This is a genomic window from Syntrophobotulus glycolicus DSM 8271 (genome assembly GCF_000190635.1).
Taxonomy (GTDB): domain Bacteria; phylum Bacillota; class Desulfitobacteriia; order Desulfitobacteriales; family Syntrophobotulaceae; genus Syntrophobotulus; species Syntrophobotulus glycolicus.
The window spans coordinates 3,333,383-3,391,053 of record NC_015172.1; the positions used below are offsets into that span (position 1 = coordinate 3,333,383).

52 protein-coding genes, 4 tRNA genes and 1 riboswitch (2 of these 57 running past the window's edge) are annotated in these 57,671 nt (G+C 43.5%); of the genes, 7 read left to right on the top strand and 49 right to left on the bottom strand.

What is annotated here, in order from left to right; all coding sequences use genetic code 11:
- The 7 genes from pyrG to SGLY_RS16530 form a co-directional block, all read right to left on the bottom strand.
- A protein-coding gene (gene pyrG, locus SGLY_RS16500; RefSeq protein ID WP_013626287.1) for a CTP synthase crosses the window boundary here: on the bottom strand, positions 1–1,198 show its 5' portion. Its footprint begins 416 nt before the window's first position; the window shows 1,198 of its 1,614 coding nt (coding positions 1–1,198); the start codon lies at positions 1,196–1,198; the stop codon falls past the left edge of the window.
- Positions 1,199–1,245: 47 nt separating this feature from the next.
- The gene (gene argS, locus SGLY_RS16505) at positions 1,246–2,931 is read right to left on the bottom strand and encodes an arginine--tRNA ligase (protein ID WP_013626288.1); all 1,686 of its coding nucleotides are present in this window, start codon (positions 2,929–2,931) and stop codon (positions 1,246–1,248) included.
- Between the two features lie 173 nt (positions 2,932–3,104).
- Entirely contained in the window at positions 3,105–4,544 is a 1,440-nt protein-coding gene (locus SGLY_RS16510; protein WP_013626289.1) for a PepSY1/2 domain-containing protein, read from the bottom strand.
- Between the two features lie 11 nt (positions 4,545–4,555).
- Complete coding sequence (gene sleB / locus SGLY_RS16515) at positions 4,556–5,260, bottom strand: spore cortex-lytic enzyme (protein WP_013626290.1); 705 nt, start codon at positions 5,258–5,260, stop codon at positions 4,556–4,558.
- 229 nt (positions 5,261–5,489) lie between these two features.
- The gene (locus tag SGLY_RS16520) at positions 5,490–6,665 is read right to left on the bottom strand and encodes a pyridoxal-phosphate-dependent aminotransferase family protein (RefSeq protein WP_013626291.1); all 1,176 of its coding nucleotides are present in this window, start codon (positions 6,663–6,665) and stop codon (positions 5,490–5,492) included.
- A 127-nt stretch (positions 6,666–6,792) separates the two neighbouring features.
- Positions 6,793–7,512, bottom strand: a complete 720-nt coding sequence (locus SGLY_RS16525; protein ID WP_041445526.1) for a DUF2225 domain-containing protein — start codon at positions 7,510–7,512, stop codon at positions 6,793–6,795.
- A 38-nt stretch (positions 7,513–7,550) separates the two neighbouring features.
- Positions 7,551–8,702: a THUMP domain-containing class I SAM-dependent RNA methyltransferase gene (locus tag SGLY_RS16530; RefSeq protein ID WP_013626293.1), complete on the bottom strand. Its 1,152-nt coding sequence runs from the start codon at positions 8,700–8,702 to the stop codon at positions 7,551–7,553.
- A 335-nt stretch (positions 8,703–9,037) separates the two neighbouring features.
- On the opposite strand from SGLY_RS16530, the gene SGLY_RS16535 reads away from it, so the two are divergent.
- Positions 9,038–9,412 carry a response regulator gene (locus SGLY_RS16535; RefSeq protein ID WP_013626294.1) on the top strand — a complete coding sequence of 125 codons (375 nt, stop codon included), beginning with the start codon at positions 9,038–9,040 and terminating at the stop codon, positions 9,410–9,412.
- 202 nt (positions 9,413–9,614) lie between these two features.
- Here SGLY_RS16535 and SGLY_RS17295 read toward each other — a convergent pair whose 3' ends face one another.
- Complete coding sequence (locus SGLY_RS17295; RefSeq protein WP_013626295.1) at positions 9,615–10,691, bottom strand: GGDEF domain-containing protein; 1,077 nt, start codon at positions 10,689–10,691, stop codon at positions 9,615–9,617.
- 242 nt (positions 10,692–10,933) lie between these two features.
- Here SGLY_RS17295 and SGLY_RS16545 point away from each other — a divergent pair, with 242 nt between their 5' ends.
- Positions 10,934–12,016, top strand: coding sequence for an SLAC1 family transporter (locus SGLY_RS16545; protein ID WP_013626296.1), 1,083 nt, complete (start codon positions 10,934–10,936; stop codon positions 12,014–12,016).
- A 107-nt stretch (positions 12,017–12,123) separates the two neighbouring features.
- Positions 12,124–12,498, top strand: a complete 375-nt coding sequence (gene crcB / locus SGLY_RS16550) for a fluoride efflux transporter CrcB (RefSeq protein WP_013626297.1) — start codon at positions 12,124–12,126, stop codon at positions 12,496–12,498.
- Between the two features lie 63 nt (positions 12,499–12,561).
- On the opposite strand, the gene larC is transcribed toward crcB, so the two are convergent.
- The 8 genes from larC to SGLY_RS16590 form a co-directional block, all read right to left on the bottom strand.
- The gene (gene larC, locus SGLY_RS16555; RefSeq protein WP_013626298.1) at positions 12,562–13,737 is read right to left on the bottom strand and encodes a nickel pincer cofactor biosynthesis protein LarC; all 1,176 of its coding nucleotides are present in this window, start codon (positions 13,735–13,737) and stop codon (positions 12,562–12,564) included.
- 30 nt (positions 13,738–13,767) lie between these two features.
- Positions 13,768–15,891, bottom strand: a complete 2,124-nt coding sequence (locus SGLY_RS17300) for a histidine kinase N-terminal 7TM domain-containing diguanylate cyclase/phosphohydrolase (RefSeq protein ID WP_013626299.1) — start codon at positions 15,889–15,891, stop codon at positions 13,768–13,770.
- Between the two features lie 79 nt (positions 15,892–15,970).
- Positions 15,971–16,059, bottom strand: a riboswitch (cyclic di-GMP riboswitch).
- Between the two features lie 142 nt (positions 16,060–16,201).
- On the bottom strand, positions 16,202–16,894 hold the full coding sequence (locus SGLY_RS16565; protein WP_013626300.1) for a TMEM165/GDT1 family protein: 693 nt from the start codon (positions 16,892–16,894) through the stop codon (positions 16,202–16,204).
- A gap of 252 nt (positions 16,895–17,146) precedes the next feature.
- Complete coding sequence (locus SGLY_RS16570) at positions 17,147–18,208, bottom strand: NAD(P)-dependent alcohol dehydrogenase (protein WP_013626301.1); 1,062 nt, start codon at positions 18,206–18,208, stop codon at positions 17,147–17,149.
- A 294-nt stretch (positions 18,209–18,502) separates the two neighbouring features.
- Entirely contained in the window at positions 18,503–19,180 is a 678-nt protein-coding gene (deoC, locus tag SGLY_RS16575) for a deoxyribose-phosphate aldolase (protein ID WP_013626302.1), read from the bottom strand.
- A 15-nt stretch (positions 19,181–19,195) separates the two neighbouring features.
- The gene (locus tag SGLY_RS16580; protein ID WP_013626303.1) at positions 19,196–19,915 is read right to left on the bottom strand and encodes a GntR family transcriptional regulator; all 720 of its coding nucleotides are present in this window, start codon (positions 19,913–19,915) and stop codon (positions 19,196–19,198) included.
- 98 nt (positions 19,916–20,013) lie between these two features.
- A complete protein-coding gene (gene rlmH, locus SGLY_RS16585) occupies positions 20,014–20,496 on the bottom strand; it encodes a 23S rRNA (pseudouridine(1915)-N(3))-methyltransferase RlmH (RefSeq protein ID WP_013626304.1) in 483 nt (160 codons plus the stop codon).
- 70 nt (positions 20,497–20,566) lie between these two features.
- Positions 20,567–21,826 carry an HD domain-containing phosphohydrolase gene (locus SGLY_RS16590; RefSeq protein WP_013626305.1) on the bottom strand — a complete coding sequence of 420 codons (1,260 nt, stop codon included), beginning with the start codon at positions 21,824–21,826 and terminating at the stop codon, positions 20,567–20,569.
- A 202-nt stretch (positions 21,827–22,028) separates the two neighbouring features.
- Here SGLY_RS16590 and SGLY_RS16595 point away from each other — a divergent pair, with 202 nt between their 5' ends.
- Positions 22,029–22,244 (top strand): alpha/beta-type small acid-soluble spore protein, encoded by a 216-nt coding sequence (locus tag SGLY_RS16595; protein WP_041444872.1) that lies wholly within the window; start codon positions 22,029–22,031, stop codon positions 22,242–22,244.
- A 91-nt stretch (positions 22,245–22,335) separates the two neighbouring features.
- Here SGLY_RS16595 and SGLY_RS16600 read toward each other — a convergent pair whose 3' ends face one another.
- The 14 genes from SGLY_RS16600 to trmB all read right to left on the bottom strand — a co-directional run bounded on the left by SGLY_RS16600 (position 22,336) and on the right by trmB (position 37,654).
- On the bottom strand, positions 22,336–26,583 hold the full coding sequence (locus SGLY_RS16600) for a 2-hydroxyacyl-CoA dehydratase (RefSeq protein WP_013626307.1): 4,248 nt from the start codon (positions 26,581–26,583) through the stop codon (positions 22,336–22,338).
- A gap of 300 nt (positions 26,584–26,883) precedes the next feature.
- Positions 26,884–28,035 (bottom strand): S1C family serine protease, encoded by a 1,152-nt coding sequence (locus SGLY_RS16605; RefSeq protein ID WP_013626308.1) that lies wholly within the window; start codon positions 28,033–28,035, stop codon positions 26,884–26,886.
- 25 nt (positions 28,036–28,060) lie between these two features.
- A complete protein-coding gene (locus tag SGLY_RS16610; RefSeq protein ID WP_013626309.1) occupies positions 28,061–28,849 on the bottom strand; it encodes an MBL fold metallo-hydrolase in 789 nt (262 codons plus the stop codon).
- Positions 28,850–29,030: 181 nt separating this feature from the next.
- Positions 29,031–31,046: a molybdopterin-containing oxidoreductase family protein gene (locus SGLY_RS16615; RefSeq protein WP_013626310.1), complete on the bottom strand. Its 2,016-nt coding sequence runs from the start codon at positions 31,044–31,046 to the stop codon at positions 29,031–29,033.
- A 12-nt stretch (positions 31,047–31,058) separates the two neighbouring features.
- On the bottom strand, positions 31,059–32,531 hold the full coding sequence (gene scfB, locus SGLY_RS16620; protein ID WP_013626311.1) for a thioether cross-link-forming SCIFF peptide maturase: 1,473 nt from the start codon (positions 32,529–32,531) through the stop codon (positions 31,059–31,061).
- A 181-nt stretch (positions 32,532–32,712) separates the two neighbouring features.
- Positions 32,713–32,853 carry a six-cysteine ranthipeptide SCIFF gene (gene scfA / locus SGLY_RS17700; RefSeq protein ID WP_013626312.1) on the bottom strand — a complete coding sequence of 47 codons (141 nt, stop codon included), beginning with the start codon at positions 32,851–32,853 and terminating at the stop codon, positions 32,713–32,715.
- Between the two features lie 15 nt (positions 32,854–32,868).
- Positions 32,869–33,444: a hypothetical protein gene (locus SGLY_RS16625; RefSeq protein ID WP_013626313.1), complete on the bottom strand. Its 576-nt coding sequence runs from the start codon at positions 33,442–33,444 to the stop codon at positions 32,869–32,871.
- Between the two features lie 95 nt (positions 33,445–33,539).
- Positions 33,540–33,614: transfer RNA gene (locus SGLY_RS16630), tRNA-Gly, on the bottom strand.
- A gap of 287 nt (positions 33,615–33,901) precedes the next feature.
- Positions 33,902–33,977 (bottom strand) — tRNA-Phe (locus SGLY_RS16640).
- 4 nt (positions 33,978–33,981) lie between these two features.
- Positions 33,982–34,057, bottom strand: a tRNA-Glu gene (locus SGLY_RS16645).
- Positions 34,058–34,157: 100 nt separating this feature from the next.
- On the bottom strand, positions 34,158–34,916 hold the full coding sequence (locus tag SGLY_RS16650) for an energy-coupling factor ABC transporter ATP-binding protein (RefSeq protein WP_013626314.1): 759 nt from the start codon (positions 34,914–34,916) through the stop codon (positions 34,158–34,160).
- Positions 34,917–35,726, bottom strand: a complete 810-nt coding sequence (gene cbiQ, locus SGLY_RS16655; protein ID WP_013626315.1) for a cobalt ECF transporter T component CbiQ — start codon at positions 35,724–35,726, stop codon at positions 34,917–34,919. It lies immediately after the preceding gene.
- Positions 35,727–35,789: 63 nt separating this feature from the next.
- Positions 35,790–36,845: an energy-coupling factor ABC transporter permease gene (locus tag SGLY_RS16660; RefSeq protein WP_013626316.1), complete on the bottom strand. Its 1,056-nt coding sequence runs from the start codon at positions 36,843–36,845 to the stop codon at positions 35,790–35,792.
- A 176-nt stretch (positions 36,846–37,021) separates the two neighbouring features.
- A complete protein-coding gene (trmB, locus tag SGLY_RS16665; protein WP_013626317.1) occupies positions 37,022–37,654 on the bottom strand; it encodes a tRNA (guanosine(46)-N7)-methyltransferase TrmB in 633 nt (210 codons plus the stop codon).
- Between the two features lie 218 nt (positions 37,655–37,872).
- Here trmB and SGLY_RS16670 point away from each other — a divergent pair, with 218 nt between their 5' ends.
- From SGLY_RS16670 to SGLY_RS16680, 3 genes are read left to right on the top strand one after another with little or no spacing between them, the layout of a single operon-like run.
- Entirely contained in the window at positions 37,873–39,474 is a 1,602-nt protein-coding gene (locus SGLY_RS16670) for a prenyltransferase/squalene oxidase repeat-containing protein (protein ID WP_041444876.1), read from the top strand.
- Positions 39,475–39,501: 27 nt separating this feature from the next.
- Positions 39,502–40,377 carry an ABC transporter ATP-binding protein gene (locus tag SGLY_RS16675; protein ID WP_013626319.1) on the top strand — a complete coding sequence of 292 codons (876 nt, stop codon included), beginning with the start codon at positions 39,502–39,504 and terminating at the stop codon, positions 40,375–40,377.
- Positions 40,378–40,413: 36 nt separating this feature from the next.
- On the top strand, positions 40,414–41,223 hold the full coding sequence (locus SGLY_RS16680; RefSeq protein ID WP_013626320.1) for an ABC transporter permease subunit: 810 nt from the start codon (positions 40,414–40,416) through the stop codon (positions 41,221–41,223).
- 24 nt (positions 41,224–41,247) lie between these two features.
- Here the strand turns inward: SGLY_RS16680 and SGLY_RS16685 are convergent, their stop codons facing one another.
- The 19 genes from SGLY_RS16685 to SGLY_RS16775 all read right to left on the bottom strand — a co-directional run.
- Positions 41,248–41,874 carry a response regulator gene (locus SGLY_RS16685; protein WP_013626321.1) on the bottom strand — a complete coding sequence of 209 codons (627 nt, stop codon included), beginning with the start codon at positions 41,872–41,874 and terminating at the stop codon, positions 41,248–41,250.
- Positions 41,875–42,957: a sensor histidine kinase gene (locus SGLY_RS16690; RefSeq protein WP_013626322.1), complete on the bottom strand. Its 1,083-nt coding sequence runs from the start codon at positions 42,955–42,957 to the stop codon at positions 41,875–41,877.
- A gap of 105 nt (positions 42,958–43,062) precedes the next feature.
- Complete coding sequence (locus SGLY_RS16695) at positions 43,063–43,797, bottom strand: glycosyltransferase family 2 protein (RefSeq protein ID WP_013626323.1); 735 nt, start codon at positions 43,795–43,797, stop codon at positions 43,063–43,065.
- Between the two features lie 240 nt (positions 43,798–44,037).
- Positions 44,038–45,135, bottom strand: coding sequence for an ABC transporter permease (locus SGLY_RS16700; RefSeq protein ID WP_013626324.1), 1,098 nt, complete (start codon positions 45,133–45,135; stop codon positions 44,038–44,040).
- Positions 45,132–46,256, bottom strand: coding sequence for an ABC transporter permease (locus tag SGLY_RS16705; RefSeq protein ID WP_013626325.1), 1,125 nt, complete (start codon positions 46,254–46,256; stop codon positions 45,132–45,134). Before SGLY_RS16705 ends, SGLY_RS16700 begins: the two co-directional genes overlap by 4 nt.
- Positions 46,257–46,269: 13 nt before the next feature.
- Positions 46,270–47,199, bottom strand: a complete 930-nt coding sequence (locus SGLY_RS16710) for an ABC transporter ATP-binding protein (RefSeq protein ID WP_041444877.1) — start codon at positions 47,197–47,199, stop codon at positions 46,270–46,272.
- A gap of 230 nt (positions 47,200–47,429) precedes the next feature.
- Positions 47,430–47,918: a pyridoxamine 5'-phosphate oxidase family protein gene (locus SGLY_RS16715; protein ID WP_013626327.1), complete on the bottom strand. Its 489-nt coding sequence runs from the start codon at positions 47,916–47,918 to the stop codon at positions 47,430–47,432.
- Entirely contained in the window at positions 47,918–48,451 is a 534-nt protein-coding gene (locus SGLY_RS16720; RefSeq protein ID WP_013626328.1) for a hypothetical protein, read from the bottom strand. The genes SGLY_RS16715 and SGLY_RS16720 overlap by 1 nt, the downstream gene beginning before the upstream one ends.
- Positions 48,445–49,797: an FtsW/RodA/SpoVE family cell cycle protein gene (locus tag SGLY_RS16725; protein WP_013626329.1), complete on the bottom strand. Its 1,353-nt coding sequence runs from the start codon at positions 49,795–49,797 to the stop codon at positions 48,445–48,447. Before SGLY_RS16725 ends, SGLY_RS16720 begins: the two co-directional genes overlap by 7 nt.
- Positions 49,784–50,128, bottom strand: a complete 345-nt coding sequence (locus SGLY_RS16730) for a PadR family transcriptional regulator (RefSeq protein ID WP_013626330.1) — start codon at positions 50,126–50,128, stop codon at positions 49,784–49,786. The genes SGLY_RS16725 and SGLY_RS16730 overlap by 14 nt, the downstream gene beginning before the upstream one ends.
- Before the next feature lie 359 nt (positions 50,129–50,487).
- Positions 50,488–50,563, bottom strand: a tRNA-Lys gene (locus SGLY_RS16735).
- Positions 50,564–50,684: 121 nt separating this feature from the next.
- On the bottom strand, positions 50,685–51,968 hold the full coding sequence (locus SGLY_RS16740) for an adenylosuccinate synthase (protein ID WP_041444879.1): 1,284 nt from the start codon (positions 51,966–51,968) through the stop codon (positions 50,685–50,687).
- Between the two features lie 160 nt (positions 51,969–52,128).
- Positions 52,129–53,454 carry a replicative DNA helicase gene (gene dnaB, locus SGLY_RS16745; RefSeq protein WP_013626332.1) on the bottom strand — a complete coding sequence of 442 codons (1,326 nt, stop codon included), beginning with the start codon at positions 53,452–53,454 and terminating at the stop codon, positions 52,129–52,131.
- An 81-nt stretch (positions 53,455–53,535) separates the two neighbouring features.
- The gene (gene lonC, locus SGLY_RS16750; RefSeq protein WP_013626333.1) at positions 53,536–55,458 is read right to left on the bottom strand and encodes a Lon family ATP-dependent protease; all 1,923 of its coding nucleotides are present in this window, start codon (positions 55,456–55,458) and stop codon (positions 53,536–53,538) included.
- 7 nt (positions 55,459–55,465) lie between these two features.
- On the bottom strand, positions 55,466–55,912 hold the full coding sequence (gene rplI, locus SGLY_RS16755) for a 50S ribosomal protein L9 (protein WP_013626334.1): 447 nt from the start codon (positions 55,910–55,912) through the stop codon (positions 55,466–55,468).
- Positions 55,909–56,874, bottom strand: coding sequence for a DUF2232 domain-containing protein (locus SGLY_RS16760; RefSeq protein ID WP_013626335.1), 966 nt, complete (start codon positions 56,872–56,874; stop codon positions 55,909–55,911). The genes rplI and SGLY_RS16760 overlap by 4 nt, the downstream gene beginning before the upstream one ends.
- A 12-nt stretch (positions 56,875–56,886) precedes the next feature.
- Complete coding sequence (locus SGLY_RS16765) at positions 56,887–57,204, bottom strand: MazG-like family protein (RefSeq protein ID WP_013626336.1); 318 nt, start codon at positions 57,202–57,204, stop codon at positions 56,887–56,889.
- Positions 57,205–57,318: 114 nt separating this feature from the next.
- Positions 57,319–57,564: a 30S ribosomal protein S18 gene (gene rpsR / locus SGLY_RS16770; RefSeq protein ID WP_013626337.1), complete on the bottom strand. Its 246-nt coding sequence runs from the start codon at positions 57,562–57,564 to the stop codon at positions 57,319–57,321.
- 48 nt (positions 57,565–57,612) lie between these two features.
- Positions 57,613–57,671 carry the end of a single-stranded DNA-binding protein gene (locus tag SGLY_RS16775; protein WP_013626338.1) on the bottom strand. 346 nt of this gene lie beyond the right edge of the window, so only the last 59 of its 405 coding nucleotides appear in the window; the start codon falls outside the window, past its right edge; its stop codon occupies positions 57,613–57,615.

The window sequence follows — 57,671 nt, forward strand, 5'->3', positions numbered from 1 at the left end:
TTCCGCAAATATTGCGGGCAAATTCGATTACCGCGCACTGCATACCGAGACAAATCCCAAGATAGGGCACTTTGCTTTCCCGGGCATATTGAATTGCTTTAATCTTCCCTTCAATACCCCTGTTGCCAAAACCACCCGGAACCAAAATTCCGTCCACATCTTTAAAATAGTTTTTTAGATCGAAATCCTGATCTTCCAGAGCCTCTGAGTTGACCCATTTTATTTTCACCGAAGCCTCATTCTGTGTGCCTGCGTGCCTTAATGCTTCGGCCACACTTAAATAAGCATCCGGCAAAGCGACATACTTCCCTACAATAGCGATTTCTACCGACTTACAAGGAGATTTGATCTTATTCACCATTTTTTTCCACGCAGCAAGCTCCGGCTGTGGGGCTTCGATCCCCAGGCAGCGAAGCACAATATCATCCATTCCTTCTTTTTTTAGCAGGAGCGGGACCTCGTATATGGTCTGGGCATTCATCACTGTAATAATCGCTTCCTGATCAATATCACAAAGAAGTGCCAATTTCTCTTTCAAATCTTTCCTTAGCTGATGCTCACAGCGGCAAACCAAAACATTGGGTTGTATTCCAATTCCGCGGAGCTCTTTTACCGAATGCTGGGCCGGCTTCGTCTTTACCTCTCCGGTTGCCTGAAGATAGGGCAATAAGGTAACGTGAACATAACAAACATTCTCCCGGCCCACATCACCGCGCACCTGGCGGATCGCTTCCAAAAAAGGCAGAGACTCCATATCTCCTACGGTACCGCCGATTTCCGTTATTACCACATCAGGCTGGCTTTCCCGGGCGACCCTATATACCCGTTCTTTAATCTCATTGGTGATATGAGGAATAACCTGAACAGTACCGCCCAAGTATTCTCCTTTACGTTCCTTGGTAATTACCGACCAATAGATTTTCCCTGTCGTCACATTGCTGTTCTTCGACAAGGGAACATCCGTAAAGCGCTCATAATGACCCAGATCCAGGTCTGTTTCCGCTCCATCATCTGTAACAAAAACCTCTCCGTGCTGATAAGGACTCATGGTGCCGGGGTCAACATTAATATAGGGATCAAACTTCTGAATAGCCACCTTTAATCCCCTATTCTTAAATAAGCAGCCTAGAGAAGCAGCGGTAATTCCTTTTCCCAGTGAGCTTACCACCCCTCCTGTTACAAATACGAATTTTGTCATATTAACTTCCCTTTCCAATCATCTCTTTTTTCCCTAAATGGTCTATCTTACATTCTCTCCGGTGCCGTCACCCCGAGAATTGTCAGGACATTGGCCAAGACCTGCCGGATCGCCCTGATCAGAGCAAGCCGGGCTGTCCGTAAATCAGCGTCGTCTACAAGCACTCTATGACTATTATAAAAAGAATGAAACAACCCTGCCAGCTCCATCACATACCTCGCCAGACGGTGCGGCTCGGTCATCCGGGCGGCCAGCGCGATCTCACCGGGCAAATCAGCTAATTTTTTCAACAGATCACATTCTTCCTGGCTTGCCAAAAGACTGATCTGCTTTATATCCGGTTCTACCTCATGAGCAAAGCCTTGCTCTTCTGCCTGCCGAAGAATACTGCAAAGCCTGGCATGGGCATATTGGACATAATAAACCGGATTATCCGCAGACTGTGACTTGGCCAGATCAAGATCAAATTCCACTGTAGAATCCGGATCACGCATAATAAAGAAAAATCTTGCCGCATCCCTGCCCACCTCATCCATCAATTCCTGGAGAGTGATGTATTGTCCTGATCTCTTGGACATTTTGACGATCTCGCCATCCTGAATGAGTCTGACCAGCTGCATGAGAATAATCTGAAGCCTCTCGGGATCATAGCCGAGAGCCTGCATAGCGCCTTTCATCCGGGCCACATGTCCGTGATGGTCAGCTCCCCAGATATTAATAACCTGTTCAAATCCACGTTCAAATTTATTTTTATGATAAGCAATATCCGCAGCAAAATAGGTCGGTACACCATTGCTTCTTACAACCACTTCATCCTTTTCATCCCCAAACAAAGTGGATTTCAGCCACAGAGCGCCTTCCTTTTCATAAATAAATCCCTTATCCATCATTTCCTGCATGGTTTCCTGTATACTGCCTGAATCATGAAGAGATTGTTCACTGAACCATACATCATAGTGAACTCCGAATTTGCCCAGAGTTTCTTTAATGTTCCTGATTTTTTCATTCAGAGCATACCTGACCAGATATTCCTGACGGAGTTCCGGCTCTGTTCTCAAGTATTTGTCCCCGTCAAGTTTAATCAATTCCCGGACTGTTTCGATCAGGTCTTCACCATGGTAGCCATTCTCAGGCAATGGAACATCCTGTCCCATTAGCTGCAGATATCTGGCTTCCAGAGACAGCGCAAAATGATGAATCTGATTACCGGCATCATTAATATAAAATTCCCTGCTCACTTCATAACCAGCCATACTTAACAGTGAAGCCAAACTATCTCCCAGGGCTGCCCCCCGGGCATTACCCATATGCAAAAGACCTGTTGGGTTGGCGCTGACAAATTCAACCTGAATCTTTTGCCCTTTCCCTATATCTACATGGCCATAACGCTCTCCCTTATTTAAAACCTCCGGCAGAACTTTTCCTAACCATCCGGAATCGAGTTTGAAATTAATAAACCCGGGTCCCGCAATTTCACAAGCTTTGATCCAGGTTCCTTCAGTATTTAGATGGCTGATAATCACCCCCGCAATATCCCGGGGCGCCTTTTTGGCGATCTTTGTCAGTAGCATCGCAAGATTCGTCGCCAAATCTCCATGCTGACGTTCCCTTGGCTCTTCTATGACAAAGGCCGGCAATTCGTCAAAATCGAGATCTCCTCTTTCCTTTGCCCTCTCTGCCGACTGTTTCAATCGTTCATATATCAATGCTTTTAATTCTTCGTATAAACCCATCAGTCTCCTCCTTAGGAAACACACTATAATAATTGATTGTAATACAATTCTTGATTAATTACCAGTAAGCCATTATTCCCAAATTGATTTTTCTGTTCCAATTTAAGAGGAGGGCCGCCTTAAAATACAGTTTAAGACGTCCCTCCTCCAAAAATTGAATATTTCTGTCTATGCTATTGAATGAGTTTCCCTCGGGGTGATTCGATCACCCTGTTGATTTTTTCTTCAGATCCATCTTTGGCATTAATATAAACTAAGTACTCTTCTCCAAACCCTTTGCATCTGAATTCATAACATACTGCCTCATCCGTGCCGAGCTTTGAAATGACAGCCATTCTGTTCTCAATGATCTGCAGGCCTTTTTTCAGCTTGCTCTTCGCCTGATCCAAAGTTAAAACAGGCTTGATCTCACGATCATGATGGAAAGCATAATACGGTGTTGTGTCAAGACCAATGATTTTGCCGTTATCCGTTGCGATCATCACTCTGACTTTATCCGGATACAGTCTGGCCCCCCCTGTTTGCGGCACCGCATCAATCTGGATATATGAACCAAGATCCTCAGTAGAAGTGACAACGAGCTTCCATCCCAGTTTCACCAGATAGGACTCAGCACTTTTCACCGCTTGACTGATATCGAGCTTTCTTTCATCAGTATCCCTTTGGTCATTGAAAATGGTGACGACTCCGCCTTTTTTAGATACCTCCAGGAAAGTCGTCTGGTAGGTCATCATAAAGCCGCCCATCGGCCCCTCAGATTGTCCGGTGACTGTTGGTGCCGCATTGGGATATCCGATAATCGTTAAAAAGTCTTTCGCTACGGCTTGGGCCTGGGATTCATTCACTTTTCCGGCCGGCAGCCCTAACGGCTTTTCCACATAATGGGTATCCATTTCTCCTTTATAGGAAATCGGCGGGTATTTTTGCAGGCTCACATCCAGCTGTTTTAATCCCGAACTCACGGAAGTAGGGGTTTGCGGACCCTCTGCCTGTTCTTTCGTTTCCTTATCCGGGCTGCTTTGATTGTCTTTTTCATTGCCTTCCGCCACAGTGGGAACTGTTTTATTTCCAGCTAAACCTATCTTCTGCAAAAAACCTGGTTCTTTATCCAGGAAGGCCAGATTCTGAGTCTCAACATCATTGCGCAGGGCCTGGATTGTCCGATTGATTTCAAGAACTCTCTCATGCATCGTATCAAAATTCTTTTCTTCGTCCGTGCTCAGTTGTTCTACTCCCGCAACTTTCCGGGAAACCGCCTTGCTGAAATCAGCCACTTGGTTGAGGAAGACACTGACATTACTGAGGCCCACTTCATCAGCAGGCAGGATAGAGAGGTTCTTGACTGCTAAGTCACTATTTTTCCAGACATGAGTCAAGTACATCGTCTTTTGGGCAGAGCTGTTCGCTACCTTGGCTTTTGCCATATCCGTTTCCAAATTATCCGCATTCACCGAAAGATCCGCCAAGGCCCTCTTGTATTGATTCTCCGATTCCAGCTTATACTCTTTGAGTGTATTATATTGATAGTATCCCCAGCCGACAGATACAGCCAAGGCCAGGAACAGAACGGTAGAAAGAACCATCAGTGTGCTATAACGGGTAACCTTCTTCATTTACGTCCCTCCTAGCGGGTAAAAATATGATCCCCAAGTTTCATAATCTGGGGCCGGGACCAAATAAACTTGTTGCTTGTTTTGTCCGGGTTAAAATAATATAAGGCTCCATGAGTAGGATCATACCCATTGATGGCCTCTTTGCAGGCTTTGGTTGCCTGTTCATCTGCCGGTAAATTGATTTGTCCGTCAGCAACCGCTGAAAAAGCCCCCGGTTGATAGATAATATCCGGGATAGACTTCGGAAAGAGCGAACTCTGCATTCTGTTCATGATCACCGCTGCTACGGCAACCTGACCGATATAAGGCTCCCCTCTGGCTTCCGAATAAACCGCCCGTGCCAAGAGGTTCAGGTCGGAACTCTTATAGCCTACAGCCTTTCCTCCGGCATTTTTAGATTCACCGCTGACTCTATTCAGCTCTTTGGCCGTTTCATCTCCGAAAATTCCATCAGTTTTAATCCCTCTGTTTTTTTGAAACCTTTTCAGAGCCTGTTCTGTCGCCGAGCCAAACTTGCCGTCGATCGCACCAACTGAATAGCCTAATTGGCTAAGCTTTTTCTGCAGGCTTTTGACCTCCTGGCCGCTTGAACCTTCTTTGAGAACCGTATCTCCCAGCGCCGCGTTAGCCGCAACCGAAAGCGAAAGGCACAAGACCAGAGCTACCGCTATAATTCTCGCCGGAAGCAATTTTTCATCATTTCCTTTAAATTTCATGTTTTCACCTCAACTTTCCAAAATCTCAGGCTTTTATCCTTCGAAAGCCTGGTACAAAAACTGCTTTTTTTAGTTTGTCTTATAATTCTTAAATTATCCAAACAGATCAAAAAAGAAGACCCGCTTTTCCGGTAAAAACCGGTTCCAGCGGGTCTTCTGTCTCACTGCTTATCGCAAAGGGCTATTCCTTCTTTATTTAAATTCCTAGTCTTACCAGAGCTAGAGCTTTTCAGCCTTTGACTGTTTCGGCAAATTCCCGTTCAAAAGTACGAACAGCGTTGTCTACATTAACGGTAAGACCTTGCTCCTGCAAAGCTTCCCCAATATAAGCCAAAGCTTTAATCAATGTTTGATTGGATGTATTGCCCATATGTCCAATCCTAAAACCTTTCCCCGCCAAAGTCCCCAGAGCTCCCGCAACAATCAGCCCTTTTTGGGCTAAGTCGGAACGGAATTTAACATCGTCCACACATTGGGGATAAATGACACAACTCATGGTGGGCGCAGCATCGGCTTCATCAGCCAGAATCTGCATGCCATAAACTCTCAGTGCCGCCCGAATTGCCTTCCCGATTGCCGTATGCCTGACGTATCTCGCAGGATAGCCTTCAGAACTAATAATGTCCATTCCTTTGGCATAGGCATAAATCATATTGATGGGGTGGGTAGCAAAATAAATGTTCGGCTCTCTCATAATATGGAGCCAATTCATGATATCAGCATAATAAGCGCCCACTTTTTCAAGCTTTTTTCTGGCTTCCAAAGCTTTTGGCCCAAATGCTACGATAGCTAACCCCGGAGGTACCCCAATAGCCTTTTGGGAAGCTGTAAAAACCACATCAATTTTGTATTCCGGGTGGCCGCCAAACTCTCTGCTCATATCTTCCTCGAGTGCGGCAGAGGCACAAACCCCATCCAAAATAAACAAGACCCCATATTTTTTTACTGCCGGAACCAGCTTATTCAAATCTGACACAACTCCGGTAGACGTATCGACATGAGTAACGGTTACTGCCTTAAAGCCGCCCTCCTGCAGTTTCGTTTCTATTTCTTCGGGTGTTACAGGTTTCCCCCATGCCGATTGCAAAACTTCAGCCTTTAAGCCCAGTGCCTGGGCTACACCGATGAACCTGTCGCCAAAATAGCCGTGACTGACAATGAGAATCTTGTCCCCTGGTGCCACTGTATTAATTAAAGCCATTTCCATAGACAATGTCCCTGACCCTGCTATGACAAAAACCTCTCCATCCGTGTTGTACATTTTCTTGGTCTCTGCCAGGGCTTTTTTGAAAATGGCGGCAAATCTCAAATCCGTATGAGACATGGTCTCTTGCGAAAGAGCTGCGTATATTTCATCCACTACAGGAGTAGGCCCTGGGATCAAAAGCATCTCCTTATTAGGCACTTTGTTCCCCTCCCTTGATTTTTACGACTAAAATTCATTTTAACATATTATTGCGCAAGATATTAACCGTCAAAAATTTTTTTTGTTTTTCTGCCGGAAATTCAACTGATTTTCTGTCCAATGCTTCTTAAATTGGTTCAGATTGCTGATTGCCGCGATATTCTTCTATTGCCATTTTCCATTGATCCCTGGCCAGATTCACCAGTTTTATGTACCTGCTGCGATCTTCGTGTTCAACCACACTCTGAAAATACTGTAAGCTTTCCTGATAATTGCCCAGCCGGCGATTAAGTTCTCCAATCAAATAAAGAATTTGAATTTCGGTCATCGCCGTACCGGCAAAATCCGTATTGATAAACGATGTTTCATATTCTTTCGCTGCCAAAGCTAAAAAACGTTTCTCAGAATCAAGATCTCCCTGCTTACGGTAAATCCAAGCCAGCCTCATACAAAGATTGGCAAAAACAATATGACGTTGCTCTGCTAACTCCGCCGAGTAAATGGCAAGCTTATAAGTCCTAATCCCTTTTTCCCTATCTCTGTCTGAACAATAAAAGCTTCTGTCCCACTTATCCGCAATCTGACTTTCGATCTTCTTCTTCGTGAGCGCACCAATGTAATCGGAAAACTCGTCTGAAAAAGCAAAACCGCAAGCTGGGCAGACATTCACATAATAATATAAGGGGTTCTCACTTTCTTCTTGATAATGCGGGCAGAAATCACTGTCTGTCTTAAACGATTTTGCAAAGGTGGAACGGACCTTTTTGGTTTTAAAATGCTTTCCGCAAAAAATGCATTTTACATTTTTGTCGTACAAAGGTTCCACCTGTCTTTTCTCATTACTCATTTTCAATTCTCATTCTCCTCATCTAAGAATAATTATTTTTATTCTTCGCTTTTCTGCCGGGAAGGAGGCTTAGGCCCGAAAAACTGAAAAAGATGACATTCAATTCTTCCATTATATAGTTTGCGACTTTTATCCCAGCGCTTTCCGATATATAATTCAGGCTGAGGCAGCGCAGTGAGCACATGAAGGGACCATGTCTCAAGCTTTTGCCATACTCCCCCCAATTCCCGATAACTGTTTTCAACCTCTTCATTCTTATTCAGCCTTAACCCATAGGGGGGATTTGTAATGATATGCCCATATTTAAATCGCGAACCAATCTCTTTCACCGGAAGCCTTTGAAAAAAGATTTTTCCCGTAAATCCTGCTTCTTGACTATGAATTCGAGCGAGGCTCAAAGCCTTAGAATCAATATCCGAACCAAAAATATTCAGAGGAAGCTCCCTTTGCCACAGATCTTCAGCTTCTTCCCGAGCTTTTATCCATAGTTGGGGGCTGATCTGCGGCCATGACTCAGCCGCAAAATCTCTTTTTAACCCCGGGGCTCTATTCTGAGCGATCATTGCGGCTTCAATAGGGATTGTCCCTGTTCCGCAAAACGGATCAATCAGGGCACGGTCATGCTTCCAGCGGCTTAAACTGATCAGGGCGGCAGCTAAGCTTTCCTTTAGAGGAGCCTCTCCTGCCAACTCACGGTATCCTCTTTTATGTAATCCTTTACCGGATGTATCAATCGTCAGGGTAGCCTTATCTTTGAGCAGAGCAACCTGAATACGATAAACAGGTCCTGTTTCCTCAAACCAGCTGATCCCATAGCATTCTTTCAATCTCTCGACGATAGCCTTTTTCACGATTGCCTGACAATCAGAAACACTAAATAACTTAGACTTGACCGATTTTCCGTCAACAGGGAAACAGGCTTCACCATTCAGCCATTCTTCCCAAGGCAAGGCTTTTGTTTTTTGAAAAAGCTCTTCAAAACTTTTTGCTTCAAATTCGCCCATATTGATCAGCACCCTGTCCGCACTGCGCAGCCACAAATTGGACCTGCAAATCGCCGACTCATCCCCGGCAAAATAGACTTTGCCATTATCCACTCTAACCCGTTCATAGCCTAGAGCGGCAATTTCCCTTGCTACAATCGCTTCAAGACCGAATGCCGAAGTTGCAATTAACTCAATCTTTGCCACAATATCTTCTCCACCTGTCCCTTATATTCTTGTACCTCAAATAATCAGGATCTCTGCTTTGGTATAAATGAGATCGCCGCCTGAAGTCTTTACAATTTAATATTTTACACCTTCTTTTTTTCTTATGACAAATATTGCTATAATTTTTTAGGTTTTACAAGCTTTTCTTTGCTGTATTTTTTTTATTCTCTTAAAATTTTATTGTTATTTCCTATTGTTATCCTTCCGGAAAAAGTTTTTTGACATATGACAAGGATCAACATTTTTTTCCAAATGATATAGTATACTTATTGAGGTTGCATTTTATGGAAATATTAACCAAGGAGGGTTGAACAGTGTCTCGAATATTAATTGTCGATGATAATGATGGCATAATAAATATACTCAAAGTTTTCCTTACAGCTAATGGCCATGAAGTAATGTCTGCTCCAAACGCTTTAGCTGCCATAAGCAGATTGCATCACAATCCTATTCCTGATTTTATTCTTACGGATTATTCCATGCCGCTCATGAATGGATGTGAATTTGTTGGAAAGGTTTTTGAGGATCAGAGGTACAGGCATATTCCTATCGTGATTATGACCGGTTCCATTGTCGACCTCATCGAATTTCCCAAATCTGAAAACTTTTGTTGTTTAATTAAAAAACCATTTATTTTGGAAAAAATCTTAAACATTATTAATCGGCATTTATATCATTCTGCTGGATAATCGCTTCTTGTTTTAATTTTAACATATCGTATTTTTATTCTTCCCGAATAATCTTTCATGAAAAGATCAAAGCTAATTTAATCCCTAACGATAAGGACTTTTCTCCAGTGCCGAGAAAAGTCCTTATCATTCCGTCACCAGGCGTTCCCAGCCCGAATTATTTATTTTGGACCGATACTGTTCAAATCACAAAACGCGGTTCTTATCCAACCCTGAGTACTTTGTTCTTACCTGCAATTTTAGCTTTATACATATTTTTGTCCGCATTGCGGAAGATCTCATCCAAGGTGCTCCCTTGAATATCAGCCACTCCAATACTGACCGTTAAAGGCATTCCATCCTTTAGGAAAGTCTCTTCAACTGTTTTTCTGATACGTTCGGCAATTGTCTCCGCAGCCTGAGCATTAATTTCGGGCAATAAGACAAAAAACTCATCCCCGCCGTAACGTCCGGCAATATCTATATTACGGACACTGGTCTTTAGGATACCCGCAATCATTTTAATCGCTTTATCCCCTGCCTGATGTCCATATCTGTCATTAATTATCTTAAAATTATCAATATCGATCATCAGTACGGAACACTGCACTCCTGTTCTAATCGATTTATTTAAATCCTTTTGGATATGATTTCTAACAAAACGCCAATTGTACAGTCCCGTCATTTCATCTGTCAGAGACAGCTTCACAGCTTTTTTGTGAATTCGATTATACTCTTCCGAGTAAACATAAAGCAAATTTGCAATAAAGAAAAACACCATTTGGAAAAAAATAGCCTTATCCCAATACCCTTGTAACCTGGAGACAGGAAAATAGACCGAATCAGGATACAAACCCTGTATCGTGATCAAGCTCAAAAGAACAAGAAAATAGCTGATGCTGTACCTGCTTTTTAATTTTCCGTTGAGAAACACAACTGTAATTGCCGCAAATACCATACTTAAATATGGTGTAAATCCTGAAATTCCGCCATTCGCAAACCAAAGAGCCGGCGTAAGAAGAAAATTGTCAAATATGACCATCAGCAATATCGCTAAATACTGCTTCCCTAAAAACCTGGAAAGCCAAAATACGCTGGTGTGAAAAAAGGCGGCGGCTATTGAAATCATTAAGTTTGGATGATTGGGATAGATCAGCAAAGAAAAAATACAAAAATTAATCCATAAAATTACCGCCATCAACAAGCAAAAATTCTGCATTACATTTTTGAAATCCACATCTTTCTCTTTGCCTGTTAAAAAATCCATCACTTGACGGTATTTATTCTTTTTCTTCGGCATCCACTAAACTCCTTAAAAAAATCCTCATTATTATGACTCGATCATATGAAAACCGTTAAAACAAAAGATAAACCACGTTTACTTTTCCATGTAATACTATATCTATGTAATACTATAGATGAAGAAATTCAAATATTCAATAATATTCGGCCTCATCTTTTCCACAAAAATACATATTGTTCATTTCTCCTTTCGTTGATCTGTGTTATACTTTAGTATATTTTTAGACTTGAGGTATGCTTATGCAAGAATTTCATCCGGTTAAGTATTTTGCACCAGGTTGGTTTGCCGTTATTATGGGCACCGGCGGCCTGGGCAATATTATATTTTTATGGCAGACTACTTTCCCTTTCTGTAGATATCTAGGCATGGCTTTTGCTTTCTTAGCTGATTCCCTTTATTTTATCGTCCTGCTGCTATGGCTTCTTCGCTGGTTTCTGTACTTCCCCTATGTTACCAGAGACCTCCGTCACCCTATTCAATCCAATTTTTTTGTCACAATGGCTGTGGCCACAACAATTTTGGGCACAAACCTTCACCTCATATGGAACCCCCATTTTAGCCGGACTTCACTTTTCACCATAACTTTCGTTCTTTGGCTGATTTCCATTTTGGGGGTAACTTTTTTTACCTTTTTCACAACCTTTAAAATTATCCGGGATGAGGCTTCTCCCTTACCGGAGACCATGAATTTTTCCTGGATAATGGCTCCAATCGCGAATATGGCTGTTCTCTTGAACGGCAATCCGGTTCTTGCTTTAACAATAGACCTTCGCCCAGCTTGGGCCATGTCTGTTTTCATGACGAATCTCATTCTTCTGGGCATCGGTTTTTTTCTCTTTCTTTTTATCAGCGCCGTGATTTTTGTCCGCCTTATTCAACATCCTTTACCCCCCTCAGAGACTACTCCTTCCTTCGGTATATTTCTAAGCGCAGTCGGCCTTGCCGTTATCGCCATTTTGGATACCGCAAATAATTCTCATCATATGGGCCTGCTCCAGTCAACTGACCTTCTCTTCATCGGTGCCGCCATAATATGGGGATTCGGAGTCTGGATTGTCGGGATCATTACGATCATCTGCATCTATCAGATTCGCAGAGGAGGGATCCCTTTCAACTTAGGTTGGTGGGCTTTCATTTTCCCCTTAGCTGCGTATACCATAAGCAGCCAGAAAATAACAGCCTATTTCTCTTCTCCGCTTACCATCGGCTATACCTTTTTCTTAACCATTCTTCTCCTGAGTCTATGGCTGCTTACCTCCTTTTACACCTTAAGAAATGTCCTTTCAGGGAAAATCTTTCTGGGAACACCGATCAACCACTAACTTCTCGTTCACATTAGTCTAAAAAATCATATTAACATCCTGCTTGCCTGATTCAATCTTACTTTATTGATTCATTTTTAAAAACCTATCTTAAGGGGGCTGTTTAAATGTATAACTTTTTCGCCATTGCCCTGGGAGGCTCCTTGGGTGCTTTGACCCGCTTTCAGCTCGGAATTTGGATCACACAGAAATGGAACCATGCTTTTCCGTTACATACCTTCATCATTAACCTTACAGGCTCTTTTTTCTTAGGCTTTCTTAACCTTTATTTTATGGAAAAAACCAATCTCGACCCTATCTGGAGATTGGCTGTCTGTACAGGTTTTTTAGGAGCTTATACAACCTTTTCAACCTTTAGCTACGAAACATTTAATCTGTTTGAAAGCGGTCAGTATTCCACAGCGCTTTTTTATATCCTCGGCAGTGTTTTTCTTTCCATAATCGGTGTAATGCTGGGTATCCATCTGGCCCGTCTTCTTTAACCGTCAAGTCTTTTGTTCTATTATAAAGTGCAACGAGTGCCGTCGTAAATCTCATCATCTTTTTTACGGACGGTTCCTGTTTTCTATGATCCTGCAAACCTCCGCTTGTATACTTCCAATAGAAACATGATTTTGCTTTGCCAGCTTTTTGCAATCTTCATATTCAGGCTTATATTTAATGACCTTTCCCTGATAGCTGGAAAATTTGACCCTGAGAAGGCCAAAAACAGTATTTATTTCTTCGACATGGCGTTCAAGCTTTACTTTCTCCACAGGAAATTTACGCAATCCTATCGCCGTCGTCTCCCGAAAAACAATTTCAGTGAGGCTTTCTAAATCTTTTTCCCTGGCAAGAACCGACAATTTGACCGCCGGTCGTCCCTTTTTCATGATGATCGGTGTCTTAAAGACATCCAATGCTCCGCAAGAAAAAAGCTCCTCTTCAACGTACGGAAAGTATTCCGGATTCATATCATCAATATTGATCTCCAAAATATAGTTTTCTTCAGCTGATTGTTTTCGGCCCCATAAGACTCTAAGTGCATTAGGAATCTCTAGAATCCTTTTGCCTAAACCATATCCTGTCTTCTCTATAACAAAATCTATTTTATCTGCAAAGGCATTGACATTTTCCGCTAAGATAACAGCACCCGTTGGCGTGGTTGTTTCCTTCATCACTTTCCCCGAAGTTACCGGAACCCCTGAAAGCAGCTCCAATACAGCAGGCACCGGCACAGGAAGTATTCCATGGGCACACTCAACAAAGCCGCCGCCAAGCTCTATTTTGGAGGACAATATTTTATCCGGTTTTAGATAATCCAGACAAACGGCCGCCCCGACAATGTCAATGATAGAGTCTATTGCGCCTACCTCGTGAAAATGCACCTCTTCAATGGTGGTTCCGTGAATTTTGGCCTCGCTTTCAGCCAGCCGGGTGAACATAGCCAGACTTAAATCCCGAACATACTCGGTTAACTTGCTTTTTTTGATGATTTCCCTGATTTCTCCGTAATGGCGCTGCTTGCCCTCGTCTATCTCGCATATGCTCAGGATTTCAACCCTGTTTCCGCATATCCCTCCGCGTTCATCTCTCCTGACCAGAAACTGATACTCATTTGCCAGCCCCAGCTTAGCCAATTCCTTCAGCAAATACTCCTCAGGCACCCCAAGGTCAAGAAGTGCCGCAAGATGCATGTCCCCGCTAATTCCCGCAAAACAATCATAATAAAGTATCCGCATCTAAAGAAGCACTCCTTCTTGATTTCTTCTTCACATTATAACACAGGTGGAACTTTCTGTGATTTTTAGCTTTGTCTCCACTATCCTGTTATCCATCATTTCCAAAAATTTTGATACCAGAAAGGGATCGAATTGGGTCCCGGAATTTTTTGTGATTTCGGTTATCGCCTCATCCTTAGACATTGCTTTGCGGTAAGGCCTGTCATTTGTCATCGCGTCATATGTATCAATGATGGATAGAATTCTGCATTCCAGAGGAATCGCCTCCCCTTTGATCCCTAAAGGATATCCTGCTCCATCCCATCTTTCGTGATGCATAAGGATGTACTTTGAGATACTGTTCAGCTCCGGCAGGGATTGTGCGATTCTATATCCTATTTCACTGTGCCTTTTCATTTCCGTCATTTCTTCTTCTGTCAATGCAGCAGGCTTAAAGAGAATATTATCCGATATTCCAACCTTGCCCAGATCATGAAACTGGGCCAATAGGTCCAGATCATTTATTCTATTTTCCGGTACGCCAAGATACCTCCCTAATTCCATGACCATATTTCTCATCCTGTCGGCATGTCCTTCTGTAATAAAATCCCTGGCCTCCAGGGTCTTCATTAATGCCTTGACCGCATTATTTCTGACACTATTAATATGGTTCAGCTTCTCTCGATACATATGATCATCTGCTTCTTTATACAGTTCGTTCGCTTTTTTGTTTCTGTTATTACAGACAGCATAGCCCATAGAAATATTTAAGAGCAGCTGAGGATTTTCCCTGTTGTACTCATTTGCCCAATTCATAATTTTTCTGCAGATACTGTTGACATATTCTTCCGACTCATTATAAACAAGTACAGCAAACTCATCTCCTCCAATCCGGAATAAATGTTCTCCGGCAGTGGTGGACTGCTTGATGGATTGAGCCGCGGCAATCAGGATCTTGTCTCCTACTTCATGTCCTAATGTATCGTTAATCAATTTCAGGCCATCAACATCACAGATGATGATTCCATAATGACTAAAAATACCGCTCTCCAGCTTAACCAAATTTTGTTCAAAAGAATTCCTGTTCAGGATACCTGTCAGGGGATCATGCAGGCTGATATAAGCTAATTCACGTTCTTTTTCTTTGCGTTCTTTGATTTCAGATTGGAGCTCCTTGATCAAAGATTTATCCTGACAAATCATTACCGTGCCGACAGCGTCCCCTGCCTGATCATGAACGATGGAAACATGAAGACTGATCGGAATCTTTGTGCCAAAATAAGTCCTTCCGTTGATTTCTTCAATCAAGACCTGTTTGTCCTTTGCCGCCTTCTGCCATAAATCATTAAATTTAACCTCAATGATTTGTTCTAATCTACTTCCGGCAAGCTTATTTTTTTCATACCCTAATAATTGACTGCCTCTTTCATTAATTCTTAAAATATTGCCCAGAGGATCAGTAATGATTGCTACGTCCGTGATCTTATCAACGATATCCTCCGGGGAAATTAATGCGGAAATATTAAGCATTTTATACTTGATACTGGTATACAAAATTGCAAAGATGAGAATCAGGAACATAACATAATCCCAGTAGGATGAATATCGCAAGGTATAATGAAGAACCAGATCATTAAATAAGGTCAGAAGTAAAGTGATTATGCCGAAAGAAAACAAAATCCTGATTTGTTTTCTTTCTCTGGCCACTTTAGATTTTTGTCGCCATTTCCATATTACGACCAAACTGATGAGATCAAACATATAGATATAGATGATTTCCAGCCACCAAAAAATTTCCGGAATGACTGTTGCCCTGTTCTCAAAGGTATTAATGAAAATGTTGTATAAACTTAATAATACTCCCGGCAAAAAAATCATTGATCTTTTGCCGACAGTATTGCCCCACTCTTCTTTATGCCCGATAATCAGTGCCATGCTCAAAAGCAGTCCGGGATAATTCAGCCAGGTTAACTCTCCAACCCGAACCAGAAAATAATATATTTGGGGCTCACTCACATTCAGCAAAAACAGCTCCACTAATGTGCCGCCCGTAAACAATAGGCTCATTCTTACAAATAGAAGGTTGAGCTTGGATTTACTGCCGATAATATACGCGTAAACTCCCATTCCCAGATAGATTAATAAAGCCGTATAAATCAATAAAAGTTTAAACATCCTTTATACCCCCCATATTGAACCAAGGGAATACTCTCAAAATAAATAACAGCTCTGCAAGCTGTTATTTGCCGGCCTTAATAGCGGCCTGGCAGTCATTGATACTCTCATATCTTTAGACCCATAGCTTTGCGTCCCTGCATTTCCACAGGTTTGCCCTTAATATTCCAACCCTTTTTATTAAAAATTGGCATTCATTATTTTTCAATTTTTATATTTCGACTTATTTTTAATTTTTCCTTCCTTTTTTGTTTTATTTTTCTATTTTTACTTTATGCCGCTTGCGGGACAATATCCTGTCCCGGAAAAATTACCTTTTCCCGCTAGCGTCCCCTTTTGTCATCAGATAATAAGCGGCAAAACCGGTCAGCAAGATGAGTCCCAAAAGAGAGGCTATGGTTTGAGCGGGAGCCAGATGCAGCTTATGATAAGCCACCTGGTAGCTTCCGATCAGCCCGAAAAAGATAAAAGCGGCGGCAGAAACCAGCTTGATTGTTCTTTCAGGAATTTTTTTGGACATGACCACTCCCACAACTATTCCTATCGCATCCGCAATAAGCATCCCTGTGGTTGTGCCGATCAGGACTCCAAACGGATTGGCCGGAAATTTAGTTGCCAAAGCAATTGTAGCCAATTGAGTCTTATCTCCCAGCTCCGCAATAAAGAAAGCTATGGCCACTGTGGCCACGGCTCCAAAACGTGTCTCTCTTTTGTCTTCTCCCTCTAACTTATCCCCGCGAATAGTCCATAAGCCAAAAAGAATAAAAGACAAGGAAGCAATGGCCTGAACCCAGATATTAATTGCCTCATACCTTGTAATGAAAGTGCCTAAGGCCACTGCCCCGGCATGATTTAAGATCGTTGCAATAAAGACTCCGATCAATACTTTTGACGCTTTGTATTTGGTGGCAAAGGCCATCGCCAGAAGCTGCGTTTTATCCCCCATTTCGGCCAGAGTTACCGCTCCTGCCGATATCAGAGCAGCCAAGATCGTTCCGTTCATTTTTGTCCATCCTTTCAGTTGTCTTATTGTGTCCCGTTCTTCTTTATTTAAAGGCTGAAAAATAAAAAAACTTTTAACATAACCCGATTTAACCCGGATTATGTCAAAAGTCTCGTTAACCTTAAAGGTTGCATGGCCAGATGTTTAATCCATCAGTATGTTGACCCTGCAGTTCATAACTACTCCCTCTTAACTGCTTTATTTTACTATGTTCATGAAAAACATGTCAATAGCATATTCATTGATGCTTTGTTACCACTCGATGGTAATAACCGGTTTAATTAAATCTCTAGGCTTATCTTTCATCAGCATCAAAGCCTGTTCAATTTTTTCAAAACCTACAAAATGATGCGTAACAAGCTTGCCTGGATCTATTCTTCCTGTTTCCATAAGAGAAGCCAGTTTTTCCATCCGCAATCTTCCTCCGGGCATTAAGCCGCCTGCAATCGCCTTATGACTCATCCCGCAGCCCCACTCCGTACGAGGAATCTTAATATAGTCACCTTCTCCCAAGTAGTTCACATTCCCTATTCTGCCGCCTGGCTTCAGCATCCTGATTGCCTGATCAAAGGTATCAACATCTCCGCCCGCAATAATAACTCGATCAACACCCTTCCCCTCTGTCTTTGCCAAAATTTGCTCGACAATATCACCTTCGCGATAATTAATCACATCGGTAGCACCGTATTCTTTAGCAAGTTGAATACAATTGGGCCGAGATCCGACGGCATAAATATGGGACGCACCCCGTATGGCCGTTCCTGCTACCGCCATCAGTCCCACCGGACCGATTCCAACAACCACGACACTGTCACCATATTGGACATCGGCAAGTTCGACGCCATGAAGTCCCGTCGGCACCATATCAGAAAGCATGCAGGCCGCAGCAGGATCCATGCCTTTCGGCAGCAAAGCCAGGTTTCCGTCTGCGTCGTTTACATGAAACAGCTCTCCAAATACGCCATCTTTGAAATTGGAAAATTTCCATCCCGCAAGCAGTCCGCCGGAGTGCATCTGATAGCCGCCCTGAGCCTCCAATGAATTCCAGTCTGGAGTAATCGCCGGAACAATGACTTTATCCCCCGCTTTAAAAGCTCTGACCAGCGATCCAACCTCGACAACTTCTCCGACAGCCTCATGACCAAGAATCATATCATGACGATCTCCAATTGCACCGGCCCAAACTGTGTGTACATCAGAGGTGCACGGCGCAAGAGCAATTGGACGGCAAATGGCGTCTAACGGTCCACAGACGGGATTCTCCTTTTCAATCCAACCCGTACGTCCTATCCCTAACATTGCAAAACCCTTCATAATAAACCACTCCTTTAACTTATTTTGTGTTATATTTCACAAGTTCATTTATTCCTATTATAATCTATAATGTTTAAGTAGTCAATTTATAATTTATTATTATAATACATAATGTTTAGATTTTATTTCGCTGTCATCTCGTTATTTTCAGCTTATATTTATTGATACATAATAATGTTTCGGGCAATAAAGCGGATGTCCAAAAAGCTTTTTTTGTTCTTTGGACATCCGCTTATACAAAGAGAACCGAACCCAAAATCAAAATTTTTTGAGCCAGTCCTCTGATTTTCTTTATTATCCGCGGGCCTTTTCCATAATTTTAATTGCAGACGACAGTCCAATTCCAAAACGGCTGCATCCCGCCTCCATCATTTCGAGCAGTATACTCAAATCTCTGATTCCACCTGCCGCTTTAATTTTAGTTTTATTTTGAATTGCTGCCTTTATCAGTTTAATATGACGAACTGTAGTCGGTTCCGGGAGCCATCCTGTACTTGTTTTGATAAAAGAAACTCCCGCCTCCATAGCGATTTTACTGGCCCTTACGATTTCTTCATCAGTGAGCAATGTCACTTCAAGAATTGCTTTGACAGGTTTTCCTTCCGCAACATCCGTCACTGCTTTGATATCCCGAAAAACAAACTCATCATTTTGGGATTTAAGCTGAGAAATATTAATCACCATATCCAACTCATCACAGCCCATATTTAGCAATTCCTTCGCCTGAAAAACCTTGGCGGCGGTTGTATCACATCCGGACGGAAATCCTACGGTCCCGCCAACCATGATCTCCGGTTCATCCTTTAATTGTTCAATCAAATATGCTGTGAAACTGGGCAAAGCAAAAATACAAATAAATTGATGCGTTTTGGCAGCAGCAATCATTTTATCGATTTCTTCCAGCCTATGATGAGATTTTACACAGCTGATATCTATTATTCTGGGAAGATCAGATACAGATAAATTTTTCATCCTGCCATCTCCCTCTTATTTGTAGCGCCCGCTCATAGAAACCTCAAGCTCATATTGATCTCCAAGGATACTGACTTGATCGACACAAACAGGTTTTTGATCTTTATAACAAATTCGGCGGATACAAAGAAGGGCAGTACCCGGAGCCACGCAAAGCATTTCTGAATCTGTAAAATCAGCAGGCTTTGCATATATTTTGTCTTTTGCCGCGTCAATCTCGATCTGATATTTTTGTTCTAAAAATTGATAAAGCGCTGAAAACTGATTCGTATATTGTTCAATATTGGGAACTGTATGGTAGGGAATGTAATTTTTCATGATCACTACAGGTTTTTCATCAGCCAGTTGGATTCTTTGCACACGTGCCAATAAGTCCCCCTGCATCACTTGGAGTTCTTGCGCCAATTTTTCCGTTGCCCCAACCGTGTCAATATACATACTTTTGGTCCGGACAATATACCCCTTTCTCCTTAACGATTCAGTGACAGAGGTTACTTTGTTCAGATCCTGCTTTGTTTTGAAGTCCATCACTGTGGTGCCCCGGCCTTGCTTAATTGAAACCAAACCATCTTGTGCAAGCAATTCCATAGCACGCCGCACCGTTGAACGGCTGACATGAAAAATCTTTTCAAGCTCAGATTCAGTAGGAAGCAATTCTCCGATCAAATATTTACCCTGTTTAATGTCGTTTTTCACCAGATCATACATTGCCCTATATGAAGGTATTTTGCTCATAGCATAGCCCCTTTTCTTCAATTACCATAATCTTAACATTAAAATCATTCCAGGTGAATAAGCCGTCCAAAGCAGAAAAGATGTCTTATGCTGAATTTTTATTTATGATACGGCTCACCTCTGCTGATCCGGCACGCCCGGTAAAGCTGTTCCAGCAACAGCATTCTCATCAGCTGGTGGGGAAACGTCAGCTTGGAAAATGACCAGCGAAAATCCGCTCTTGCCCGCACCTCATCAGATACGCCCAGTGATCCTCCGATCACAAAGCAAATCCTGCTTTGTCCCTGTAATGCTTTATCTTCAAGAAATTCGGCCAGCCCTGCGGAATCCAGCTGGCTGCCGTCAAGATCAAGCAGGACCACATAATCCTGTGCTGTTAAAGTTTTGAGGATCTTATCCCCTTCTTTGCGTTTAATTTTTTCCTCTTCGGCTTGTAAGCTTTTCTCCGGACATGGCTCATCACCCAGTTCCTCAATTTGGATCTTTAAATAACCGCCAAGACGCTTAAGATATTCCTTGATCCCGTCCTGCAAATATTTCTCCCGTATTTTTCCGACAGCCGTTATTTTGACCTGAAGCATCGTTCTCTCCCCCCTCGCTTTAAACTTTTCCGGACTCTTTTTGTAAAAGCAGGAGCGTAAGGCTTAATCTCTAAAATACAGATAAGATACTTTGAGCAGCATGCAAAAGAAGGGGATCAAAAATTACCCCTGCTCCATTTTCCATAATTTTCACTGCTTCTTTGTGTGTCAGCGCTTTACGGTATGGTCTGTCCTCAGTTAAAGCAACAAAAACATCAGCAATTGTCATCAGGCGGGCTCCTATATCGAGAGCGGAAGAATCCAGACAAAAAGGATATCCCTGTCCATCAAGCCTTTCATGATGGTAGGAAGCCCAACCAACAACATTAGGCGGAAACCCCGCTGCTGTAAGCAGTTTATAAGTATAATAGGCGTGACCCTTAATTATTCTGATTTCTTCAGGCTCAAGTGACTCCGGTTTATCTAAAATAGCGGTGGGAATAGCCAATTTGCCTAAATCGTGCAACAAACCGGCAATTTTGATTTCTTCTTGTTTCTCCTGTTCAAATTCCATCTTCTGTGCCAAAGCCAATACGATATCCGCTACCCGCCGGGAATGCAAAGATGTAAAAGCACTTTTACGGTCAATTAAAAAAGCAAAAGTGCGGGCTAATTCCCAAACAAATTCTTCACCAAACAGATCATCATTAATATCCGAAAGCCGGACCTCAAATTCTCCATGGCCGGCCAACAAACGCCTCAACGATATGTCCAGCAAGTTACCGTCTAAAAGATCAAGCCAAAACGCTTCTTCTTTTGCCAAACGGATAAACATTTGAGCCGGTCGAGAGTAGAACTCCCGATCTATCCTCTCCTGAACATTCCCGATCAGCTTCTGTCTGTCAGCAATGGTATGATTTTTCCTGCCCATAAGGAGATCTACCTTATCAGCCAAAGAAATAATCTGAGATATCACCGGAGGATCACTCAGCGGATCAATCTTAGACCATTCACTTAAAGCGGGAATATCATGATGAAACTTTATCGCCGTTTCCAAAATATCTCCGCCGGGAAAATTCCTGACAATTTCGGCTCCGAGCTCACAGTGTTCTTTCATCATCGCATGATTGTCCCTGTGACAATCCATAAAACAGCCGACCGCTCCAATATCATGAACCAAACCCGCGATAAGCAACAAAAGGAGATCCTTGCCCTTATATCCCATCATCATTCCAATTCTCAGACTGATATAGCCAACCCTTTCTCCATGCCTCTCGCCGATATTTAATTTTAAACCGCGTTTAATTTCATCATCAACAAGCGCTAAGTCCAGAGCGCGGGAGAAGCTCCAAATTCTGCGGATCATTTTTTCCGCCGTATTTAATGACAAAGAATTCTACTCCATTCTTCATTAAAAATGATCTTGATCTATCTATTTTATTGCATTACAGTTGATCAGATAAAAACGATTTTAGTTTATTTTTGCCTGCCTCATTATCGATAACCAAGATATCCTTTATTTAAAATCAGTACAAATATTTACTAGGTAAGTATCCGTTATTTTTGAAAATAATAAAGATGAGGTGAACATGATGAGTAATACAAGTGAAGCAAAAAAACGCTTTTTACAAGAATTGAAAATGGAAGCGGCCAGAGAACTGGGCAGGCTAGAATTTGTCAGAGAAAACAATGACCACTATAAGGGGGATGTTTCTTCCAGACAAAACGGTTCCGAAGGGGGACCGATCGGGGGAGAAATGGTACGGCGGATGGTCCAATATGCCAAAAACAATATCAGCCAGATATAACAAAGGATCAGGATTGATTAATGCGTAAAATCGATGATCCCCTGATCGCTAGAGGTCCGGTCTGCCGGGCCTCTAGCCACATTTAAAAACTTTAATGACCAGCAGGCATATTCTGCCCTGCCTTCAGATTGTTGAATGCTACAGAGATCATCAATTTGATTCTATTCAGCTGATTAACATAGCTTGCTCCCGGGTCATAGTCCACAGGAACGATATTGGCCTGAGGATAACGGCGTTTCAGTTCTCTGACCATACCCTTGCCTGTAATATGATTGGGCAGGCAGGCAAATGGCTGCAAACAGGCAATATTTCCCGCTCCACTATGAATAAGCTCCAGCATTTCCGCTGTCAGGAACCAGCCTTCCCCGCTTTGATGTCCAAGATGCATCACTTCTTTTGCCATCCCGGCCAGCTCATAAATCGTTTTAGGCGCAGAAAAGCGTTTACTGGCCCTCAGGGCCTGTCTCATTATCCGGCGATAATTCTCTATACGCCAAATCAAATAGCGGCTGATCAGCTCCCCTTTCATGTTACCGGAGAGCTTTTCCCGCCGGTAAATCCCGTCATGGGCGCAATAGAGGAAAAAATCGATCAAATCAGGGACAACGGCTTCTCCACCCTCATTTTCGATAATATCCACTATATAGTTATTGGCATAAGGATGAAATTTAACCAGGATCTCACCGACCACACCTATTTTGGGTTTTCTTACATTGCTGATTTCCAAGTGATCAAAATCCTTAATGATCTCACGAATATTGCGGTGAAACTGGCGCTTGCTTATCTTGTTCATTGATGGCTTCAACTCGCGCAGCCACTTTTGCAGCAGCTGATTGGTCTCTCCCTTATTGACCTCATAAGGCCGAACCGCATAAGTCACCCTCATCAGAAGATCTCCATAGACGAGGGCCATCAGACAACGTTTAAGAAGGTCCTTGGTCACTTTGAAGCCCGGATTACTCTCCAAGCCTCCGGCATTCAAAGAAATGACTGGTATCTGCTCCATTCCCTCTGCTTTTAGTGCTTTGCGGATAAAAGCAATGTAATTACTGGCCCTGCACCCCCCGCCTGTTTGTGACATGATCACCGCTGTCCTGGTCAGGTCATACCGCCCTGACTTCAGAGCTGACATAATCTGCCCCACAACGATAATTGTCGGATAACAGGCATCATTATGCACATAACGCAATCCTTCTTCCACAACATTTTGCTCGACATCAGGGAGGACGACCAGTTTATACCCCTCCTGTCTCGTGGCTTCTTCCAATAGTTCAAAGTGAATCGGCGCCATTTGGGGACAGAGAATGGTATACTCTGCTCTCATCTCTTCCGTGAAAATTGCCCTTTGAGAATGCTCATATAATTTAACAGGGGAAATATTTTTTTTCTCCCTTTCCCGCATCGCAGCCAAAAGTGATCTGATCCTGATTCGCACCGCCCCTAAATTATTAATCTCATCTATCTTAACCAGAGTATAAGTCTTTCTGTACTGTTCCAATATTTCCTGGACCTGGTCGGTGGTCACGGCATCCAATCCACAACCGAATGAATTCAACTGTACAAGCTCCAAGTCGTTTCTTGTCGCTGCAAAACTGGCTGCCGCGTACAGCCGGGAATGATACACCCATTGGTCTAACACTCTGAGCGGTCTTTCAACCTCCCCAAGCTGACAAACAGAATCTTCGGTTAAAACAGCCAGACCCAAACCTGTAATCATTTCCGGAATACCGTGATTGATTTCCGGGTCAAGATGGTATGGACGCCCGGCTAAAACAATCCCTTTCAGCTTATTTTCTTCAAGATGCCTCAAGGTCTCTTTGCCCTTCTCCGATATTTCCCTGCGTACATTTTCTCTTTCCGCATAGGCTTTATCAACAGCCTGCTCAACCTCTTTCCGGGATACTCCAAACTGCCTGAATTCCTCATAAACTCTGATTTTCATATGCGGTATACTTTCTATGGGCAGGAAGGGGTACAGATAGGTGATTCCGGCTCCGGACAAATCATCAACATTGGCTTTGATCGCTTCCGGATAGGAAGTCACCACAGGACAATTAAAATTGTTGTTCGCTCCGGAAAATTCCTTCTCATCTCTGGGCAGGCATGGGTAGAAAATAATCTTAATTCCCTTTTTCATCAAGTCTAAAATATGGCCATTCGTTATTTTTGCGGGATAACACAAGGTATCCGAAGATACTGTTTCCATACCCATTTCATATATTTTTTTGGAAGACCGGGATGAAAGCACCACCCTGAATCCCAGCTCTGTCAGTAAGGTAAACCAAAAAGGATAATTCTCATACATATTCAGCACCCGCGGAATGCCGATCTCCCCTCGCCTGGCTTCTTCTTTAGCAAGAGGCTTGTAGTCAAAAATGCGTTTATATTTGTATTGAAACAGATTGGGAATACCGACCGCTTCCATCATGATCCCGCTTCCCCGTTCACAGCGGTTACCGGTAATAAAATCACGACCGTCGGAAAAATGGTTAACCGTAAGCAAACAGCTGTTTCCACAAATTGTGCAGTGCTTTGTTTTTATCTCACTGGTGAACTCTCTAAGCTCTTCCGCTCCCAGTATAGTGGAAACCTTTCCTTCCTCATACCCGTCCCTGGCCAAAAGTGCTGCTCCGAAAGCGCCCATAATTCCGGCAATATCCGGACGCACGACCTGGTGCCCGGTTTCCAGTTCGAAGCTGCGCAGAATAGCATTATTATGAAAAGTTCCCCCCTGCACAACAATTTTTTCACCGATATCCGCAGCTTTGTTCACCCGGATCACCTTAAAAAGCGCATTGCGGACAATGGAATAAGACATACCGGCCGCTATACTGCCGAGATCAGCGCCTTCCTTTTGCACCTGTTTGATTTTTGAATTCATAAACACAGTACACCGGGTTCCAAGATCAACAGGATGAGCAGCATAAAGCCCCTTTTGCACAAACTCTTCAATAGGAAGACTCAATGTTTTGGAAAGAGTCTCTACAAAGGACCCGCAGCCTGAGGAACAAGCTTCATTGAGCATGATGCTGTGAATGACTCCATCCCTGATTTTCATGCATTTCATGTCCTGTCCGCCGATATCAAGAATGAATTGTACTCCCGGCAGAAAAAATTCTGCTCCCTTGTAATGGGCAACGGTTTCAATTTCTCCCATATCTATCTTTAAGGCAGCCTTCAGCAAGGCTTCGCCATATCCGGTCACTGCGGCACAGCCGATTGCAGCCTCCGGAGGCATCTCCTGATACAGGGCCTGTAATGCTTCCCTCGTAGAATTGAGCGGGCTGCCGCCATTACTGCCGTAATGAGAATAAAGCAATTTGCCTTCTTGGTCGATTAGGGCCAGTTTGGTTGTTGTTGATCCGGCATCAATCCCTAAAAAACAATTCCCTCGTGTCTCCTGAAGAGACCCTCTCCGGACTTTGTTCAGACTATGCCGTTCTTCAAATTCAAGGTATTCAAGCTGGTCTTTAAACAACGGCCTCAAAAAAGAATTGGCCGGAGATCCGACACTGAGATTAGTCAGACTGTCATAAATCTTCTGCAGGCAGACCGCCTTTTCACCTTTGGAAGAAAGGGCCGCTCCCTTGGCCACAAATAATTGGGCGTTTTCCGGTACGATGACATTTTCCGGCTCCAATCTCAATGTTACGATAAAACGGTTTCGCAATTCCGGCAGGAAAGACAACGGTCCGCCCAAAAAAGCAACCTTTCCTCTAATGGGCTTTCCACAGGCAAGCCCCGCTATCGTTTGGTTTACAACGGCCTGAAATATTGAAACGGCAATGTCCTCTTTGGCCGCCCCTTCATTGAGGAGCGGCTGAATATCGGTTTTGGCAAAGACCCCGCAGCGGGAAGCGATAGGATAGATTTCCCGGTGTCCTTGAGCGAGCTCGTTCAATCCGGAAGCATCAGTCTTGACGAGAATAGCCATTTGGTCAATAAAAGCACCCGTACCCCCGGCACAAGTCCCGTTCATTCTTAATTCCAAAGAGTCCCCGAAATAGGTGATTTTAGCGTCCTCACCTCCGAGCTCAATGGCTACATCAGTCTGCGGAATGTATTTTTCAACAGCTTTTGCGCAGGCAATCACTTCTTGCACAAAAGACACTCCCAGCTGCTCGGAAATCAGCATACCGCTTGATCCAGTAACATTTACGGTAATATCCGCCGATTGATATTTGTGATATACCTCTTGAACAAGACTGCTGACCGTTTTTAATATATCGGAATAATGACGTTGGTAATGGCTAAAAATCAGGTTGTCCTTCTCATCGAGAATCGCGATTTTAACTGTCGTCGAACCAACATCCAGTCCCATATGAAGCAATTGTGTCATATTTCTTCCCTCATATCCTCTTGCCGAAAATAAAGCCTTCTAATTAAAAAATAATTACTTTTTTATACTCTTTTTAATTATCCGTAATTATTGTAGCATGATTTAATTGGGCGCTAAAGTGGCAATTTTATCATAGCTCCCCTATATCATAGTCTATTCTCATCATTTTAGTAAATGATTTTGCTAAAAAACCTTTAATGGTCAAAAAAATACCGCCAGCCTCAGCGCTGACGGTATTCCTTCAATATATTGATTTTTTTACCCGATCTAAGAGGCCTGAAGCAAGCTGCCTATTGGTCATTAGGTCGACTTCAGCTCCCCTAAAGTAAGATCTGTATTATGATTATTTCCGCCGCGGTAATAACTTACCGAGATCTTATCCCCAACATTGTATTTGAAGAGCTGATGGGTTAATTGCAATGAATTGCTGATTTCCGCTCCATTAATCGCGGTGATGATATCACCGGCTTTAATCCCAGCCTTTTCTGCCGCTCCGCCGGGTTCGACTCCGGAAACATAGCAGCCGACCGGTGTTCCTTTATAAGCGGCATATTCTTCTGTGTACTTTGCTTCAATACTCACCATTAAGGCCGGATGACTGGCATATCCCTTTTCGATCAGCTGTTTGATTGTCGGCAAAGCATCTGAGATGGGAATAGCAAAACCCATTCCTTCAAAACCGGTTTGATTATATTTGGCCGAATTGATGCCCACAACCTGCCCGGAGTAATTCACCAGCGGCCCGCCGCTGTTCCCCGGATTGATCGCCGCATCTGTCTGAATCAAGTTGAAACTGGCCTCTCCCTGCAATTCCAAAAAACGGTCCGTAGCTGAAATGACTCCGTCCGTGACTGTTCTGGCAAATTCCTTTCCACCCGGGTTCCCGATCGCGACAACCGGCTGCCCCGTCTGCAGCACACTGGAATCTCCCAATTGAGCTGCCTGCAAATTACTGGTATCACTTATTTTGACTATTGCCAAATCAGTCTTCGGATCTGCTCCAACCAAGGTTCCGGCAACATTTCTCCCATCGTGGAGAGAGACCATCAGCTTTTCGGATCCATCAATCACATGGTTATTGGTTACGATATATCCGTTTTTCTCATCAATAATAAATCCTGAGCCGCTTCCCGCTTCAGTCAGCCCCGCATTAGCGCCGCCAAAAATATTTCCTGCATATTGAAAATTAGATATGCCAACGACAGCCGGTCCTGCAGTTTTCGCAACATTTACCACCGGAAGGTCTGTTGAACCGGTTCCTGTTGCCGTAATCGGGGGGGTCTCGCCTTGATGCAGCACAACCTTATCACCTGTCCCAATGCTGTCCTGCCCTATGGCTGGGGCAACCTTCACCGCAACAACGCCACCAAAAAATGCACATAAAAGATAAATCAGGATATGCATAAGCAGGGGGGGCTTTTTTCGGTAATAACTCTCCTTATAATTATCCATCCTGGCGGCCTCCTTAAAAAAATGTTTACTCCATGACGATCAATTCATGGGGGATATGCCGGGGTGCTACCCTGATCTTTAATCCGGGACACCTCTTGCTGACCTCAGATTTCTTTAAATAACCATAAACAGTTTTCATTGCGAGCTCCGGTGTATTATTTTCTTCACTCAGGTGCGCAAGCACTACTTTCTTAGTATTGCCCTCTATCCATTTTGCTAAAGCTTCAGAAAGCTGATTATTGCTTAAATGTCCATAATTACTGTTGACCCTCTTTTTAAGAGACCAGGGATACCTGCCATTCCATAGGGCTTCCACGTCATGATTCGCTTCAACAATAAAGGCATCACACCCCTGAAGGTGGGCGTCCATATCCTCAGTTACTGTCCCGCTGTCTGTGGCTATCCCCAAAGCCAGGCGGCCCTCTCTGATTTTAATGCCATAGCTTTCTCTGCTGTCGTGAGATGTCTCAAACAGGTTCACCTGCATACCGGCCAGCATCATCTCCCGCTCGACCACGACCCTCTGTTCTGAGCCGATTTTACCGATAGAACCATTCATCTCCGCCCAGAGGCCGGCCGTTGCATAGATGGGAATACCCAACTTTCTTGCCAAAGGACCTATTCCTTTGACATGGTCGGTATGTTCGTGTGTGACAATAATTCCTTTAAGCCCGGCTGGTTCAATATCCAGTGTGCTTAAATTTTTCAAAATGTTTTTCATGGCAATTCCACAGTCGATCAGAAAACTGCCTTCTTGACCTCCAACAAGGATAGCATTGCCGGAGCTGCCGCTGGCCAATGTGGCAAAGTACAAGGTATTCCCACCCTCTCCCATCAAAATACCATAGTTGTCTTTGTTTTTTCTTAGATTATCAATGTAAAAACGATTACTGAAAGATCGGAATAAACGATGTCCCGATCATCGTAACGCTGATGGCGATAATGATTATTGTGATCATCATCTTATGAACCTTCCTGTTCACCGGACATCCTCCTCAAACATTATTCCCCAATTTTCTAATCTGACAGAACACTTCATCATAAGATGTATTGTCTCCTTGAGATAATTTCCCGGAAATAAGACTGTTTACACCCAATCCATCCTCCCCTGTCGATCCTTCCGGAATAAGCACTACCCTGGGATGAATATCATCCGTAACCAAAACTTCCGCAGTCAGCTGTCCTTTATCAGTCCGCACAATTCCCTTTTCTCCGCTGCTCAGGTTCTGCCCCGCCGCTAACTCGGGATGAATAAAGGCTTTAAATCCTTCCTCGGTCTGAAATTGTGTATGCAGAGCAGTCTCCGGATGAGAAGTCATCAGAATATATGGGTATTCTTGTTCCCTGACCTCTAATCCTGCTTCTTGATCTAAGATCATCCCTGAATTTCTCAGGCTAAAATATTGCTCAATCTTACAGTGTTCGATGTTCTCAATAAACTCTCTAAAGGAAATCAATTCGATTTTACCGCTGGGAGTCAGAAAATCTTTATCTTCCCAGGCGACATTAGGAATATACGAAGGTTTTATTGCCCCATCCTTTAATTTTTCAAGCGTAATTCCCTGCTCTTTTAATGGCTCCAGGATATACTCCAGCCATTCCCGCGGTGATTTTTCAAAATATGAGCCTATCCCCAGCTGCTGAGCCAGCTCCGTAAAAATAACCGGTTCCGGCTTTGTCATATATTGTGGCTCGATGGCTTGCTGACAATACCGGATTTTATTGCTCCATGATCCTGCCAGCAAATCTTCTTCTTCAAAAATTGTTGTAACAGGCAGGACTAAATCCGACTGCCGGGCGGTCTCGCTCATCCGGATATCCAAGGTTACCTTAAAAGGGATATTCTGCCAAAGCTCGCGCCAACGAAGAGAATCCGGCTCTGTAACCAGTGGATTTGTTCTGGTTACAACCGCCATCTGAATTGGCCTTTCCTGCTCCTCTTTCAGCAATTCTTCCGCTATTAGAGCATGGGGGATAGTCCTCCCCCTATAACTGTCCTCTGGCAGGAGAACGGAGTTCAGTTTCCCTTGATGATACTGATGCCCATAGTAGACTCCCGCTCCCGGTTTGCCTATATTGCCTGATATGGCCGCTAAGGCATCAATGGCCCGGACCGTCTGACACCCATTCACATACCGTTGTAATCCATACCCTAAATAAAACATGACCGGACCATGATGGATGATTCTCTCCGCTAACTTTTCCATTTCCTCAACCGGGACTCCGGAAATTTCAGCCGACCTGGCCGGGGGAAATTCTTTGACCAAAGCCGCATACGGCCCGAAATTTTTCACATATTGGCTGGCAAACTCCAGATCCATCCAGCGCTTTTCCAAAATAATATGCGCTATTCCCAAAGCCAATATGCCATCGGTTCCGGGATTTACTCTTATGTACTCATCGGCAAAAGCGGCGCTTTTTACCTTGTTCGGGTTAATAAGGATTATTTTAATCTTTTTCTCCGCTGCTTCCCGCAGAAGAGGAACCAGATGCTTATTCGTTACTGCCGGATCCCTCCCCCAAAGAATAATTGTCCTGGAATTCAGGATGTCTTCCGGATCACTGGAAAGGACAGCCCCAAAATCCTTTTCCTGCGCCCGCAAACCCGCTCCCCAGCACATACTGCCCGAGGGTTCCGTAACACCTCCCAAAGCCTGAAAAAACCTGCGGTCCAGATTGCGTAAAAGCCCGTTATGTCCGTGATCATAAAGATGGAGTATCCCCTGAGAACCCGCAAGATCAAGTGTTTCCTGAATTCTTTTTACGAAGAAATCATAAGCGTCATCCCAGGATATCCGCTGCCAGCCTTTTTTCCTTCGCAAGACAGGAGTTCTCAGTCTTTGAGGGGCAAAAACCATTTCACCCAAAGATCTCCCTTTGGGACAAATAAAGCTATTCCGCCCCATGCTTTCCACATCAGCACGAACCTTTATTCCGTTTTCGCCTGCATCAACCATAAAGCCACACCCATCGGGACAATTGAGAGGACAGGCAGATCTTACTGTTTTCATCAGATATCCCCCTTATTGATCAAGATTATTCCTCATCTCATTCGGAAATTTGTGATCGATCTTCTCTCTGACTTTCAGATAATAAGCAACCTCCAGACGTTTCCTCTGCAGGCGGCAGCCCAGCGGGTAGACCTCATTCAGGCTGCCGCTGTAGGCAGTATTGGAAGCATGGCAGCCGCCGCTGCAGGAATAACGCGCCCAACAGTTCATACATTCCGGCTTGGCATAAATATTAGCCTTACGGAAGGAATCTACGATATCCCGGTTCAAGGAACCCCGTTCCTGCAGAGACCCCATCTTATACGCGGGCTGTCCTACAAATTGATGACAGGGATAAATATCCCCTTCCGGCGAAATTGCCGCATACTCATATCCCGCTCCGCATCCGGAGAGTCGTTTGGGCAGACATGGCCCGGCATCCAATCCGGCATTAAAATGAAAAAAATTAAAGTTCTTGCCTTGTTGCTTATAGGCCAGCACTGTCTCACCTAAAACATCATAAGCTTCATTTATTCTGTCCATATCTTCTTCCTGAAAAGCATACTCCTTATCCGGCTCGGCCACCACGGGCTCCAGCGAAATTCTGTCTATTCCCAAATCAGCGAGATGAATGACATCCTTGTGAAAATCCGTGTTGAAGTGAGTGAATGTTCCGCGGACATAATAATAAGTTCCGATGGCATAAGGTGATGCTTCCGGCCTTCTTTCAATAAACTCCCGGATTCGCGGTACTATTCTGTCATAGCTTCCCCTTCCTCCCGGAAATGGTCTTGCCCGGTCATTGACCTCTTTACGTCCATCCAGACTAAGTACGGCACTGATCTCTTCCCGTTCAAGGAAAGTCCGGATTTCCTGGTCCAAAAGAACAGCATTGGTTGTTAAGGTAAATTTAATCTTTTTACCTTTTTCCTTTGCCGCCTTTTTTCCATAAGTCACAAGTTCTTTAACTACCTCAAAATTCATCAGCGGCTCCCCGCCAAAGAAATCCACTTCACAGTGAGGTCGACTGCCGCTGTGTTCTAAAATAAAATCTATGGCCTTTTTACCTGTTTCCAAATCCATCATCCGGCGTCCTCCGCCAAAAGCTCCCGTTCCGGCAAAACAATAGGTGCAACGAAGGTTGCAATCATGGGCAACATGCAGGCATATCGCTTTGATGAGCGGTTCCTCAGGGTATCGGATTTCATATTTTTCCGCTTCAGGCGAAAACAGGGTTCCTTCATCCTGCAGTTGTCCCAGTTCGTCCAATATTTCTTCTTTTTCCGTTTTTTCCAGCCAGCTGCCTGTCTTTGCCAGCAGCAACTCACCCTTGGCCAGCAATTCTGGATTTTCTGTTTGTAAAGTCTCGATTTCCCGGATTAGCCGGTATGTTTTTTGATCAAGCAGATGCAATGATCCCGTATTGACATCATAGGCAATATATAACTCTTTTTGTTGGTATACATGAATATTTGAGGATATTTTGTAGTTTTTCAGCTTCAGCATTTTTACCTCTTCCCAGTAATTGTTCTTCACTTACTGATTTTATCAAACCGTAGCTTCCTTCAGTTTTCAATTATACCAGATTCCATACCGGCTTCCTACTGAACAACAGAAAACCCGCTTTTTCAAGCGGGTTTTCTGTCTGGATCATTATGGGCTCTCTGCTCAAAGCTTACTCAATAAATTATTTCTCGCAAACCTGATTTCCGACAGTACAGGATGTTTTGCAGGCAGACTGACATGATGTCTGGCACTTGCCGCAGCCCCCGTCCTTGACCGTTGAGCTTAAATTTCCTTTGATGACGGTTTCAATATGTTTAGCCATGATATTTCCTCCTGGTTAATTAGATTGACTGAATCTATACAACACCCGGCCGTCTGCGGCAGACCCTGTGATCACAGCGCTTACCGAAGGGACCTGAGGTTCATCAACAAAAGCATACCACATTTTTAATTGTTCCGTATTTACGACCTTGCCGTAAGAAATATTACCATTAATCGTTTTTACTGTGATTGCTGAAATGTCCGGATTGTTTACCTTGCCATAATACAGAGAATACTGTCCATGTTGTTTATTTCCTAAATCCGCATAACGCCACTGAAGGCCTTCCGGATAGGTAATCAGCTTCCCAACACCGCTGCCAATCCAGTCCCAGCCAAATGTATTTTTAATAAACATTCCTGCGCTTAACTCATCTTGATAACTATAAAACACGATTGCCGAATTTTCACTGACCTGTTCTATGTGAAGCATTGTATACCCCTCAGGGATATACGGCTTGGCTTTCTCCACAGCATCCTCCAAGGAGTTACACCCGGACAAAGTAAACAATGACAACAAGGACATTACCATGAGAATAAGTCTGACACGCTGCCCAAGTCCCTGCTTCTTGCAGCTTTTGTACCACTGTGACATAGAATCCATTCTCCTTAACTAGATCATCCAATTTCCAGGGTGATGGCCCTAGGGATAAAAAAACCAGCGCCAGCGCTGGCTCCCTATTTTTAAGTTGGAGCGGAAGACGGGATTCGAACCCGCGGCCCTCGGCTTGGGAAGCCAATGCTCTACCACTGAGCCACTTCCGCACGTTCATTTTCAGTAAGACTATTATATTGACATTTTTTTATTTCGTCAAGTTAAACCATTTCCTGTCAGCCTTGCATCTTTCCGTTCATTTTCTGTCAAACGATTTAAAGAAGTTAGATAAACAAAAAAACTACAGAAACCCCAGCATCTGCCCCTCATATGTTTGAGGGACAGCAGAAAACGTTTTGTAATTTTTCCCAATAAAATAAGATCCTGAAATTTAATAAAAAAAAGACGAGTTTTACCTTTAAGGGTAAAATTCGCTTTTAAATCAGCAAATAAAATATGGTGCCTCAGGACGGAATCGAACCGCCGACACGAGGATTTTCAGTCCTCTGCTCTACCGACTGAGCTACCGAGGCAAAATGGTGACCCATACGGGATTCGAACCCGTGTTACCGCCGTGAAAGGGCGGTGTCTTAGGCCGCTTGACCAATGGGCCATCTACTGAATATTGCTCACGTTTTTGAATTATATCATTTGAACGGAAGATAATCAACTGGAAATACCAAAATAATCTTTATCTTTTTCATTATTTATTTTTATCCCTTGGCAGATCCGCATAGAGGACAATTTTGCAAGGAAAAGGGCATTTCCAGACCACATTTTTCCAGTAATTCCGCATCCGCCAAAATTTCCCCGGCCTTTCCATCCGCCGCGATTTGGCCGTCTTTCATCACAATTACCCTTTGACAGATTTCCATGACCATGTCCAGATCATGACTGGTCATTATTTTCGTATGGCTAAAGCCTTTCAGCAGTTCCAGAACCTTTCTTCTCGCTTTAGGATCAAGAGCAGAGGACGGTTCATCCATAATCAGAACATCAGGGTGCATGGAAAGTACTGCGGCAATCGCTGCCGCGCGTTTTTCCCCTCCGGAGAGTTTATATGGCGCCCGATCCTTGAGGTGGAGAATTCCGACCTGTTCCAAAGCATCAAAAACCCGCTTTTTTACTTCCTGTTCCTCAAGCTTGTAATTGCGGGGACCAAATGCCACATCATCATAAACCGTTGTCATAAACAACTGGTCATCGGGGTCCTGAAAAACCATTCCCAGTCTTTGACGGATCATGGGTAAAGTATCCTTTGTCACATGAGTATCTCCAACGGTCACCTCCCCTTTTTGCGGAAAAATTACCCCCATCAGAAGCATCAGCAATGTTGATTTTCCTGCGCCGTTGGCTCCGATGATTCCGACGGCCTCTCCATGACTGACCAGAAAAGATATCCCATTGATGGCTTTATGCCCATCCGGATAAGCAAAATGCAACTCATTTACCTCAAGCTTATGATGGCTCATTTATTTCATCACTCCTGTCATCAATGATCCCAATATCAAGGGTATATTATAGATTCTGGCCAAAGCGAACAAAGACAGCCATCCCAGAAAATAAACAAGATCCCGGACTTTGACCTTTCTGGAATATCCCATATTATACTCGCCATTGAACGCCCGCAGACACATCGCCTGATACACCCGCTCCGCCCGGTCAAAGGTCCTGAACAGCAACTGTCCCGCCAGTGTTCCCCACGCGCTCAGCTGAATTCCCTTCTGCCCGGGAGCCCTCAGGGAATACGCTCTCATCGTCCTTGCCGCTTCTTCCAGCAAGACATTAATATATCTATAGGTTAACACCAGCTGCAGGACGAAGACTCGGGGAATTTTAAGCATCCTCATTGCCGCCGCCAAGCCATCCATTCCGGTGGTCGCCACCAGCAGGAGAGCGGCTGTAACGGTTAAAGCGCTTTTAAGCATAATCGAAAAAAAGGTTATCCAGCCCATAGAAATGCTGAATCCGGCAAATAAAAATACCTGGTCGTCAAAAAAGGGATTGAAAATACCTATCCCTATGATCAGAGGCTCCACCAGCAGGATTCTTTTTAAAATGGGAACAACAGGAATCTCTCCTAAGGCAAAAAGCAGGACAGGATAGAAAAAAAACGGCAGTAAACCGGCAATTTCATATCTGCCAAAGGATACAACCACAGTTAAATAGACAACTGTAGTCAGTAGCTTGATTAAAGGATGAAGCCCGTGAAGAAAGGTTTTCTTCCGGGCCAGATCATCCAAGAGCCTCATATTATATAAGGAATTAACCATATCGGACATCGTTTCAATCCGTTTCTGTTATATTACTTCTATATTACTTCATGATTTCTTTTTACTTGATTTTTATGCCGCTTTTTCCTGCCTCTTTTTTACCTTACTGACGACCAGTCCGGCCAGAGCGGCCAAAGCAAGGGTCAGGCCCCCGCCAACCAGACCTGATACACTGGTTCCTGCGCTGACCGCAGGCCAGGATTCTTCTGCATCTTCTCCCGTCCCTTGGGCTGCCGACTCATCTTCAGTTGCTTTGAAACCGTAATCCGGTAAAAATGCCGTATTTTCCTGGACCCCGGCAAGGGTCTGATGAATACCATCTTTTGCCTCAAGCTCTTCCACCCCGGCTGTCTTAAACATCGACCATTCCAGACCATCAGGATTTGCCGAAGCAAACCAGGATAACACTCCCCCTGTAATTACCGCCATAATGACAAGCGCTGTCATCACTTTTTTGACAGGGATACCGCCAAGAGATCTTCCGGATAAAGCCCTTTCAATAATTTCAGGACGTTCTCTCCAGACATAGGATACGACCGCTGCCACAACAAGCCCTTCCACAATGCCAATCGCAAGATGAATCGGCTGCATCAGCAGGAGAAAGGTACTGAAGGGAAGCTCTGTAATCCCGGAAAATAAAGTCTCCAAAACCACACCAAGGGCTCCCATCTGCAAACCGAGGATCACTGCCGTCATGCAGGCAAAAAGAATGCGTTTTTGGGAATATCCTTTTTGAATGATCTTTTTATAGATCAAAGGATAGACAACAAAGCAGGTAAAAAAGCCCATATTAAAGATATTGCATCCGAGGGCCAGCAGCCCTCCATCTGCGAAAAACAAGGCCTGAATAGTCAAAATGGCGGCCATTGTCAAGAATCCGGCGTAAGGTCCAAGGATGATGGCCAGCAAGAGACCTCCGCCAATATGTCCGCTCGATCCGGTTCCCGGAATCGTGAAATTAATCATTTGAGCGGCAAAAACAAAGGCTCCCATCACACCCATTAAAGGAGCTTTCTTTTCATCTATATCAGCCTGAACCTTTTTAATTGAATAAGCGGCCAACCCGGCGCTCGCTGCCCACATTGCTCCTCCCACAGCCGGTGAAATCAGGGCATCTGCCATATGCATAATACGTCATCTCCTTCAAGAAAACTTGGATATTTGCAGTTTGATCAAATTTAAAAATTAATATGTATGAAAACATTTTCATATAATCAAGCCTGCAAGACCTTATTATAATCGCAGTTTATTTTTTTACAATCCCCTATCAGGGGATAAAAAAAGGCCGATATGGCCCAAAAAATTTATTCTTTAAAAATCCCAAATTTTATTGTTATACCCATTCGGGCAAATTTTTCTTCATATTCCGTCATAATATTTTCCCGGAAATCACTTCCATGCAGATCAAACGTTTTATACTCTTCCTTAAAGCCCTGCTCGCGCAAATAATCCAGGCTATCCAGAAAAAACGGTTCATTGTCCGTTTTAAGCCATATTTCTTTGGGTTCTTTCAAAAAAGCTTGATACTGCTTCAAGAAATTGGGGTGAGTCAGCCGCCTTTTATGATGTCTTTTCTTCGGCCAGGGCGTACTGAAATTCAGATAGATCCGGCCGATTTCCCCTGGGGCAAAGACTTCTCCGATTTTCTCAATATTCAAGGGAACGATTCTGACATTCTCCAGCCCCGTTTCATTCAGCTTTCTTAAAGCGTAAACTAAAACCTCATCCTGCATATCGACAGCAATATAATTGATTCTATGTTGAGCCTGGGCCAGCCGGGTAATAAAGCTTCCTCTACCGCAGCCCAACTCCAGGTGGATGGGATAATGGTTCCCGAAAACCTCCCGCCACTTCCCAGCCAGTTCTGCCGGAGCAAAGATTACTTTATAATCTTTTTCCATTTCCGGCCGGGCCCACCATTTTTTTCTCAAACGCATTTTGCTTCTCCTTATGCTGAGTACCCGATCGTATCTTAATCTCAATAAGTATAACATGGCCGGAAAAGCAAAGAAAGACTGCCTGAATGAGCTTTCTCAGAAGATCTCTAAATCCCTCATAAACTAATCTTGATGAAAAAACGGGCTTGTTCTTGGAACGATCTTCCAAAAATAATCATACATAATACTATCTATATTTTATTCATCTGTGAGGTGTTATGGTGGAGCGTCTTTCCGAAAAAATCAACGAATCCGTCAAACTTGCCCGGGATTATGTTCTCGAAGGAGGAGAACAAATACTTAACGGGCGTTTGGATGAGGCCCATAAAATATCAATCAGCACAGGAGCAACCGCCCTGGCAACTTTGGCGCAGTTCTTACTCGGCAATCAATATCAAGACAGTCATCAAGCTGGGCTGAAATGGCTTCAGCAAAATCGCCGGGGTAAGGGTTGGAGCAAAGTGCCGAACGGTGATCCGGACCTGGAAATCACACGTCTGGTCCAAAAAGTGCTCTTGGGCAGCCAGAGTAGAAAATTGGTCAAATTTCTCCTCCCCAGTCAGTCCCGGGAATTGGCAAATTTAGTTTTATCCCTCGGACAGAAAGTGGTCTCAGGCATGGAAGGGCCTCTGCCGGATGAAACCAGCCTGCCGAATATTCTTACCGAAAAAGTTTTAAACAAGCTCCCTCCCTATGGCCGTCCTGTGGTGATCGCAGCATCTCTGTTGGCGGTCAAAAATCTCGATCAATCCGGTGTAAGCGAGGCCATAGTCTATCTTTGTGATTGCCGGATGAAGGATGGCTCCTGGTGCGAAGATATTGTAGCGACAAGTTTGGCTACCATCGCTCTGATCCGGGCCGGTGTATCCGGTGAGCAAGTGGACCAGGCGGGACAATGGCTAAAATCAAAGCAATACAGCAACGGCGCCTGGCCTGCTTTTGACCAATTGTTGACTTGGTCGACCGGTCTGGCCATTCAAAGCTTTATCCAGTTTCCGCAAAGCTCTGACGAACGTGACTGGCTCAACCGGGCGGCAAAGTGGCTGGCTGCCCGGCAAAACACTGATGGAAGTTTCGGTTCAACTCCGCCATTTGCCCAGCCGGACTTAGATGATACTGCCATCGCTTTGATGGGTTTACAACATTTTAACAGCAAAGCGGCTCATCACTGTGCAGAATTGCTGCGGCGGCTGCAAAACAAAGACGGAAGCTGGAGTACGTTTCCGAGCTTTAAGGGAGTCCCCCCCGCTTTAGAATGCACATTTCCTGTCTATATTCCCAGTACCGATGTTACCATTCATGTCTTAGACGGTTTATGGGGAATGCCCGGAAGGAACAGCAATATTGAAGTTGCTCAAGGGTTGCATTGGTTATTGGAACAACAGCTTCCTTCCGGAGAAATTCCGGGTATTTGGTATGAAGGGCCCATCTATGCTACCGCTCAAGCTCTGGAGCTCCTCAATAAGTGGTCAAACAGCTGGAGACGCTGGCGATCAGCCGGCCAAATCTTTGATGTTCAGAGAAAAGCATATCAATATCTGTTATCCCTGCAAAATTCCGATGGGAGCTGGGGCTCTTCGGTGACTGAGACATCTTTAGCTTTATCTGCTCTGTCTTACGCCGGTTCCCAGCTTCCCCCGGACATTTATCCCAAAGGACTGTCCAGTATCATTTCCAGTCAGTTGACAAACGGTTCATTTCAACCATCTTATCAAGGAATCTATGCCAAGGGATGGGACTATGAAGAACCTCTCACTACTGCTTTGACAGCAATCAGAGCCTTGGAAAGATACAGATTGCTTCTCTACCGGCACAGCTAATTTTAGAAAGAGTTTAAGAATAAGATTATGATAGAAATCAACCAACTTTCAAAAATGTATCCCGGCGGGAAAGGGATCAAAGATCTCAGTTTTGAGGTCAAGCAAGGCGAGATCTTCGGCTTCCTGGGTCCAAACGGGGCGGGAAAAACAACGACTATCCGGATCTTAATGGGTTTTCTGCGTCCGGACAGCGGAGCAGCCAAAATAAGAGGGAGAGATACCTGGCAAGAAAGAACCGGCCTCAAGCGGATTATCGGTTATCTTCCGGGAGAACTCCATTTCTTTGACCGGCTTTCCGCCCAAGAAATATTGTTGCTTTTCATCCAAATGCACGGTAACCATTCCAAGCTGAAAGAGAATTACAAAAAATTAATCAAGCGTTTTGATTTGGATATCCGCCAGCCGGTCTGGAAAATGTCCAAAGGAATGAAGCAAAAGTTAGGCCTGATTTCTGCCTTCATGCTCAATGCCGAAATTCTTCTCCTGGATGAGCCCACCTCCGGGTTAGACCCGTTAATGCAAAAAGTCTTCATTGATTTGGTCCTTGAAGAGAAGGAAAAAGGGACAACAGTTCTGATGTCTTCCCATCAGTTTTCGGAAATTGAAAAAACCTGCGGTCGTGTGGGCATGATCCGGGAAGGAGAATTGCTGACTGTTGAAGATATCGCTCAATTGAAACAGATCAAACGCCAAACGTTTGACATCCGGACTAAAAATGAAGAAGCCGCTCAGTATTTACGTCAAAGCGGTCTGCACATTCTTCATGAAGAGGGCCTTTCGTTCAGGATTGAGACAAGCGGCAACCTGAATGTCCTGTGGAGAGTTCTTGCCGAAACCCAGATCGAGGAATTTCATCAACAACCCCTTGAACTGGAAGAAACGTTTATGCAATATTATCACTGATTTCCGGCTTTATGATCTATGTGAGGAGACTGCTGCATGTTGATCAATCTGCCCTTTTTCAAAGTCATGTTTAAACAACAACGAAATACGGTCTTAAAAATTTCCGGTGGAATTGTTCTCTATGAACAACTGCTCACCTGGGTTTACCCTGCTATCTCTAAAACTCCGGCCGTAACGGAAATTGTCGATTCTTTTCCTTCTGCTGTGAAAACTGTATTTGGAGTCTCCGCCAACGCCAGAACAGATACTTTTGAAGCATATCTTTGCAGCCAGTTTTTTGCCCGAATCTGGACAATGCTCATGGCCCTCTATGGAATTAACTCCGCTAATGCTTTGTTGTCCAAATTGGTTGAGGACGGCTCCCTGGCCTTTCCTTTATCTGCCCCCATCTCGAGAAGCCGGGTTTTGACCACTCAGGCAGCGGTCCTTTTTGTGAACAACGGTTTGTTAATTACCATGACTTTTCTTGGTTTATTCTTGGGCACCCGTGTTTTTGGGATAATGATTGACAAAACCCCTTACCGGCACTTTTTCTTCCTGTCATTGTCTTTCTTTTCCGTGATCAGCAGTTATAGCCTGTTGTTTTCCACCCTGGCCGAAAAGGAAAAATCTTTGGCTTATGCTTACGGCTTAACCTTTATTTTTTACGTGCTGGACGTTCTGGCCGGTCTTTCAGAACAATTATCCTGGATGGGAAATTTATCCCTTTTCCGTTTGCTTAAACCTCAGGAAGTTTTAGAGGGTACAATCAAGCCTACCGGAATTTTTATCGGCTTATCCTTAAGTGCTTGTCTTCTTCTTTATCTCGCTGTCCGGGTTTTTGAGAAAAAAGATTTGCCCCTGTAAGCAACGTTATTCGCTTTGATCAGCCTATTCGCAATTCTTGATATAAAATATGGCCAGCTGGGTCCTGTCTCTGAAGCCCAGCTTTTCCAACAAAGCCGTCACATAATTTCTGACCGTACCTTCACTGATCTTGAGCTCTCTGCCAATTTCCCTGTTTGAACAGCCTTCTCCGACCAGTTTCAGTATTGCAAATTCACGAGGAGAAATCGCAAGCTGTTCCGGGGTTGTTTTCTTGCCTTCCCTGAGCATGGAAGAAAGAGCTGTGGCTACTTCCCGTTCTAAAACGATATTTCCTTTAGCAACAGCCCTCAAGCTCTCGATAATACTGTCCGCAGGCTGATTTTTGAGGATATAGCCCTCAGCTCCGCATTTTAAAGCTTCTTTGATATATTCTTCATCCATAAACGTTGTCAGCATCACGACTTTGATTTCCTCAAACTGATTTTTCAGATGTTTGGTTCCCAATACTCCATCCATGACAGGCATGCGGATATCCATCAGAACCAGATCAGGTTTTTTCCGCCTGCAGATCTCCAAGGCCTCCTGCGCATTCCCCGCAGCCCCCAAAACCTCAAAATCCGGCTCCATCTTTAGAATCAGTTCCAGACCTTCTCTGATTAAGGCATCATCATCAACAATGAGAATCTTCAATTACACACCATTCCCTTCATGATTCCCGACCGGCAGGAAGCAGACAATCAAAAACCCCTCATCTGAACTGATGGAGATTGTTCCTCCCATATCCGCCACTCTTTCCTTCATCCCGCTGATCCCTAATCCTTCCTTAATCTTCTTACAACCGATACCATTATCCTTGATATACAGTCTGGAGAATTTTTCGTTAATCTCCAAGAAAATTTCCATTTGGGTCGCTCTGGAATATTTAGCTGCATTGGTCAGGGCCTCTTTAAAAATTGAAGATAATATCTCCATATGGGGTGGAGCCAGGGAACCGGCATCTCCCAAAACCTTAAACTGAGCGGGACAAAAGCCGAAGTTATCAATGATACTTTTTAGATAAGCTATCCCTAAAGTTTTATCCGGTTTGATGTTATATACCGTGTTTCTCAAAAGAGACAAAGCTTCAGCCAGGCTCTCAATAGATTTCTTTATGATCTCCTCAGCTTTTTTCCGGTCCTTTGCCAAGATCCTGTCTGCTGCCTGGAGCTGAAATAAAATCCCGGCTATACTATGGCCGACATGATCATGAATGTCCCTGGCAATCCGGTTTCTTTCCCTGACCTCAGTTAAATGCGCGACCTCTTTAGATACCTGAAGCAGCTTATTCTTGGCCTTCTCAAGATCATATCTCAAGCGCCTTTCTTCGTCTAATCTGCTCAAATATTCAGACTGGCTCTGCTCAGCTTCTTTCAAGACAAAAGCTAAAGCCGCACTTACGGCCATAAGCAGGCTTACTAAAGGAGTGTTAAACTCTATGGCCAGAAGCAAACCGAGAATAAATACGGGCAAAACCAATATCCATACTTTTCGATATACTAAGTCAAATATTGAAATACAGAGAAGAACCATAAAACTCCGGTCAAACCAGATTCCTATACAAACAAGGATAAATGAAATTATGATCCAATGCAGGGTGTCAGAAAATCTTTCTTTGAAAACATTTACACCTGAAAAAAGGACGATTAACAGAACTTCAGTGTAGGACACATTATCGGAGCTGATAAACAAAAAAATGATATAGATTAAGAAAAGAATCTTCATTAAATGTTTCATGTGCCCTCAACTGTGTTTGAGTTATTTTACTTTTTCAGAGTATGTTTGAAAAATTCCACGTTTTTTTATTAACTCCTGCTGTTTGAAGACTTTGACAGATTCCAACTATCTTTTGAAGGATCTTTTATGATCAACATAATCATAGAAGCTTTCATCCGCATGGTTTTCCAAGTTACCCCGGAGAACGCTGAACAACAGTTTGGGCTTTCTCAAGATGTCCCAATCCCCCTGGGCATCCGCCTTCCTCATTGATACGATAACCCGGGCTTTAGAAATTGTTCCATATTTTTTTCCGGATAATCGGCCCCATTTTTTCAGACGCAGGCCAAAATCTACATCTTCCAGCATTCTCTGTTCTTCATTAAAACCATTAATGGCCTCAAAATCTTTTTTATAGCACCAAAAAATTCCTGCGCTTACACCCCCATATTTTATCACTATAGGAATCAATAAGAGGCCGTTAAACCAGAGGCCCAAGGACAGTCTTTCACATTTCCACTTTACCCCGCCGCCGATATACTTTCCTGTAAGCAGTTTTGCTTCAATTTCCGTCAGCATATTCGCTGTCATTTGACTATCGGCGTCGATTGTTACGAGAATTTCCCCCCGGGCCGCTTTCGCCCCGGCATTGCGGATCATTGACATGTTTTTTCGGTCCTCTTTGACAATGACACAATGATACGCTCTGGCGATTTCTTCAGTGCGGTCCGTACAGCGGTTTAATACTACGATGATCTCCACTTGATCCTTATAGGGAACTGCTGCGGCAAGAATAGAATCTAAGCATCTTCCAATATAGTTTTCTTCGTTATAAGCCGGAATAATCACGGAAAATTTCATTTTTTATCCCCCTCTATCCTATCGTCCCGCAGATTCTCGCAACCTGCATACGACTTTATTTTTTCAGATTGCGAAGTGCTTTTACTCAGTTGCTTATAATAAAATCAAGGATATTGCGATTAATATCATTCGCATTTTCTACATTCATTACATGCCCAATCCCAGGCATAACCTTTAACTGAAGATTAGGAATCATTTTCTCTGGCATGGATGCGTGGTTATTTCGCAGCATGACAGATATCAAGCAATATTTTCTTTTTTCCAGCTCCCTAAGAATAGAAAGACTATAGTAAACAACAGAACTACGGCCATATTACTGCTGATCGCGGCCAATCCCTGATTATCCAGGAGCTTGCTGACTCCATCCATAATCCAGTAGGTCGGGGTAAATTTGCCGCTATTATTTAAGACTGTTGTTGCTGTTTCATGCTCCCACAAGCACCCGCCAAGAAGACCCATAAAGAAAGCAATGAATATTCCCGCAAACAAAGCCTGCAAGGTGCTTCTAGCCAGGGAGTTGACCGCTGTGCCCAGCGCCACCGATATGAGGGAAGCAGTGAGGAAAAGAAGGTACATTGCCGCCGGGGATATCCCCATATAAACACCCAGCCATTTAAGAACCAAAAACACAACGCTCACTTGGATTACAGAAATGATTAAATAGCTTAGGACATTTTGAACCGTATAACTTCTTAAGGTGACAGGAGTCATTAATGTCCGGTAAAAAGTTTTGTTTTCGCGATCAAATTGTATTATTGAAGCAATTAATACACCGGCCATTAGGATGCTTTGCAGAAAGCTTCCAAGCACAATATAGGCTTTCTCTTTTTGCCTGTCCATTAGTGGCCGATTATCCATTTGCAAATAAGCGTTATTGATTAAATCCATTTTATTATAGAAATCATTTTGATCACCATTGGCTATTTTGGCTATTTCTCTGGCAGCTTGGAGATAGTTCTCCGCATATTGTTGGACGAGCTGAGCCTGATCATTCTCTTTAAGAAAATAACTTTTTACGCTCACCTCTTCTCCCGCAAGCATTTTTTCCGTATAGCCTTTGTTCAGAACAAGGGCATAGATGATCTTAGAACTAAAAAGTTCATTGTTAATCTGTTCCTTATTTACGCTTTTCATCTCCGTCACTTGAGCAAGCTGATTTTTCAGCAGTTTGGTGTATTCTGTCTGATCCTGATCACAAATACCAATGCTCAGCATTTTATCCTTTGGGACAATTGATGAATAAGAAAAGGTCAAAAGCACTGTCGGTAATAGAATAACAACAAAGAGAAGAATCTTATTTTTCATTATCCTTCTTAAATTATTCAACAATATACTCATATCGGTTTTCTCCTTCCCAAATAGAGTGTTAATCCTAACAATACAACCGCCAACAAGGCCAAAGAAAGGAGGGAAAGCTGTATTCCTGAAGAATAACCATTCAATACTGTTTCCGTGATAATCATATAGGTGTGGTATTGGGGACTAAGAAAAAGGATGGCTTTCAACAGCCCGTGGGCGATTCCTAATCCTCCCACAAAGGCTGCCGCTGTGAATAAAATGTTTACACACACCACAATGATGGCACTGAGTCCTATTCTTGTGGTCAGATAGCCGGCACTCATTCCTAAGGCAGTTATAATCGCTGTGTAAAGAGCAAAAGCTGTTACGATGGAAAATAATTGCCCGTGCATGAATGGGCCATAAACATAGATAAAATAGCCGATAAAAATAGCGCTGCTCGGGGAGAGGGTAATAGCATTGCCTAAAAATTGGCCGCCGGCCAAGGCAATCTTATTGATCGGAGCTACATTAAATCTGATAAGGGTATTCCTCCGCCTCTGATTCGCTACAGAAAAAGTCCCTAATAAAGCACCGTAACAAAGCATCTCCATTAATCCGAAGAGAGGAAATTTGTCCGCGTCTTTAATCACTCTCCCTGTTGGCGAAAGCATTGTTTGTTCAATGGCGGCGGACTTTTCTGTCGGACTGAATTCCGCTTCATTTGGATTTAAAGTAAAAAAAGAATTGACTTCATGGACAAAATTTGCCACCAAAAGTTTGGTCAGCGCATTGTTTTCCTTACCCAATATCCGGATGCTTGGTTTGAGTTCCTGCCCCCTGCCCGGGGAAAGGTCCTTTTCCAGATAAATGAAATTCTGAACTTTTTCATCTTCCACAAGCTTTTGCCCTTCTTCAATGGAATTAACTCTTTGCAGGTCAAAATTATCCCGGATATCTCCGGCCTGGAGATACTGATCAAACTGTCTGCCAATCAAATCTTGGTCTGCCGTAAAGTAAGCTATCCTAACCTTCTCTGTTTTGCTGTTTTCATTAATATTGGCCATTAAATTTACACACATCATAAAAAACACCAGGGGCAATAAAATAAGCAACAAAAACAGTTTCCAGTTTCTGATATTCCCAAGCAAAGTGTAAAAGGTAATCTGTAACAGATTCAACAGAGTCACCTCCTTAATTTCTCAGTGAACGACCGGTCAAAGTGAGAAAAACCGTCTCCAGGCTGGGTTGTTCAACGTTAAAAGAAATCACTTCCGCGCTTTCAGAAACAAGGCCAAAAATATCCCGGATATTTTTGCTGTTCTTTGCAGAGATTACTGTCACCTTTGTCCCTTCAACATAGCTCTCTTTTACTCCCGCCAGCTTATTGAGCTTCTCAATCAGGGTATAGCTTGCCGAGGATAATTCGGCAGTTACCCGTTCTTCACTGGTCATCATCTCTTTGAGTTCCTCTTTTGTCCCGGCAGCAATTACTCTGCCATGATCCATAATGATGATCCTGGTACAGACTTCTTCGACTTCCTCCATATAGTGAGAGATATATATGATGGTCGACCCCTGTCTGTTCAGTTCTTTAACTGCCTGGAGGATATAGCTTCTGGACTGAGGATCAATCCCCACCGTCGGCTCATCCATGATCATCAAACTGGGCTGATGAACAATTGCGCAAGCAATATTGAGCCTTCTTTTCATTCCGTTGGAGAATTTCTTGGGATATTGCTTTTTCTTTTCCAGTAACCCTGTAAATTCAAGCGCTTTTTCTATCCTTTCCTTCAAAAGAGTCCCTCTCAGCCCATAGAGCCTGCCAAAATACATCAGGTTCTCGTAAGCCGTAAGTTCTTCAAAGATGGCAATATCCTGAGGAACTACCCCTAAATCTCTCTTAATCTCTACTTCATTTTCTTTAAGCTTTTTACCGAAAATATAAATTTCACCCCGGTCAATTTTTGTGAGGCCGACCATAGCGTTCACTGTCGTCGTCTTTCCCGCTCCATTAGGGCCAAGCAGCCCTACGATCTCCCCTTTCCGAATAGAGAAGCTTACATTATCCACGGCAATAACATCCTGATATCTTTTCACAAGATTTTTGACCTCTACCAACATTGCGCACCTCCCTTGTCTGAGATTGAGTTCAGGAAAACAGTATCGAATTTGCTGCTTATAGAATAGAACAATACGGAGTCTTACACCAGTGAGCTGAAGCATGAAACCAAGATGACAATTGTCATATCCTTCGGCATCGGCGAATGTAAAAAATGCCTGCGCCCACAGCACAAGCATTAATTCTATGTATTTACTTTCACTCTTCTCTTCAGACCAATAATAATAGATTTTCACAGATCAAATGTCATTTTTCCTGTATTTACCGGATAGTAATCCGTAAATCTCACCTCTCTGACATATTGCAAGTTGTCCCAAAGAGTGTGATAACCCTTAAAGCTTTTCAATGGTTTGATGTAGCTTCTGAATGACTCAATCTCTTCCTCAGTCGCTTCCCGTTTATTTCCTGCCGTACCAATCAATTTTAGCCCCGAAGGCTTACCGAATCTGTTCAGATACAATGATTTGAGCCAAAAAAGTTTACCCGTATTTACACATAAGATACAAACATGATTATTCAAGTCTATATTCTTTGATAATGTACCTGCAAAAATATCAAAGAAGAAGCCCGAATAATCGTCTTTTAACATCAATGATCCAATCGGAGAAACATTCGGTATGCCATGATTACTGACCGTCGCTATGGAACAATGCATAGAAGCTTTCAGCGCTTCAGAGTAATACCTCCTGATTTTTTCCCACATATCCCTTGTAATCTTCATCATGACCTCCAATTTGACTGATTTTGCTCTGCTTGTCTGCGGATCTCCTTTAACATGTGTTTTCTGATTAAGCCGCTCCAGGGCCGAATGACAAACCAGTATCTTTGGAACTTTTTCAAAACGTCTTGATTCAGACAAGAAATTCGTGTTTCAGTTGTCAACACGGATTTACCAGAGGCTTTTTCTTCGATAAAAAAATTCCATGCTACTCTGGCAACATCCCTGCTTTGAGGGCTTAAAAAACTCTCCCCGTCTATTTCCCTCATTGCGGGGTTACGGGTCCAAAACCTGCCTTCAAGCCCGATCACGATTTCTTCAGGATAGACTTCCTCCAGTATTTTGAAACCAACTTTTGTTAAATCCAAAATGGTAAACTGGGAAATTCCCCTTATCCTAAACAGCGCAGCAATCACAAAATTCTTTACAAAATCCGTGGAAAGGATTGCCTCATAGATTTTTTCTGGCGGAGCAGCTGTAGTTATTTCATGCTTTTCATGAAATTGGTAGTCAGGTAAATATTTATCAATTAACACTTTATTCCTCCCAGAGGTTTTACTAATACCTCACCCTTGTCCCGCACCAAATTTCCTGTCCGAAATAAAGAGAGCAATAATCCAATAAGAAAACTATTTGCAATTAAAGCCCGCCCTCCATAAGAAATTAAAGGCAATGAGAGTGGCGCAAAGAATAAAAATCCCAAGTTTGAAAGGATATAAAGCATACATTCTATGCTCAATGTCAAGGTAATGGCCAAGCCTGTCAAAAATCCGAGAACACTGTGTTGTCTTTTGCAAATATTAATGGAACGCAGAATGAAGGCCAGAAAGATCGTCATCAGAACAATAAAAATAATCCAGCCAAATCTGTAAATTAAGTATGTTAACAAGAAATCAGTATGGGCTTCAGGCAAAATTTGCAGCCCGGTCGATACCCCATCGCTGACCGGCAATCCTTCCCCCAGAAACCGGGAATTGGCCAGCAGCCTTCGAATGACGGCCCCTAAATATCCAGCCCCTGCCGAATCCAGGAAAGGATTGAACGCCAGCTGCAATTTTATTCCCCCGTAAAGGGGATTCCCTCTGAGGTATGGTATCGTCCAAACAAGGATAGTCGGGATATATATAATAAGCAAAGCAAACAATCTATTGACCTTGAACCAATTTTTCATTATCGCAGCTGTCAGCACAATCAGACAGGAAAGACAAAGCAAAAAATAGAAGGTTAAACTCGGCACAAGTCTGGAAAGAAAAGCGGGAGCAATTAAAGATGCCCCACATAAAATAATCCCGCCATAGCCCTTGCTCCGCATGGAATAAATAAATCCGGCAAAAGCCGTGGGAAAAAACAGCAGCGGATAAATCGTATAAAGTGCTCCACTTCCCCTGAAAAGTCCTCCATTTCCCCCGGTAAAGAAATAAGAAACTACCGTCAGAATACTGAGCCCCAAAAATATCGGTTTAGGGTACTTGCCGATTATGGTAAAGTCCAAAAAATAGGCCCCAATCAAAATCACAACTGCGAAAACTGTCCAGACAGCCTGTTTGAGGAAGAGGTTTGTTCCGTCCTGAATGTCACGTCCTACAAGAAATTGAATAGAAAGCCCTGCCAGAAGCAAGATGATCGTCATCACCAGCAGCGGCCAATCTGGCCGTGACCTGTGGGTGCGGTCAAGTTGTTCCCCTACAATGATCGGGTCTCCCATTTCAGCTATGGCCATTTCTGTGGCGGTTGTCTCATCTTGTCCGCCCTCAATAAAGGCATCCCGTTGGTCAATGATATGGTTTCTGATCTCTTCTGTAACTGAAAGATGGGCTTTTTTCCAGCGTATCTGCCCGCGTACCGTTTCCAAAAATTTGTTGATTTTTTCAGATTCCGGCAAAACTTACACCTCCTAGAACGCGATTGACAGCCGAAGAATATGTCTTCCATTCTTCAGTTTTCTCACCCAAATATTTCCGGCCTTTCTTTGTTATTTTATAGTACTTTCGCACTCTAAAATTCTCCATTGTTTTTTCGTAAGAAATCAACAGATCCTTTTGTTCCAGAGAATGCAGCAGAGGATATAATGTCCCTGCCTTTAACGTAAAAACGTTTTTTGATTGTTTGCTCAGTTCTTCAATCATTTGATAACCGTACATATCCGATTGGTCAAGCAGCTTTAGAATAAGCAGGGCTGTACTGCCTGTCAATAAGCTTTTGTCTATTCGCATTCCAATTCTCCTTTTATATAGATTATCTATATAAATAGTATATCGGTCATCTATATATGTCAATAAGAATTAAACTTTCGTATCTATCATGGACAGATGAACCAGGTAAGATTTCTAATAAAAATTATTAAACTTTATTTGTGTTTTCTCGTTAGTTTTTTGGATATACTTACCACTTTTATTTGTCCACATTTTGTCAGATAATTGAAGTAATAAAGGGATAAAAGATGAGGCGCCCCTTTTGGGGGCGCCTCATCTTATCTCAGACAATTTATATTTTATCCATAAATTTCAAATTTCCTCAACGTGGAGTCCTGTCCATCCACTTTCAAGAACGTGAAAATGCTTGATTTCTTTATTGGTGAGCCATCCGCGACTCGAACGCGGGACACCCTGATTAAAAGTCAGGTGCTCTACCGACTGAGCTAATGGCTCTTATGCAACAAGACCAAATTTTACAGGAAAGTCCGAATCATGTCAAGAGATAAATTGCATTATCCCACGAAATTAGAATTAAAATGTTTGCTGATGAACAAAGATATGTAATCTCATTTGTTTAAAAAATCTCATTCAAGACCATAGTCTGCACACGATCAGGCCCCACGGCTAAAAGGGATACTTTAACCCCAGTCAGCTTTTCAATCCGCCTGACGTAATTCCGGGCAGCTGCCGGCAACTCTTCAAATTGACTAATCCCGGTCAAGTCTTCCTTCCAGCCCGGCATTTCCTCATATACTGCCTCACACTGCGCCAGCTTTTTCAATCCCTGAGGGAAATCCTGAATGATTTGCCCCTGGTATTTGTAGCCTGTACAAATCTTTATCGTATCCAGCCCAGTCAATACATCCAGCTTAGTCAGAGCAATATCGGATATTCCGCTTATCCGGACAGCATATTTGACAATCACGGCGTCAAACCAGCCGCAGCGGCGCGGCCGCCCCGTCGTCGTACCGAATTCTCCGCCATTTGTTCTGATCAATTCCCCCAGTGAACAGTTTAGCTCCGTAGGGAACGGACCCTCCCCAACTCTGGTTGTATAAGCCTTAACGATACCCAAAACTTTAGCAATTTTCGTCGGCCCTACCCCGGTCCCGACACAGGCTGCTCCAGCTATAGGATTAGATGAGGTAACATAAGGATACGTCCCATGATCAATATCCAGTAGTGTTCCCTGCGCTCCTTCGAATAAAACCTTGCGTCCTTGTTCAATGTATTCGTTAATGATCAATGATGTATCTGTAACATAAGGTCTGATTCTTTCCGCATATTCTAAATATTTTTCATAGATCTCTTCAAATTTAAGTTCCTCACGGCCATAAATTTTTGTAATAAGCATATTTTTTTCTTGGATATTGTAATGCAGCCTGTCCGCAAACTCTTCTTTATCCATCAAATCGGAAATTCTAATTCCGGTGCGGGAAGCTTTATCTTTATAGGCGGGTCCAATACCCCTTTTGGTCGTACCAATTTTTTGATTGCCCTTAAACTCCTCTTCCAGCACATCAAGCAGGCAATGATAGGGCATAATCACATGAGCATTTGTGCTAATGCGCAAATTATCTGTTGTAATCCCTCTTTCATGAAGGTAATCTAATTCTTCGACTAAAACTTCAGGATCAATCACCAGCCCGTTGCCAATAACACTAAGCTTATCTGAATTAAAAATCCCTGAAGGAATTAAATGCAGCTTATAGGTCTTTTGATTAAAAGCTACAGTGTGACCGGCATTATTACCTCCCTGATAACGAACGACCATATCCGCCTGTTCAGCAACAAAGTCGGTAATCTTGCCTTTGCCTTCGTCCCCCCATTGCGCCCCAATCAGTACAACAGCAGCCATCATCTTTTCCTCCAATCAGAGATTATCTCTAGAACAAACAGTTTAATCTTAACAGTCCGGCCCTCGCTTTGTCAATAAAGAATCCGAACATTATAAGCAGGCTGGCTAATAACGTTCGAATTTGATTAAGCCTCCCTGACCTGCCTGCTTTTTGTTATCCTTAGTGTGTCCTGTCCAGATTAACAAACTTCGTAAACTCTTTCAGAAACCCCAGCTCAACTGTGCCAACAGGACCATTACGGTGTTTGGCAATAATCACTTCCGCTATCCCTTTTTTCTCTGACTCAGGATTATAATATTCATCCCGGTAAATAAAAGAAATTACATCCGCATCAGCTTCAATTGCCCCTGATTCCAAAAGATCGGACATAACCGGCCTTTTATCCTGACGTTGTTCCACACCGCGATTTAACTGAGACAATGCCACAACAGGCACGGACAGCTCACGGGCCAGTCCTTTCAGTCCACGGGAGATCTGGGCCACTTCCTGCTGACGGCTTTCCGCCCGGCGCCCTAAGGTCATTAATTGCAAATAATCAATAATAATCAAGCCTAACCCCTGCTCCATTTTGAGGCGGCGGGCTTTGGAGCGCAGCTGCGCTAAAGTGATTCCTACCGTATCGTCAATAAAAATAGGCGCATTGGAAAGGGGTCCGACTGCCTGGGTGAGTTTAGGCCAGTCACTGTCCAGCAATTCCCCGGTTCGTACTCTCTGCTGGTCAACCATGGCTTCTGAACAGAGCATCCGCTGAACCAGCTGCTCTTTAGACATTTCCAGACTAAACAATGCCACCGCTACTTTAGACTTAACCGCAGCATTCTGGGCCATATTTAACACAAGTGCGGTTTTTCCCATGGAAGGCCTGCCCGCAATAACAACCAGATCGGAAGCCTGCCAGCCTGAGGTTAGTCTGTCCAATTCCTTAAAATGAGTGGGGACTCCGGTCAGGTTGCCTTTATTGGTATAAAGGTGTTCTATCTTTTCAAAGGTCTTCAGCAAAATATGATGGATGGAAATAAATCCGTCCTTGGTCTGCCTGTGCGAGATCTCCAAAATCATCTTTTCGGCTTCTTCCAGAAGGTCAAAAGCCTCCTCGCCCGGTTCATACCCTTTCTGCTCCAGATAACCAGCCATTTTGATCAGCTGGCGAAGTAACGCTTTTTCCGCAACGATCCTGGCATAATATTCGATATTGGCAGCGGAAGGAACAGAGGAAGCGACCTGGGAAATCGTTCCGATTCCTCCTATGGACTCCAGACGGCCATATTGTCTAAGATATTCGGCGACCGTAACCAAGTCCACAGGCTCGCCTTTGTCCAGTATCTCTTGAATGGCGGTGAAAATAATCTTGTGGCTGTCCCTGTAAAAATCCTCAAACCGCAAAATTTCAAAAGCCACACTGGCCTGTTCCGGATCAAGCATCAGGGAGCCCAAAACTGCCTGTTCAGCTTCTAAATTATGTGGCGGAACTTTTGTTGGTTCCATTTTCTCTCCCCCGGTAATCCCTTGTTTTATCCTCAATCATTGTTATTCTAAAACGCCCACCAACTGCTGAAATATTTTCTTTTATAGGACAGCCCTTAAGGCCTCTTCAATCGTACTTACAGCGATCACCTCTATTCCAGTAAGACCTGAAGGCACTTCATCTATATTATCTTCGGGGATAATTACTCTTTGCACCCCGGCCTGCTTGGCTCCGAAAATTTTCTCATAGATCCCTCCGACCGGTTTAACTTTCCCTTGAATGGAAATTTCGCCGGTTACGGCCACATCCTGTCTTAAAGGCCGTTCCTTGAGGGCGCTGTAAATCGCTATGGTAATGGCCAATCCTGCCGAAGGACCATCTATTTTGCCTCCGCCGACCACATTGACATGAACATCATAATCCCGCAGATCTTCTCCGGTTAAGATGCGAATCACTGCCGCAGCATTAAAAACCGAATCCTTGGCCATCGTCCCGGCCGTCTCATTAAATCTGATTGTCCCTTTACCTTCCGGTCCTTGAAAAACCTTAACCTCAATTTCCAGGACAGATCCTAAAAACCCCGCTACTCCCAGCCCAAGTATCCTGCCCTGATCCCTGGCCGAACTGACCTTATTATGAACATAAGGAGTAAGCCTGTTGGTCCGCAAAACCTCTCTGACATCCTCGGTCTGAATGGAGATTTTGTCACTGTCCCGTTCTCGGAATTTTGCCATTCCATAAGAATCAAGCAGGATATTAATCGCTTTGCGTCCTTCGATGACATAGTCACTGATAATCTCTTCAACGCCTGCTTCCAGCTGAACATTTAATTTTTCTCCGGCTTGTCTGATGATCTCCTGAACATCCTCCGGTTCCAGCGGCCCGAAATAGACCTCTGTGCAACGTGACCTTAAAGCAGGATTTATTTCCGAAGGGTCCCTGGTGGTCGCGCCAATCAGCACGAAATCGGCCGGAACACCCTCCTCAAAAATCTTCTTAATATACAAGGGCGTCTGGGGGTCCTGCGGGTCATAATATGAAGAATCAAAAAATACTCTCTTGTCCTCCAATACCTTGAGCAGCTTATTTAACAAGAGAGCGTCCATTTCCCCGATTTCATCAATAAAAAGAATTCCTGTATGGGCCTCATTAACCAGCCCCAATTTTGGTTCCGGTATCCCTGTCTCGGCTAAATCTTTTTTTGCCCCCTGATAGATCGGGTCATGCACTGATCCAAGCAAAGGATTGGTCACATCACGCGGGTCCCAGCGCAAGGTTGTCCCGTCAACCTCGATAAAAGGAGCATCGGCTGAAAAAGACGCGTTCTTGAATTGCTTGACCGTTTCCAAGGCCACCCTGGCGGCTGAAGTCTTGCCAACCCCCGGAGGCCCATAGATCAAAATATGCTGGGGATAGGGTGTTGCTAATTTTGCCAATAAACCCCGCATGGCATTTTCCTGCCCCACAATTTCTTCAGGTCTTTTCGGGCGCAAAACATCAATTGCTGAGGAAAGCGGTGTTGTCTGATTCATTTTTTCCAAAACCGCAAGCTTTTTTAACGTCTGGGCATTTTCCGGCCCAGCTGTCTCTTTAATGATTTGGTTTTTGATCTCTTTGATGTATTCCTCATGTCTTTCCTGCATTTTATCGGTCACAGCCTGGTTAAGCCTTTCTTCAACCGACTTTTTAGCAACCATTTCCGCTATGGTTTCTTCAACATCCCGAAGGATGGCCGGAAGGTCTTCCCTTTTGGGCAATTGACTCTCGGTCGGATCATCATGCACCAGTTTTTGCAGACCCATGACTCTTTCGTTTAGGCTCTCAGAACGCATCAAAGTCAGAGCTTCCAATTTGCTCGCCTTCAGAATCAGCTTGTCTGTTCCATAAAGGTTGGAAAGAACAACATATAAAGCATCTACTTCCAGTTTTAACTCTTCAGCGGACCGGTCTTCCCTGCCTTGATTATTTAAACTCTGATTGTTTTCGCTATTTTTTTTGATTAATCTGTCCAGCAATCCTCTCATGAAACGCTTATGCTCCCTCAATGTTAATTTTAAGCTCAACGCTTACTTCTTGATGAAGCTTAGCGGTCACATGATAACTGCCCAGAGCTTTAATCGGATCCTTAACTTCGATTTTTCTCTTATCAAGTTTTATCCCATAAGCCTGAGCTAAAACATCGGCTATTTCTTTATTGGTCACTGATCCGAAAAGCTTGCCTTTTTCCCCAACCTTTACTTTAAGAATCACTTGCAGGCTTTCCAGTTTCTTTTTTAATGCTTCAGCTTCGTCTTTTTCTTTTCTCTTCCGTAAATCTTCTTGTTTTTGTTTATGGGTAAGATCCTGTATATTACCGCTCGTGGCTTCAATTACCATTCCGCGGGGAATTAAAAAGTTCCTCGCATAACCGTCGGATACTTCACATACTTTCCCTTTTTTGCCAAGTGCCTTGATGTCTTCTTTCAAAATTACCTTCACTTTGCTTCCCCCTCTTTTCCTTCCGGTATCCTCCGCAGATTAAATACGATATCAAATATTCCTATAAATATTAGGACTGTCAACGTAAAAGGTAAATAAATCGCTCCGCCGATAATCACGATAAAGATCAAAAAGCGCGGAGTCTTCGGACGCTGCAACAAATAAGCCAGGCAGGAGAACCCAAAGATAAAACCCAGTACAGCATAAATAGACAAAATATTCATTCCAACGATCTTCCAAACTGCCCATGTGCTGAAACTATCACCGATCAGATATAAGCCTAATCCGGCATTCACTCCCCAAATAGCGTACCAGGGCATGCGCCATCTTGTAAAAGGCGTCTTGACCTTGCCTTCCCAAGAATTGGCCATCAATAAACGCCGGTACAATGTATAAATAAAGACAAACTCCAGCATACCGATCACACCGGCGGCGGCAGGCAATATCTGATAGTATAAGGAGATCACCTTTTTAACATACCCTTCGAGTACTTCTTTGGAAATGCCTTTTTCTTCCAAAATATGGATGTTTCCATTTTGTTCATAACTTTGCATGGTCATGGCAACGACTTCATCAACCTTAGCAGGAGTTAAGGCTTCTTTGACAATACCTATTGTGGGCAGTGCGCTGATCAGAACGGTTAAAGTTATACTCCAAAATAAAGCATCTTTAACAGAAATTTTGTTTTGAATCCAAAGGAAGAGTACTCCGGCCAGAGGGACAAACCCGATCTGGTCAAAACTCGCGTTGTTCACAGCAACAACAGCAGCAGCAGAATACCCCAATACTGTCAATATCCCCGTCAGCCGCGCTCCGGATTCCTTTCCGTGCAAAAAGACAATAAGGAGTAAAACCATTTCCAATATCCAGCTCCAGGCATGATATTGAGTTGCCAATAATGGTACCATTAATAAGGCTGCTTTTAAAAAGTAGTTCAGCCTGCTCCGATTTGCGTAACTCATCTATTTCTCCTGTCATTTTTCATTGGGAAGCAGATATTCAAGCAGGAGACTTAAATCTCCCCATTCTGATTCTAAATTTAACTTATCGCCAGCCTGCCATTCTTCCATCTTATTATATAGCATTCTGTCCAAATCTGAAAACTCAAACCCAAATCTTCTGGTTAATACATAGCATGAACCAACAATCCCGCCCAAGCTGTTAATCATTTCCGATTCTGAGGCACGAAGTGTCCCTTGTTGAAAGAGCCAAAGGTTTTTCATGATTTCCCCTTTGAGTTCTTCAATAACCCGTGAGCATTTGGCGATATCCACTTTGACTTGATCCACCATCCCAACTCCCTTCGCCATTCTATGTGAAAAGTTCGCGAAGACAAAATCAGATTCCTGCTATTTCAGGTGGCAATTTCTTCTAAAAGAAAAAAAGAGAGGCAACCCTCTCTTTTCTTAGTCCATCACGTAAGGCAGTAAAGCAATGCTTCTGGCCCTTTTGATTGCAATGGTGACTTCTCTTTGATGCTTGGCACAATTGCCCGATATTCTACGGGGGAGGATTTTCCCTCTCTCTGTAACATACTTGCGTAATTTGGGCAAATCTTTATAATCTATTTCTGTGACCTTATCCACACAAAAACTGCAAACTCTTTTGCGAGGACGCCGGGTCCGTTCTTTTTTGACAGGTGCGTTAGCCATTTCAGCCTTCCTCCTTTCATTTACCGAGATACCTAGAAAAACAATCCATTAAAACGGTATATCGTCATCCAAACTAATTTCCTGAGCAAACGATCTTATATCATCCG

Bases quoted from the DNA above. Each gene is read 5' to 3' on its own strand.
- SGLY_RS16545 (WP_013626296.1), top strand. From the start codon at position 10,934: ATGCAAGAATTTCATCCGGTTAAGTATTTTGCACCAGGTTGGTTTGCC.
- SGLY_RS16565 (WP_013626300.1), bottom strand. From the start codon at position 16,894: ATGAACGGAACGATCTTGGCTGCTCTGATATCGGCAGGAGCGGTAACT.
- SGLY_RS16600 (WP_013626307.1), bottom strand. From the start codon at position 26,583: ATGACACAATTGCTTCATATGGGACTGGATGTTGGTTCGACGACAGTT.
- scfB (WP_013626311.1), bottom strand. From the start codon at position 32,531: ATGCTGAAGCTGAAAAACTACAAAATATCCTCAAATATTCATGTATAC.
- cbiQ (WP_013626315.1), bottom strand. From the start codon at position 35,726: ATGTCCGATATGGTTAATTCCTTATATAATATGAGGCTCTTGGATGAT.
- SGLY_RS16740 (WP_041444879.1), bottom strand. From the start codon at position 51,968: ATGGCTGCTGTTGTACTGATTGGGGCGCAATGGGGGGACGAAGGCAAA.
- crcB (WP_013626297.1), top strand. From the start codon at position 12,124: ATGTATAACTTTTTCGCCATTGCCCTGGGAGGCTCCTTGGGTGCTTTG.
- SGLY_RS16675 (WP_013626319.1), top strand. From the start codon at position 39,502: ATGATAGAAATCAACCAACTTTCAAAAATGTATCCCGGCGGGAAAGGG.
- lonC (WP_013626333.1), bottom strand. From the start codon at position 55,458: ATGAGAGGATTGCTGGACAGATTAATCAAAAAAAATAGCGAAAACAAT.
- SGLY_RS16730 (WP_013626330.1), bottom strand. From the start codon at position 50,128: ATGCGAATAGACAAAAGCTTATTGACAGGCAGTACAGCCCTGCTTATT.
- SGLY_RS16660 (WP_013626316.1), bottom strand. From the start codon at position 36,845: ATGCATATGGCAGATGCCCTGATTTCACCGGCTGTGGGAGGAGCAATG.
- SGLY_RS16715 (WP_013626327.1), bottom strand. From the start codon at position 47,918: ATGAAGATTACAAGGGATATGTGGGAAAAAATCAGGAGGTATTACTCT.
- SGLY_RS16605 (WP_013626308.1), bottom strand. From the start codon at position 28,035: ATGGATAATTATAAGGAGAGTTATTACCGAAAAAAGCCCCCCCTGCTT.
- SGLY_RS16765 (WP_013626336.1), bottom strand. From the start codon at position 57,204: ATGGTGGATCAAGTCAAAGTGGATATCGCCAAATGCTCACGGGTTATT.
- SGLY_RS16650 (WP_013626314.1), bottom strand. From the start codon at position 34,916: ATGAGCCATCATAAGCTTGAGGTAAATGAGTTGCATTTTGCTTATCCG.
- SGLY_RS16700 (WP_013626324.1), bottom strand. From the start codon at position 45,135: ATGAGTATATTGTTGAATAATTTAAGAAGGATAATGAAAAATAAGATT.
- sleB (WP_013626290.1), bottom strand. From the start codon at position 5,260: ATGAAATTTAAAGGAAATGATGAAAAATTGCTTCCGGCGAGAATTATA.
- SGLY_RS17295 (WP_013626295.1), bottom strand. From the start codon at position 10,691: ATGCCGAAGAAAAAGAATAAATACCGTCAAGTGATGGATTTTTTAACA.
- SGLY_RS16760 (WP_013626335.1), bottom strand. From the start codon at position 56,874: ATGAGTTACGCAAATCGGAGCAGGCTGAACTACTTTTTAAAAGCAGCC.
- SGLY_RS16710 (WP_041444877.1), bottom strand. From the start codon at position 47,199: ATGTTGGTAGAGGTCAAAAATCTTGTGAAAAGATATCAGGATGTTATT.
- SGLY_RS16695 (WP_013626323.1), bottom strand. From the start codon at position 43,797: ATGAAATTTTCCGTGATTATTCCGGCTTATAACGAAGAAAACTATATT.
- SGLY_RS16670 (WP_041444876.1), top strand. From the start codon at position 37,873: ATGGTGGAGCGTCTTTCCGAAAAAATCAACGAATCCGTCAAACTTGCC.
- deoC (WP_013626302.1), bottom strand. From the start codon at position 19,180: ATGAAAAATTTATCTGTATCTGATCTTCCCAGAATAATAGATATCAGC.
- SGLY_RS16615 (WP_013626310.1), bottom strand. From the start codon at position 31,046: ATGAAAACAGTAAGATCTGCCTGTCCTCTCAATTGTCCCGATGGGTGT.
- larC (WP_013626298.1), bottom strand. From the start codon at position 13,737: ATGCGGATACTTTATTATGATTGTTTTGCGGGAATTAGCGGGGACATG.
- SGLY_RS16625 (WP_013626313.1), bottom strand. From the start codon at position 33,444: ATGTCACAGTGGTACAAAAGCTGCAAGAAGCAGGGACTTGGGCAGCGT.
- SGLY_RS16680 (WP_013626320.1), top strand. From the start codon at position 40,414: ATGTTGATCAATCTGCCCTTTTTCAAAGTCATGTTTAAACAACAACGA.
- SGLY_RS16510 (WP_013626289.1), bottom strand. From the start codon at position 4,544: ATGAAGAAGGTTACCCGTTATAGCACACTGATGGTTCTTTCTACCGTT.
- SGLY_RS16690 (WP_013626322.1), bottom strand. From the start codon at position 42,957: ATGAAACATTTAATGAAGATTCTTTTCTTAATCTATATCATTTTTTTG.
- dnaB (WP_013626332.1), bottom strand. From the start codon at position 53,454: ATGGAACCAACAAAAGTTCCGCCACATAATTTAGAAGCTGAACAGGCA.
- trmB (WP_013626317.1), bottom strand. From the start codon at position 37,654: ATGCGTTTGAGAAAAAAATGGTGGGCCCGGCCGGAAATGGAAAAAGAT.
- SGLY_RS16580 (WP_013626303.1), bottom strand. From the start codon at position 19,915: ATGAGCAAAATACCTTCATATAGGGCAATGTATGATCTGGTGAAAAAC.
- scfA (WP_013626312.1), bottom strand. From the start codon at position 32,853: ATGGCTAAACATATTGAAACCGTCATCAAAGGAAATTTAAGCTCAACG.
- rlmH (WP_013626304.1), bottom strand. From the start codon at position 20,496: ATGCTTCAGGTCAAAATAACGGCTGTCGGAAAAATACGGGAGAAATAT.
- SGLY_RS16525 (WP_041445526.1), bottom strand. From the start codon at position 7,512: ATGAGTAATGAGAAAAGACAGGTGGAACCTTTGTACGACAAAAATGTA.
- argS (WP_013626288.1), bottom strand. From the start codon at position 2,931: ATGGGTTTATACGAAGAATTAAAAGCATTGATATATGAACGATTGAAA.
- SGLY_RS16570 (WP_013626301.1), bottom strand. From the start codon at position 18,208: ATGAAGGGTTTTGCAATGTTAGGGATAGGACGTACGGGTTGGATTGAA.
- rpsR (WP_013626337.1), bottom strand. From the start codon at position 57,564: ATGGCTAACGCACCTGTCAAAAAAGAACGGACCCGGCGTCCTCGCAAA.
- SGLY_RS16595 (WP_041444872.1), top strand. From the start codon at position 22,029: ATGAGTAATACAAGTGAAGCAAAAAAACGCTTTTTACAAGAATTGAAA.
- SGLY_RS17300 (WP_013626299.1), bottom strand. From the start codon at position 15,891: ATGTTTAAACTTTTATTGATTTATACGGCTTTATTAATCTATCTGGGA.